At 50.8% G+C, this 55,013-nt stretch carries 35 protein-coding genes, 2 tRNA genes and 1 other RNA gene; 28 read left to right on the forward strand and 10 right to left on the reverse strand.

The features are described 5' to 3' along the window. Nucleotides 1-101 precede the first annotated feature (101 nt). The 3 genes from FD30_RS03655 to ssrA form a co-directional block, all read right to left on the reverse strand. A complete protein-coding gene (locus FD30_RS03655) occupies nt 102-482 on the reverse strand; it encodes a DUF805 domain-containing protein (RefSeq protein ID WP_056943914.1) in 381 nt (126 codons plus the stop codon). Nucleotides 483-2,317: 1,835 nt separating this feature from the next. Then, nucleotides 2,318-2,704, reverse strand: coding sequence for a DUF1093 domain-containing protein (locus tag FD30_RS03660; RefSeq protein WP_056943915.1), 387 nt, complete (start codon nt 2,702-2,704; stop codon nt 2,318-2,320). Between the two features lie 244 nt (nt 2,705-2,948). Further along, nucleotides 2,949-3,320, reverse strand: a transfer-messenger RNA (tmRNA) gene (gene ssrA, locus FD30_RS11410). Nucleotides 3,321-3,583: 263 nt separating this feature from the next. Here ssrA and FD30_RS03665 point away from each other — a divergent pair. From FD30_RS03665 to FD30_RS03690, 6 genes are all read left to right on the forward strand, one after another. Further along, a complete protein-coding gene (locus tag FD30_RS03665) occupies nt 3,584-4,318 on the forward strand; it encodes a response regulator transcription factor (protein ID WP_056943916.1) in 735 nt (244 codons plus the stop codon). Then, nucleotides 4,315-5,781: a sensor histidine kinase gene (locus FD30_RS03670; RefSeq protein WP_056943917.1), complete on the forward strand. Its 1,467-nt coding sequence runs from the start codon at nt 4,315-4,317 to the stop codon at nt 5,779-5,781. Before FD30_RS03665 ends, FD30_RS03670 begins: the two co-directional genes overlap by 4 nt. 43 nt (nt 5,782-5,824) lie before the next feature. Then, nucleotides 5,825-6,973: a class I SAM-dependent methyltransferase gene (locus FD30_RS03675; protein WP_056943918.1), complete on the forward strand. Its 1,149-nt coding sequence runs from the start codon at nt 5,825-5,827 to the stop codon at nt 6,971-6,973. 192 nt (nt 6,974-7,165) lie between these two features. Beyond that, nucleotides 7,166-8,035: a GRP family sugar transporter gene (locus FD30_RS03680; protein ID WP_056943919.1), complete on the forward strand. Its 870-nt coding sequence runs from the start codon at nt 7,166-7,168 to the stop codon at nt 8,033-8,035. Between the two features lie 133 nt (nt 8,036-8,168). Further along, nucleotides 8,169-9,515: a glucose-6-phosphate isomerase gene (locus tag FD30_RS03685; RefSeq protein ID WP_056943920.1), complete on the forward strand. Its 1,347-nt coding sequence runs from the start codon at nt 8,169-8,171 to the stop codon at nt 9,513-9,515. A 535-nt stretch (nt 9,516-10,050) separates the two neighbouring features. Further along, nucleotides 10,051-12,375, forward strand: a complete 2,325-nt coding sequence (locus FD30_RS03690; RefSeq protein ID WP_056943921.1) for a mucin-binding protein — start codon at nt 10,051-10,053, stop codon at nt 12,373-12,375. 146 nt (nt 12,376-12,521) lie between these two features. On the opposite strand, the gene FD30_RS03695 is transcribed toward FD30_RS03690, so the two are convergent. Further along, nucleotides 12,522-12,594 (reverse strand) — tRNA-Glu (locus FD30_RS03695). Nucleotides 12,595-12,764: 170 nt separating this feature from the next. Here FD30_RS03695 and FD30_RS03700 point away from each other — a divergent pair. From FD30_RS03700 to lepA, 6 genes are all read left to right on the forward strand, one after another. Next, nucleotides 12,765-12,836 (forward strand) — tRNA-Gln (locus FD30_RS03700). 624 nt (nt 12,837-13,460) lie between these two features. Next, nucleotides 13,461-13,901 (forward strand): hypothetical protein, encoded by a 441-nt coding sequence (locus FD30_RS03705; protein WP_056943922.1) that lies wholly within the window; start codon nt 13,461-13,463, stop codon nt 13,899-13,901. Nucleotides 13,902-13,923: 22 nt separating this feature from the next. Further along, nucleotides 13,924-19,359, forward strand: coding sequence for an MBG domain-containing protein (locus FD30_RS03710; protein ID WP_056943923.1), 5,436 nt, complete (start codon nt 13,924-13,926; stop codon nt 19,357-19,359). A 215-nt stretch (nt 19,360-19,574) separates the two neighbouring features. Further along, nucleotides 19,575-20,381 (forward strand): aldo/keto reductase, encoded by an 807-nt coding sequence (locus FD30_RS03715; RefSeq protein WP_056943924.1) that lies wholly within the window; start codon nt 19,575-19,577, stop codon nt 20,379-20,381. 251 nt (nt 20,382-20,632) lie between these two features. Next, nucleotides 20,633-21,295, forward strand: coding sequence for a TetR/AcrR family transcriptional regulator (locus FD30_RS03720; protein ID WP_056943925.1), 663 nt, complete (start codon nt 20,633-20,635; stop codon nt 21,293-21,295). Then, entirely contained in the window at nt 21,292-23,079 is a 1,788-nt protein-coding gene (gene lepA, locus FD30_RS03725; RefSeq protein WP_056943926.1) for a translation elongation factor 4, read from the forward strand. Before FD30_RS03720 ends, lepA begins: the two co-directional genes overlap by 4 nt. Nucleotides 23,080-23,228: 149 nt before the next feature. Here lepA and FD30_RS03730 read toward each other — a convergent pair whose 3' ends face one another. Further along, nucleotides 23,229-24,557, reverse strand: a complete 1,329-nt coding sequence (locus FD30_RS03730) for an enolase C-terminal domain-like protein (RefSeq protein ID WP_056943927.1) — start codon at nt 24,555-24,557, stop codon at nt 23,229-23,231. Nucleotides 24,558-25,085: 528 nt separating this feature from the next. On the opposite strand from FD30_RS03730, the gene FD30_RS03735 reads away from it, so the two are divergent. Continuing rightward, nucleotides 25,086-25,976 (forward strand): LysR family transcriptional regulator, encoded by an 891-nt coding sequence (locus FD30_RS03735; protein ID WP_056943928.1) that lies wholly within the window; start codon nt 25,086-25,088, stop codon nt 25,974-25,976. Nucleotides 25,977-26,101: 125 nt separating this feature from the next. On the opposite strand, the gene FD30_RS03740 is transcribed toward FD30_RS03735, so the two are convergent. Further along, nucleotides 26,102-27,229: a lactonase family protein gene (locus tag FD30_RS03740; protein WP_056943929.1), complete on the reverse strand. Its 1,128-nt coding sequence runs from the start codon at nt 27,227-27,229 to the stop codon at nt 26,102-26,104. 14 nt (nt 27,230-27,243) lie between these two features. Next, nucleotides 27,244-28,461: a mandelate racemase/muconate lactonizing enzyme family protein gene (locus tag FD30_RS03745; RefSeq protein WP_056943930.1), complete on the reverse strand. Its 1,218-nt coding sequence runs from the start codon at nt 28,459-28,461 to the stop codon at nt 27,244-27,246. Nucleotides 28,462-28,824: 363 nt separating this feature from the next. Here FD30_RS03745 and FD30_RS03750 point away from each other — a divergent pair, with 363 nt between their 5' ends. From FD30_RS03750 to FD30_RS03770, 5 genes are all read left to right on the forward strand, one after another. Beyond that, nucleotides 28,825-29,808 carry a hydroxyacid dehydrogenase gene (locus FD30_RS03750; protein ID WP_056943931.1) on the forward strand — a complete coding sequence of 328 codons (984 nt, stop codon included), beginning with the start codon at nt 28,825-28,827 and terminating at the stop codon, nt 29,806-29,808. Between the two features lie 21 nt (nt 29,809-29,829). Then, the gene (locus FD30_RS03755) at nt 29,830-31,227 is read left to right on the forward strand and encodes an SLC13 family permease (RefSeq protein WP_056943932.1); all 1,398 of its coding nucleotides are present in this window, start codon (nt 29,830-29,832) and stop codon (nt 31,225-31,227) included. Nucleotides 31,228-31,350: 123 nt separating this feature from the next. Then, entirely contained in the window at nt 31,351-32,685 is a 1,335-nt protein-coding gene (locus FD30_RS03760) for a gluconate:H+ symporter (RefSeq protein WP_056943933.1), read from the forward strand. Nucleotides 32,686-33,137: 452 nt separating this feature from the next. After that, nucleotides 33,138-33,866, forward strand: a complete 729-nt coding sequence (locus FD30_RS03765; protein WP_056943934.1) for a GntR family transcriptional regulator — start codon at nt 33,138-33,140, stop codon at nt 33,864-33,866. A gap of 234 nt (nt 33,867-34,100) precedes the next feature. Next, nucleotides 34,101-36,560: a phosphoketolase family protein gene (locus tag FD30_RS03770; RefSeq protein ID WP_056943935.1), complete on the forward strand. Its 2,460-nt coding sequence runs from the start codon at nt 34,101-34,103 to the stop codon at nt 36,558-36,560. A 73-nt stretch (nt 36,561-36,633) separates the two neighbouring features. Here the strand turns inward: FD30_RS03770 and FD30_RS03775 are convergent, their stop codons facing one another. Further along, nucleotides 36,634-37,548 (reverse strand): AraC family transcriptional regulator, encoded by a 915-nt coding sequence (locus FD30_RS03775; RefSeq protein ID WP_225426469.1) that lies wholly within the window; start codon nt 37,546-37,548, stop codon nt 36,634-36,636. Nucleotides 37,549-37,782: 234 nt separating this feature from the next. Here FD30_RS03775 and FD30_RS03780 point away from each other — a divergent pair, with 234 nt between their 5' ends. The 8 genes from FD30_RS03780 (at nt 37,783) to FD30_RS03815 (ending at nt 49,604) form a co-directional block, all read left to right on the forward strand. Then, nucleotides 37,783-39,843 carry a glycoside hydrolase family 31 protein gene (locus FD30_RS03780; RefSeq protein WP_056943937.1) on the forward strand — a complete coding sequence of 687 codons (2,061 nt, stop codon included), beginning with the start codon at nt 37,783-37,785 and terminating at the stop codon, nt 39,841-39,843. 48 nt (nt 39,844-39,891) lie between these two features. Further along, nucleotides 39,892-40,092, forward strand: a complete 201-nt coding sequence (locus FD30_RS03785; RefSeq protein WP_056943938.1) for a hypothetical protein — start codon at nt 39,892-39,894, stop codon at nt 40,090-40,092. Between the two features lie 44 nt (nt 40,093-40,136). Beyond that, nucleotides 40,137-41,546 carry an MFS transporter gene (locus FD30_RS03790; protein ID WP_056943939.1) on the forward strand — a complete coding sequence of 470 codons (1,410 nt, stop codon included), beginning with the start codon at nt 40,137-40,139 and terminating at the stop codon, nt 41,544-41,546. Between the two features lie 501 nt (nt 41,547-42,047). Beyond that, nucleotides 42,048-43,439: a DUF2252 domain-containing protein gene (locus tag FD30_RS03795; RefSeq protein WP_056943940.1), complete on the forward strand. Its 1,392-nt coding sequence runs from the start codon at nt 42,048-42,050 to the stop codon at nt 43,437-43,439. 347 nt (nt 43,440-43,786) lie between these two features. Continuing rightward, nucleotides 43,787-44,320 carry a hypothetical protein gene (locus tag FD30_RS03800; protein WP_056943941.1) on the forward strand — a complete coding sequence of 178 codons (534 nt, stop codon included), beginning with the start codon at nt 43,787-43,789 and terminating at the stop codon, nt 44,318-44,320. 90 nt (nt 44,321-44,410) lie between these two features. After that, on the forward strand, nt 44,411-45,037 hold the full coding sequence (locus FD30_RS03805) for a sugar O-acetyltransferase (RefSeq protein WP_056943942.1): 627 nt from the start codon (nt 44,411-44,413) through the stop codon (nt 45,035-45,037). Further along, entirely contained in the window at nt 45,021-47,234 is a 2,214-nt protein-coding gene (locus FD30_RS03810) for an alpha-galactosidase (RefSeq protein ID WP_056943943.1), read from the forward strand. Before FD30_RS03805 ends, FD30_RS03810 begins: the two co-directional genes overlap by 17 nt. Before the next feature lie 420 nt (nt 47,235-47,654). Continuing rightward, a complete protein-coding gene (locus FD30_RS03815) occupies nt 47,655-49,604 on the forward strand; it encodes a sugar MFS transporter (protein WP_056943944.1) in 1,950 nt (649 codons plus the stop codon). 527 nt (nt 49,605-50,131) lie between these two features. Here FD30_RS03815 and FD30_RS03820 read toward each other — a convergent pair. Then, nucleotides 50,132-50,446 (reverse strand): hypothetical protein, encoded by a 315-nt coding sequence (locus tag FD30_RS03820; protein ID WP_056943945.1) that lies wholly within the window; start codon nt 50,444-50,446, stop codon nt 50,132-50,134. Between the two features lie 295 nt (nt 50,447-50,741). Continuing rightward, entirely contained in the window at nt 50,742-51,689 is a 948-nt protein-coding gene (locus FD30_RS03825) for an NAD(P)-dependent oxidoreductase (protein ID WP_056943946.1), read from the reverse strand. Between the two features lie 738 nt (nt 51,690-52,427). On the opposite strand from FD30_RS03825, the gene FD30_RS03830 reads away from it, so the two are divergent. Both FD30_RS03830 and cydB read left to right on the forward strand, forming a co-directional pair. Beyond that, nucleotides 52,428-53,879 (forward strand): cytochrome ubiquinol oxidase subunit I, encoded by a 1,452-nt coding sequence (locus tag FD30_RS03830; RefSeq protein ID WP_056943947.1) that lies wholly within the window; start codon nt 52,428-52,430, stop codon nt 53,877-53,879. Beyond that, nucleotides 53,872-54,882: a cytochrome d ubiquinol oxidase subunit II gene (cydB, locus tag FD30_RS03835; RefSeq protein WP_056943948.1), complete on the forward strand. Its 1,011-nt coding sequence runs from the start codon at nt 53,872-53,874 to the stop codon at nt 54,880-54,882. The genes FD30_RS03830 and cydB overlap by 8 nt, the downstream gene beginning before the upstream one ends. The last annotated feature ends 131 nt before the right edge of the window (nt 54,883-55,013 follow it).

The raw sequence follows: 55,013 nt of genomic DNA on the forward strand, positions 1-55,013 counted from the left end.
GTACATAAAAATGGTGTTGATGGATTTCATCCATCAACACCAAATATCATAGAACCTAAAAAGAAGTAATGACCTTACCTGCGGATAATTATAAAAACTCTTTATCCCATCTTTTGGTACTTTTGCCAACGATTAGGTTTTGAAGGCAGTACAGTAAGAATGAAGAACCAAATAGTTCCAATAGGAGGTACTAAATCAAGTAACACCCACCAAGCTGAACGATCCGTATCGTGCAAACGACGGAACTTCAAAGACAGGGTTCCAATCCACACAACTAATGCGATGATCTTACTGATCATACTGATATTTAGATCCTTCCAGTCGTAAATATCATCTATTGGGTGACCGACTAAGTGTTGAATTATACCAATGATAATACCACCTAAAAGGTAGTTGATGATTATTGGCCACCAATAGGCTGGACGAGATGCCGTTCCATTAAAATTTAAAATATTATGCCAGAACTCTTTATAGTAACTCATGTTTATCACCTCCTTATAACTAGGATAGCACTGAACATAGTTAGTGTGTTGTCTTATTTAAAAATAAACGAATAAAGACCGTTAGACGTTATTATCGCATTAATGGTAGTACGCAACGAACGTTTACTGACCTAAGTAAAAGCCATCCCGTCTTACCCAATGGTTATTATACTATGAGAAAGTGGAGTGGTTTTTTGTGATAGACCGACCGCCCAGCAACAGCCCTATCAAATTATCTTTAATCAATGGCCAACAGAGTAGTTATAACATGGCTGGTTATTAGGCGGTAGGCAAAGTGAGGTGTTCGAAGAGGACCTGGCTAAACCTGACCTCAAAAACCTGTGCTGAATTTAGAGTGGAATTAATTGTTGTCTACCTGACAAAACTTGACATCATTACAAAACAAACACTATGGTGCGGTAGCATGATATGCAGCAAAATCCTAACATGTAATGGCCCCATACTCTGATATTTCTGACACCCTAAGAGGAAAAATGTGGAGATTGTGGAGGCCCTAAAAAAGGGCGGCAACTGATTAATTGGACAAATTGAGCACCATAAATAGGCAGTGGCATTACGAAACAACACTTTGGTGCAGGGGCTTGATATGCGACCAAAAGCCTAACAAAACCTAACATTAATGGGTGCACCCTTTTTGGCTTGGGGTGCACCCATATTCTGACATTTCTGACATCCTAAAGGGAAAATATTGTGACGGGGTGGTCCGTTCATTTCAAAACAAACACGGATAATTTCAAAATAACACGGATAATCTGGAAACAACCAACACAAGATTGGGAACAACTCAACACAAATTATAAGCAGGAACACTGTAATGACAGTATTTGTCGTGATTAGAGAGGCGAAAGGAACGTTACTATTTGAAACGGAGCGCTCCGTTTGGGAAAGGGAGCGTTACCCTTGAGCCATTAACAAAAGTTAACGTTTCTGACTAAGTGCCCCCTCAAAAAGGTTGCACTAAGAGGTTGCGACATAATGCGACACTGTCGCAACACAATGCAACACCGATACGTATGCACTCAATAGAGTGGTGCTATGCCGTTAATAGGCTGTTGATCTGCTAATTTACATTACAAAAATGCTAGCTTTTACTAGCCCGTTAATACTAGGTTTTGCTAGTGTTTTTGTAACACAAAGCCTAGGCCAAATAAAGTCCATATTGATCCAGTTAAGTGGGCTTGATGTTGGAATTTGTTGGCAGTTTGAATGAGTGACTGGTTGAAGATGGTTCGCTTGGCTAAGAGGGGGAGGGGCGCTTAAAATGTTTGAGGTCAATTAGATTGACTAGGAATCGACCAAGCGAAAAATTGCGCTCAGTATCGGTAAGCAAGTCTTTCCGAGCGACCTGCTTTGCTATCGTTTTGAACGATAACGGATGGGTTACAGCAATCTGTTTAGAAATAGTCGTGAACAAATCCTCTCAAACGATGTGTTTCATCCCCATTTAGAGTACTTGAGGCCGTTCAAGACAACGGGGTAGGTGAGGCATGTTCACTTGGCTAAGTGCATCCGATGCACTTAGAAAATTCGTGGTCGTTTAGAACGGCCAGGATTCACTTAGCGGAAAATTCCGCTCAGTACCAGTAAACAAGTCTTTCTAAACGACCTGTTAGGGTATAGAGACATAGTAGTGATGGCGTTTTATCTCTTTTTTTGAGATAAACGTTAGTCCGTAGATTGTATAAGTAAATACATAGATGTATTAAAAAATCCCCCAATTACTCATGGTAATCAGAGGGAAGGAAAATTAGTTTTCTTTAGCAAACATTATATTTTAGACTTTGATAATAGATTATGAGGTTCTATCTATGCAGTTATTGATGAGTACTATTTAGTTTTGTCTTAATCGAAGATGGAATGTTACTCTCGTGAACATAGTGAGGGCCGTTTATTATCCTTTTTTTAGATATATTAGCCTTGACAACTGACTTTGGCGTTAAAGGTTTGGGATTTTCCCCCTCTAGGTCATACGGTAGAACGATGGTTTTACCATTTGGGTAAATAAATTTTAATTTATAACTATAAGAGTGATAGCCAGCTACGACTTTCCCACTGTCATCAACCGTTTTCTTGCGGCTAGGAACTTTACTGGGCACTACGGCAAATGCTGTGTGCCCTACATAAGTATCGTTATAATAAGACCAGCCAAAATAAATACCCACAATCATTATACCAATAATTAGCCACAAACCCTTTTTCATGTTACACCATCCTTAATTTGAAGATTCTATTTTTTAGAGAAAATAAAACTGCTAGTCAAGACTAACAGTTCCATCCCTACCACCGCTATTTATTTTTGAACCCAAAGTGAATGCCATTTTAGAAATTGAATGCCAAATTGAATGCCATTGAATGACGTTCTATGGGCTTCTATGAAAAACTAAAAAAATAAAAACGTTGATTTATTAGGCTTATGGGCGCCTATGAAGCCCTATGAAAAACCATATATGGAGCTGGCGGGGATCGAACCCGCGTCCTAGCATATCGCCACCCCAGCCTCTACACTCATAGGCAGACTACTTAAATTTTCACCCAACAACCTGCCGCCTGTCAGGGCCAACATGCTGAGCTAACCTGATTCATCTCTTTTGAACAGCTTCAGGTGGGAGCCAGTCAACGTAACCCGTTAAATTTAGGACCCAGATCTAACCCGCGGGTAAGGCTAGGAGGATCTACGTTAAGCGCCTATTAAGCAGCTAAAGCGTAAGAATTGTTATTATTTTTTGCAGTTATAATTAAACTGGACCTTTTAACGTAGATGCCGCTACGGAGTGCAACCAAGGCTCGACCTATACCAGTCGAATCCAGAACAGCCCCAAAACGATACTAATCTAGTCTACCATATCTCAGCCACCCTGCAAAATATTTCGCATTTTCCGGCCTAAATAAAAGAAATTCCACCCCAAGCAGTATAGTATAATAGGTAACTACGGAGCCCATAGCAATAATGCAGCAAAAGTTACAGAAACTTCATGGTTCTATCACGGAGCTTTCTGATTCACCTGTTAACTTCAGGACAATATGACTCACGAACTTTTGGCTGGCTCCGAATACCGGTGAGGTCACTTTGGAGGTCACACATGAAGTTATTAATGATTGAGGATAACCACTCAGTATCGCAAATGATGTCGATGTTTTTTAAGAAGGAACAGTGGGACGTCTCGTTCGCCTACGATGGCAACGAGGCCGTTGAGATGTTCGCCGCGGCGCCGAACGACTGGGACATGGTCACCCTGGACCTGAACCTGCCTGGCTTAGACGGGATGCAGGTCAGTGCCGAGATTCGAAAGCTCTCACCGACCGTGCCCATCATCATGTTGACGGCGCGCGATTCGGAAAGCGACCAGGTCTTGGGACTAGAGATGGGGGCTGACGACTATGTTACCAAACCATTCAGTCCAATCACGCTGATTGCACGCATCAAGGCCTTACACCGGCGGGCGGAATTGGCTCCCGTGTCGAAGGTCCAAGATCCCCAACCCCTGGACGACACGGAATCCTTTGACGTGGTCACGGAGCACTTCAAGTTAAACACCAAGACGCGTGAAGCGTACTTAAACGATCATCAGATCGAGGACCTGACACCTAAGGAATTCGACCTGTTGAAGACGTTGGCCCAGAAGCCCCGCCAGGTGTTCTCCCGGGAACAGCTCCTCCAGTTAGTCTGGGATTACGAGTACTACGGCGATGAGCGGACGGTCGACGCCCACATCAAGAAGTTGCGGCAGAAGATCGAGAAAGTGGGGCCACAGATTATCCAAACCGTTTGGGGCGTGGGTTATAAATTCGATGATAGTGGAGCCGATTCCAAATGAAGTTAATGTATCAACAGATGTTGGGCTTTTTTGCCGCTATTACCATCATCCTGGTGTTGTTAGGCGTGTCCTACACCCAGATGACCCGGCACATGGTCTACAGCAACACCTGGAACACCCTGGAGAAGTACTCCAACAGTCTGATTGAACAGTCCTTGCGAATCAGCGCGGAGAATCCCAAACAAGTCAATTTTGATACCACGGCGCTAGAAAATAGCGAGCAGTTGCTACAAAATCAGGCCGTCAGCGTCACCATTTATAGTGCCAAGAACCAGATTGTCTTTCCGGACAACATCTATCAGCAGTCCATTAACCAGAAGGACTGGAACAAGATGAAGAATAACCGGATCATCCACAAGGTGGTCGACCGCCGAATGCGGAATAAGAACGGGCGGGTGACGCCGGCCGTGACCGAAGTTATGAAACCTTACTTCTATAACCATAAGCTGGTAGCGGTAGTGGTCATGGGGGCCTTTGTCTCGGATATCAATACCAACATCAACCAGATTAACCGGAACCTGATTCGGGCGTTGTTCGTCTCAATCCTGGTGGCCATCGTGGCTAGCTACATTCTGGCCCGGTATTACACCTCGCGGATCAACCGGCTGCGAAAAGCCACGAACCAGGTCGCCCAGGGAGATTACGACGTCCAGATGGCTAGTCGCAACCGGGATGAGATTGATGACCTGATCAACGATTTCAACGGGATGACCCATTCACTGAAGGATTCCCAAGAGGAGATTCAGCGTCAGGAACAGCGCCGACGGGAGTTCATGGCCAACGCGTCCCACGAGATGCGTACGCCGTTGACCACCATCAACGGGCTACTAGAGGGCCTGGCTTACGACGCGATTCCGGAAGAAAGTAAGGAAGAAAGTATCGATCTGATGCGCAGCGAGACCAGCCGGCTGATTCGTCTGGTCAATGAGAACCTGGACTACGAGAAGATTCGCTCGAACCAGATTACGTTGAACCTACACGAGTTTAACGCCGTCGACGCCCTGCACAACATTGTGGAGCAGCTGAAACAAAAGGCCGATGACAGTCAGGACACGCTGGAACTACAAGCACCGGAAGAAATTGCCGTGTACGCCGACTATGACCGCTTTGTCCAGATCATGTTCAACATCACCCAGAACGCCATTCAGTTCACCCAGCAAGGGCACATCACAATTACCGCCCAGCGCGGGTATGAGGAGGCCATCATCAAGGTCGCCGATACCGGGATGGGGATGAGTGACGAGCAGCTCCAGAACATCTGGGAACGCTACTACAAGGCCGATCCGTCACGAAAGAACACCAAGTACGGTGAGTCCGGTCTGGGCTTATCAATCGTCCACCAGCTGGTTCAGCTGCACCACGGAAAGATCAGCGTGGACAGCAAGCAGGGCGTGGGAACCACGTTTACCGTGATTTTCCCCGACCAACACCAGACAAATGTCGACCGTGCCAAGACGGACTAGCAGGAACATGGTACAATAGGGAGCACAATTAAGGAGGACTCACTTGAAACGTATACAAATTACCGGGAAATCTGTCCGGAAGTTCGAAGACGGGTATCCCGTCGTTAACATCACTGATTTAGAGAATCGCCAGGACTTTGAGGATGGCGCGTGGGTGCAATTAGAGAACCACGGCCATTTCGTGGCGACCGCTTATTTTGCCAAACAACACCGGGGGGCCGGCTACGTGCTGAGCCTACGGGAAAATGAACCTATCGACGAACGGTTCTTCGCCAGCAAGTTCCGTGCGGCCCAAGCCAAGCGTGCCGCCATTAACGTCGGGGAAGCCTACCGCTTCTTTAACGACGTGGGGGATGGCCTAGGTGGCCTGATCATCGACGTCTATCAAGGCGTCTACGTCTTCCGTTGGCAAAACGCGGCGTTGAAGCGTCAAGCACGGTTGATCTACGCAGGCTTCCAGCGGGTCATGGGGCAGGACCTGACCGTCTTAGCCGCAACGCCTGGTCAAGAGGCCTTGCAAGTGGTCACGGGGAAGCTGCCTCAGGACCCCGTCACCATTACCGAAGCGGGGGTGGCCTATCCGGTCGACCTGACCGTTAGTCGCCAACAGTTGGCCTTAGAGTTCCGGGACGAACGGGCTTGGGCTCGCGAGAATAGCGCTCAGCAGCGCATCTTGAACCTGTACAGTGCGGAGACGGGGGTCGTGACCGCAGCCATGGCTGGTGATGCCACGGAAGCCGTCACGGTCGACCCGACCAACCGGGCCACCACGGCCTTACAGGCGCAATTGGCGGCCAATAACCTGGACCAAGCGGCGGTCGAGATGCGGACTATGGACGTGACCAACTACTTGGATTACGCCATTAAGCACGGGTTGACCTTCGACACGGTCTTTGTGAATCCGCCAGCGTTCATCCGCGGGAAGAAGCACCGTTTCGACCTAGACCAAGATCTGGGGACCTTATTGACCCAAGTCCTTCAGGTGACGCATACGGGCTCACAGGTACTGGTCACCACGACGGCACCGGGCTACTCATTAAAGAAACTCCGGACGACTGTTAGTGAAGTTGCCCAAAATTATACCGGTCATGTAAATGTTTCCATGGACTTTCACTCCCCAGCCGACTTTATGACCAATTCGGCTGACCGGCAGAGTGAAGCACTCAAGGGATTACATTTAGTTATCGGGTAATTGCTTGTGAATGAAAGCGTGTGAAAATTAACTAATGAACAGTGAACAAGTGGCTAGACCATTGATAGTTCACTGTTTTTTTTATCAGAAATAGTTTACTTTTAGAACCAGAACCCTTAAACTAATTCTTGTAAACAAAAAGCGCTTACAAAAACAAACGGCATAATTGAAATGAGAGTAGAGGGATTTACAATGGGAATTTTACTAGCTTTGATTCCAGCACTTTGCTGGGGAAGCATCGGGTTGATCAGTGGCCGCTTGGGCGGAACGTCGTATCAACAAACGTTAGGAATGACGGCCGGAGCCGTTTTATTCGGGATTTTTTCGCTGGTATATTTCCACGTTCAACTATCGGGTATCGCGATGCTGGTTGGGATTGCGTCTGGTCTATGCTGGGCCGTGGGACAATTTGAACAGTTCCAATCCATGAAGTTCATCGGCATTTCCCGGACGGTCCCAATTTCGACCGGGTTACAGTTGGCCGGGACCGCGTTAGCCGGGGTCTTGCTCTTCCACGAATGGAAGACCAGTACCATGGTGATGACGGGGACCATCGCAGTTATCATCTTGATTGCTGGGGCCGCTCTGACGTCTTTGCGCGATAAGAGTGCGGGCGTCAATAGTGAGCACATTGAAGCAGGTCGCGGGGCTACGGCCATCGCCATCTCGACGGTGGGCTACATCCTGTACACGGTGATTGTGAACATGTCGGGGTTGGACTCCAAATTGATCCTGTTCCCCCAATCTATTGGGATGATTCTGGGAGCGTTGATCTTCATCCTGTTGTCGAAGGAAAACCGGAAGAAGGTCTGGCACGTGGCCACAGCCAAGAACGTGCTGACCGGTCTGGTCTGGGGCATTGGGAACTTCTTCATGTTCATGGCGATTCCGTCCGTGGGGTTGGCGATCAGCTACTCACTGGCTCAATGTGGGATCGTGATTTCCACCTTCGGGAGCATCTGGCTCTTGGGTGAAAAGAAGACAAATCGCGAAATGGTCTACACGGTAATTGGCTCACTTTTAGTCATTGCAGGTGGGGTCACTTTAGGATTGATGAAATAGGATAAACGGGCTGATGACGGGCGTTGTCGGCCTTTTTATTATCATAATTTTTATGGACTAGACCATTTACATTTAAGAGAATTGCGTTATAATGGACTAGTCGAATAATATTAAAAAGTGAGGTTTTCTAACTATGGCACATATCGCCTTTGATCGTTCAAAGTTAGGTCCATTTGTTCATGATAATGAACTGGGAGAAATGCAGGCTATGGTGACTGCTGCGGATACTGAATTGCGGCAAGGCACCGGGGCCGGTAGTGATTTCCGGGACTGGTTAACGTTGCCCCATGACTATGACAAGGCTGAATTTGCCCGGATCAAGGCTGCAGCCAAGAAGATTCGGGAAGATTCCGAGGTCTTAGTGGTCATCGGTATCGGTGGCTCTTACTTAGGCGCCAAGATGGCGGTGGACTTCTTACACAGCACCTTCTTCAACAGTCTGCCGGCTGACCAACGGAAGGGTCCCCAGATCCTGTTCGCTGGAAACTCCATTAGTGCCGACTACGTCCACGACCTCTTGAACTTCGTGGGTGACCGGGACTTCTCCATCAACATCATCTCGAAGTCCGGGACGACGACGGAACCTTCCATTGCCTTCCGGGTCTTCAAGGAGAAGCTGATCAAGAAGTATGGTGAAGCCGAAGCCAACAAGCGGATCTACGCGACTACGGATGCCAAGCGCGGTGCGTTGAAGACCGAAGCCGACGCTGCCGGCTACGAGACCTTCGTGATTCCCGATGGCGTAGGTGGCCGTTACTCCGTTCTGTGCCCAGTGGGTCTGTTGCCAATCGCCGCTTCTGGTGCTGACATTGACCAGTTGATGCAGGGGGCTGCTGATGCGGCTGATGAATACACCAACCCAGATTTAACGAAGAACGAAGCTTACCAATACGCCGCTTTACGGAACATCTTGTACCGTAAGGGCTACGGTGTCGAATTGTTAGAAAACTACGAGCCACGGTTAGCCGCCTTCGCTGAATGGTGGAAGCAATTGACCGGTGAGTCCGAAGGGAAAGACGGTAAGGGAATCTACCCATCATCCGCTAACTTCAGTACGGACTTGCACTCCTTTGGTCAATACATCCAAGAAGGGCAACGGAAGCTGATGGAAACGGTCGTAATGGTTGATAAGCCAGAACATGACGTGGACATCCCTAAGGAAGCCGATAACTTAGACGGGTTAGGCTACTTGGAAGGCCGGACCATGGGCTTTGCCAACACCAAGGCCTTTGAAGGGGTCATCTTAGCCCACACGGACGGCGGTGTGCCGAACATGAGCGTGCACATTCCTGATCAAAGCGAATACACGTTAGGCTACTTGATTTACTTCTTCGAAGTGGCCATCGCCATTTCTGGTTACCTGAACGGTATCAACCCGTTCAACCAACCTGGGGTTGAAGCTTACAAGACTAACATGTTTGCGCTGTTAGGTAAGCCTGGTTTTGAAGACCTGGGTAAGCAATTGAACGAACGGCTATAAGCTAAAAGCATGATCAGAGGGTTCGGAGCGTGAGTTCCGAACCCTTTTTTTCGCTTAAATTCGCTAATACTGATTTTGCACAGATTGTCCAAAGTGTTCTGGACCAATTCAGTTTTTGCCATCTTTAAAGATGGAAACCGGTGACGTTGGTTGGGACGGACAACGGACTAACGCCTTGATAAGTAAGGCGTTTGACGTAACTGGGAGCAGTTAATGGAAAAACTAATCGAAAGATGATTTTGCGATTAAAAAAGCTGGCTTTTTAGGTTATATAGTGTATAATTTCAGATGAACAAGGATTCAACTACTAAATGTTGAATCGAGCTTGTTTTTATAATCAAAGATGTAAGGGCTTACTTAGCGGCGGTGATTGCGGTACAGGTGAATGAGGAGGACGCGACCATGACGATGACTAAACGCACAACACATAAGTGGTGGCTTTATTCGGGGGCAGCTTTAGCACTTTTGAGCTGGTCGCTGGGGGGAGACTTCGGCCCAGGCTGACACACAGGAACCGACAGCTACGGCTGAATCGGTGACAACAACGGGTAATTCGTTACAGGAATCCACGGCAACGCTCAGCCAACCGACTACGACGACGGATGACACGGTAGCGGGGACGGATCAGACGCCGACTAACGGTGCTAACCAAGCTTCAGAGCCAACGGACGCTACCTCGCCGGTTACGGATTCAGACACGGATTTAGAAACGGAAACGCCACCGGTGACGGACCAGTCGACGACGCAAGAAACGGCTGAAACGGTTCCGCCAGTCGAGACGGATACCAACCAGGAAACGGATGACCTCGAGGCAGAGGAAACTGAATCAACGCTGGAAACGGAGTCGACCACGTCACCGGTCACCACCGATGACCAATTAACGGAGACTGAAACGGATGCAGGCCATCAGGCGGCGCCAGCGACGGTATCAGCGACCACGCCACAAAAGCGGAGCGCATCACCGGAAATTGATCCTGACGCAGATTTGAGTGACCAGTTTAAGGATGCCAATTTGCTGGCGGCGGTTCGCAAGAGTTTGAATTTGACGGCTGATCAGGTCCTGACGTTAAAGGATATTCAGAATTTTTGGGGAGTGGCCCAAGTCAAAGCAAACGGCTTTGGCAAAGTGACGGATTTGAGTGGGTTAGAACTACTGGGAAATTTAACGGAAAAAGCGAAGGTCTCAGTGGAGATGACGTTGGGGAACTCGCTGGCGGAGATTCCTAATTTAGATTTAACCCCGCTCTTGGCACTGAAAAATTTAACCCAATTATCGATTAAGACCAATTACTGGGGCGCCATGACGGATGACCAGCTCCACGTCCTGGCACAGGTGGATGCACACTATATACAAAACTTGGACTTCTCTTCGGAAGATAACGCACAAAAGAACCTAACTGGGATGACCAGTCATCAGTTAGGCATCTTGGCACCGATGATTGCTACGGTCGTAGATAATGATTACCCGTACCCGCATGCGATTACGCTAGATGGCAACTCAATCGATGACTGGAGTTCGTTAGGAATCATCAAGCACGTTTCACGTTACGGCGCCATGATTACGGGGTGGTTGCAGTACGTTCAAGTCGATAACCCCGTGGCGGTGGGGCCGGACGGAACGGTCCAGACTAACCATCCCACGATTGATATGTGGGGACGGCCCATCCTTGATAAGATTGCTTACCGTGATGCGGACGGGAAGGTTCAGTTTGCCCAGGACCAAAAGTTAGTGAATCCGGATTTGACGGGTGACCAAGTAGTTTACGGTCAGCTGGGGTGGCAGTCTAAGTACGTTTACCGGTTTGACGGGACGGTGGACCCGAACGGTGTTGATTTAGGCGGTGATTTGACCTTTATCGCTGGAACCACAATGTATCAAAAAATTGGGGCGACCCAGGGACAGACCATCACCGTTCATTATCAAGATGATACGACTGGCGACCTGCTGGCGAGCACCGAGCTGAATGGGGACCTCGGAACCACTAGCGACTACCAGACGGGGACCACGATTCAGTCGTATCTGGATCAGGGCTATGAACTGGTCAGCGACGAGTATCCGACCACGGGAGCGGTCTTTGGGGATGCGGCGCAAAGCTTTACCGTGCACCTCAAGCACGCCATTACGGCGCTGGATAACCGGAAAACGGTGACGCAGTGGATCCATTACCAATACGCGGATGGCACGGAAGCGGCCCCAACTTATACGGCTTGGGTCACCTTTATTCGGCAAGGCCAACGCGATGCGGTGACGGGGGAGACCCAGTGGCAAGACTGGCACCCGATTAGTACCACCACGACGTTGCCCGACCGGACCTCACCCGTAATTGATGGGTACACGGCCGACCAGCTGACGGTCACCGGCTTAACAGCAACGCCGAGTGGGGAAGACCAGACCACGTGGGTCACCTACGCGGCCACGCCGGTCGATCCGGAGCCAGAACCGGAACCAGAACCAGAACCGGAACCAGAACCGGAACCGGAGCCAGAACCAGAACCAGAACCAGAACCAGAACCAGCTCCTGAGCCGACACCAGAGCCAACACCAGGGCCGGATGTTTCGGGGAGTGGTGACCTGGAATCTGGCATGACGACTGTTGTAAAACCTGCTCAGCCAGGCGTAGCTGAGCCAATCGTTACGCAGGGCGGCGCTGCGGCACAGGGAGTTGCGACGGGGAAGACGCCACTGGGCCAATCAGTGGCACAACCCCAATCGCAGTCGGCGACCTTGAAGACTAACGCGGATGAGACGACGTTGCCGCAAACCAACGAACAGACCAATCACGGTTGGTTGCTTGGCGGCTTAGGCTTACTCCTGGCGAGTTTAGGTGGCTTCCAATGGCGTAAACGTGATCGGCAGTAATTTAGAGAGAATTTGTCACTTGAACCCAACCAGATAGAATAGCGTAAATAGCTCGTAACCGTTGGGGTTGCGGGCTTTTTACGCGTTAATTGGACAGAAAAAAACCACCACGTTTTTAAACGTGGTGGTTAGCCGTTAATCGCTGATAGCCCATACGGGGCTCGAACCCGTAGCTCCGCCTTGAGAGGGCGACGTCTTAAACCAGTTTGACCAATGGGCAATAATGGTAACTAGCAATATCTAATTTACCCTTTTACCCAATAATTGTCAACAGCTCTTTAGCAAATAATTTTGATAAGTTTTTACAGGAAATTTTTGCTAGAAAACCGGTTGACACCAAAACGCAAACAGGGTAATATGAAATAGTTGCTTACGAGCGATAGAGTTATTGGGCATTCGCCAAATGGTAAGGCACCGGACTCTGAATCCGTAATTTACTGGTTCGATCCCAGTATGCCCAATCATGGTAAAGCGGGAGTCGCCACTCAGATGCGTTAGTATCTGGGTGGCGGCTTTTTTTGTTGAGTTGGACCAGGCTGGTTAGGGGAAGGCCGGAAGCTAAAAATGAAAAAAGTTGCGGATTACCGCAACCCCTTGAGCCTCACGGGAACTCGCTGATTTTAAGAAGCGATTCTCGCCACTGATAGTTTATAAATTAGAGAATCCACTAATTTTTAGGATGACAGGAGTGACTGAAAAGCAAGTCTTTTCAGTCACTTTTTTAGTTTGCGCGTTTTTCTGAGAAAGTTAAGGGTTACTTGACAAGTTAACATGGTCGTCGACGTTCAAGGGTAACCTGAGGGAAAAGATTGGTAATCAGGACTTTAAAATCACGGTAAATTACGGGAAGAAGGGTGACAAACTAGGTGATTCGTTACATAAATCGTTGAAATGGTAGTCCTATTGATTGCATTTTTTATTAACACTATACTAAAAATAGCCAAGATGGATCAGGCGCCGGCGCTTAGACTAGGGTGCCAGAATACGATTAAGTTTCCAGTTTAGTGGGGCCTTGAATGAAACCGGATTCTTAAAGGCAACTGGGAGGTGGCGCCAGCCCATACAAGGTTGAGGAGGTGGTTAACGTGCATGATCCTTATCAAGTGGCGTATGCGCAGACGGTGGCGACGATTGCGACCCGTATTCAGGATCTGCAAAAGACCCTGTTGGAGCTGCAGAAAACCTGCGATTTACCGGAGAAGTGGTGGTCTAGAGTTCATAAGCGCCAGGTCATTTCAGGGGATAGAACGGCGAAAAATGAGCTGTACGTCGAGTCGCAGTGGCGGCTCAATTATTTGATTGATTTAACCCTGTACTTAGAACGGGACCAAGTGAACGCGCTCCCCGAAGAGCTTGACGCGTTTTTTCGTAAGCGGGACCTGTATTGGTGGCAAAGTGCCCTCAGCCTGATGGGGAGCTTGCCCTACCTTGAACGGGAATTAGTGGCGCCAGCTTACTACGAGCTAGCCGAACAAGCCGAGTCAACCCCTGCACGTCACCGGTACCCAGCGACACCAAATACATAACAAACCGAAGAAGGTTGTAAATATGAAACAACGAGTGAGAAACCAAACCACTAAGAAGGCGTTTATCCTGTACAAGGGACGTACGGGATGGCGACTCAAAACCCGAATTTTTGGCGGTCTGATGGTCGGGTTAGCCGCCTTTACCCTGGCGGATAGTGGACAATTGACTACCGGTCATGCGGCAACGACCGTTGAGGAGACTCCGGCGACCGGGACAACGGTTACCCCGGCAAAGACTTCGCAAAGCCCCAACACCAGGTTGGCGACGACCGAAGCCACGACAACGGGACAGACGGAGACTGCCAATCCAGCGCCAGTGACGGCAGCATCGCCGAATCCGGCAGCAACCCTCGAATCAGCTCCGGTTACCGAATCGACGCCGGTTACGGAAACGACCCCGACGACGTACCCGGTCTTGTCCCAGGACCAGAGCGTCAACATCGGGGTCGACCAATCACAGGTATCCTTGACGGCGCAACAGATTGCGGACCACTTTACGGCGAAGGTCGAGAATCGTGGGGGAAGCGACCAGGATGACAACCCGACCCAGAACACGGTGACGCAGAAGATTGGGGCGGACGGGACGATCGACCTGACCAGTAACGCGGCGCACGACTACTACGGCGCATACGGTAAGACCACGATTCAGGGGCATCAGGCGGCTCACGTGTCGTTTGAACACGAAATTGACTTTAGTCATAACTTCTCGATGTCGGGGGCGCTGGGAATCGGGAGTAAGACTTCTGGCGGGGCCGATAGTGTGGGCTTTATTTTCGCGCCGGGTGACCCGGCCAAGGCCACCCAGGGGGGCTCAGGGGGTCAGCTGGGCTTAGGCGGTCTAAGTAATGCCTTCGGGTTCGTCTTTGACGAGTACAACAATGTCTCCGAATACCACGACCCCAGTTCCCAGCCCTACATTGGCTGGCGGACCACGGATAGTAACGGGAACCTTCAGTCGGCGGCTTCGACGGATTGGAAAGCGGCCAGTCAGGTGGGGTTGAACGACCGACGGACGAACACCCTGAACGACTTTACCATGGACTATGATGCGAAGTCCCAGTTATTGACGGTGGTGTTGAGGAACGGCACCTTTTCGCGGAAGATTGAGGATGTTAGCACGGGATACTCGATTTCGGTAGCCGCTTCAACGGGGGGCAGCTGGAATGACTATTCCGCTAGGATTGATAAATTCAGTTACACCCCCAAAACGATTCCACTGACCGTGCACATGGTCGATTCGGCGGATCAAGGTGCGTTATTGGATAACGCGAACGTGGAAGCCATTGCCAACATCGGGGATACCGTTTCGGTCTTCTCCACGCAAGCCGCGGCTCAACGCGCGGTCGCCGCCGGGGAAGTCGACCCGACTCTGGTTTCGATCCTCCCTACGGATTCAGCGGGCAACGTCTACGTTATCGATGGGAGCCAAGTGGTGGCTAATCAAAATGGAACGGCGCATTCTGTTGGGGGAAGTGCCTATCAAGACGTCGCGGATGATACATACTACACCTATGTGGTGACCGACGATGACAGTCAACAGGTCACGGTTCCGGTCCGGTTAGCGTATACGGCTGAAGTCACGCCGGTCGATGCCCAGACCCAGCAACCGATTGCGGGCTTACAACCCGTGACGGTCACCACAGTGGCGGGGGAACCGGCTTTAGTCCAGATCCCGGGATATACGCCAACCAAAGTGGTTCTGGCGGCACCTAAGGATGGGCAAAGTGTGGCCCATGATCAACTGGCGGTCGATCAGACCACCACTGCAGCGACGGACGAAACCACGGATACGCAGGCCCAAGCTTTAGGGCATTACTATACCAGTCAGGGAACCACGGTGGACGGCCAAACGGTAGTCGGGACGGCGACCGTGGGGACGGGTCAGGCCATTGACCAGGCGTTGAACCAACAGCCGTTGGTCGATGCCAACCAGCAACCGGTCATTAGTGGGACGGCGACGACAGGGATTACCAACCAGGACTATTACTGGTCAGCGACGGGGAACGCACAGGCGGCGGATTCGACGGACGCCCAAGCGCCGCAAAAAGCAACTAACTTACTGGTGCCAACCACGCAGACCTTAAAGTCTTGGTCGGATAAGGCTAGTGCCAACCAGCAACAAGCCGATGATTATCAGAACCAGGCTCGAGAGATTTACAACCAGTTCAGCGCCCTCAACGGTTTATCTCAGGCCCAACAGGCTGATGCTGAGACCCTGTATAAAAATATTTCGGACATCTATCAAGACGTTTACGACAGTAACGCGGTGGCCATCACCGATTTTGGGACGGCGCAAACGGCTACGGTAGCCGCCGACATCGTGCAGGACGGACAAGCGGGTTATGCGGCCTTGAAAAAGGCCCAAGACCTGCTGGGCGATTTTGAGGTGAGTCTGGGTAAGCTGACCACCACTAACAATCACGCACAAGACAGTTTGGCGACGATTGTGACGCAGCCCGTGACGTATGGTCAGCCGGTTAAACGGCCCACGGTCCATCTGGGGGATGGTTTCGGGAAGGCTCAAGCAGACCAGCTTCAGGACGATGACTTTGTCTACTATAGCGATCAGGACCTGAAAACACCGGTCACCCCAGTTAACGCGGGAACGTACGTAGTGAAGTTGACGGATAAGGGACGGGCCTACATGAAGAGTTTGGCCCCGGATAACCCGTATGCGGGCCTGTTTGTATCGAGCATCCTGACGATCAATCCCAAAACGGTAACGGCTCAGGCTGACCCTAGCACCATTGTTTATGGGGATGCCCCGGTCTTAAGCGGAACGTATGGACAAGTCACGGACACCACGTCAGGAGACTTTGAAATCGTTGATCCGGCCACCCAGCAGGTGGTCACCGACCTAACCAAGCTACAAGTTGGCCCGACCTATCAGGTGCGATACACGGCTCAAGCCCAAGCTAAGCTGGCACAGGCGGGCAATTATGCCGTGACGGGCTTTACGCCAGGAGCCCTGACGGTCACGCCCCGGGCAATCACGGTCTCGGCGAATAATCATACCAAGACTTACGGTACCGCCGATGATCCGGAGTTGGACTGGGCCATCACCGACGGCCAACTGCAGAATGGCGATCAACTTGAGGTTTTAGGCGTGACACTCACGCGAACCCCGGGTGAAGCAGCGGGCGAGTACCAGATTAAGGCTCAGCAAGCAGCGACTAATCCGAATTACACGGTCAACGTGACGCCCGGGACGTTTACGATTGCCCAACGCAACGTGACCTTAACGATTCAAATGCAACACAAGTTTTATGGGGACGCGGATCCGACACCCGATCTTGAATTGGTTGCGGGAACGTCCTTAGCACCGGGCGACCAGCTGGAAGACTTAAACCTCCAGTTCCAGCGAGACCAAGGTGAAGCTGCGCAGCAAACGTATGTCATTATCGGGAAAGCGGACAATAAAAATTACAACATCACCATTCAGCGGGGAGGCTTGATCATTGATCCGCGACCAGTGATTGTCGCCGTTGCGCCCCAAGAAAAAGTATACGGTGATACGGACCCGACACCCGTAATTCAGCTGGATGGCGATTCGACCTTGGTTGCGGGGGACACCCTAGCGGACTTAGGCGTACAGGTTACCCGCGCTTCCGGTGAGGATGTCGGGACTTATCAGCTGAGTGATCAGAGCACTAATCATAATCCAAATTATAAGTTGACGGTGACGCCGGGGACACTAAAGATTCTGCCCCGACTGGTGACCGTCATTGCGGCGGATGCGGAAAAAAGCTACGGTGACGCTGACCCAGTGTTGACCCTAACACCGGCAGCCGCAAAAGAGCTGGTCAACCAAGATACCCTAGATGCGTTGCACGTGACGCTGAAACGTGACCAGGGAGAGACGGTACAGCCGAATGGGTACACGATTCGTGGGACCAGTACTAGCCAGAATTATCAGGTCACAATTCAGGATGGGAAATTTAGTATTTTGCCGCGTAAGGTTACGGTTTACGTAGCAGATCATCAAAGCAAGGTTTACGGCACAGCTGACCCCGTCTTGAAGCTGCGGGATGACGCGCATCAAGTCCTAGTGGGCCAAGATACCCTGAAGGACCTAGGCGTTACTTTGACTCGGCAGGCTGGCGAGGATGTCACCGCGGCAGGTTACCAGATTACCAATTCGCAAACGGGAAAGTCGAAGAATTACCAGGTGACCGTGGTCCCAAGGTATTTCAAGATTATGCCCAAAGCAGCTACAGCGATAATTACGACATCAAGGGCAGTGTACGGTGCCCCCGTGACGTTACAGGGAACCAGTAGTTTACCCGGTAAGTTTGCGCATTTCCAACCCACTGACCTGGAGCTAGTTGATCAAGCAGGACAGGTGGTGCTGCCCACCAAGATTGGCGCGGGCACCTACACCATCCGGTTAACCGCCGCAGCCCAACAACGGTTACAAGACCAGAGCAACTATCACCTGGATAAGCTGCCGGTGGGACAGTTGGTGGTGACCCCGCGGCCGGTAACCTTGCAGATTGAGGATCAACAAAAATTCGTCGGTGAAGCTGATCCGCAAGAACACGTGCGGGTAACGGCTGGTAGTTTAGCGGAGACGGATACGGTTGACGATTTAGGGTTAGTGTTTGCTTTACCGGAACATGCGGCGGTGGGAACCTACCCCATCACTGCGACCGCTAAAACTTCGAATTATTTGGTGCGGGTAGTGCCAGGACAATTAAAGGTCTTGGGACGAACGGTTGACGCGTTGGGTGACGTGACCACCACGGAGAAGGCGGCTAGTGGTGAAGTCGTCAACGTCACGGAGCAGTGGCCCGACCATAGCGTGACGGTTTATACGTATGATCCGGCGACTCGGCAAGCTACAGTTAGTGAACTTGTTCAGGGGAAAGTCGTAAAGACCCAGCCAGTCAACTTGCAGGGAGAAACGATTGTGAACGATGGCACGGGAGCTTTGACGGTGTTGGACATTCATGATTTGGCCCAGCCAGTGATTGCCCATTACCCGGCACAGGTCTGGCAACCCGCGACGCCGGACCAGTTGGTGGGAACGACGGGTCAGCCTACGGGAACTGGGGCTAGTGTCACGACACCGCCGATGACGCCCGAAGTTGGGACGCCAACCGTTGGTGAGACACCAGCGCCGTCTGCTGAGCCGCTGGTCACGCCGAAAGCCACGGCACCAACGAAAACGCAGAAATCAACGGACCATTCGCGAGTAACGGTAACGCCAATGGCAGTGACCGGTACACCTGTGACGTCGACGGGGAAACAGTCGTCGGCAGAAACGGTGGCAGCGGACCAGTCAGCGCGAGTACCTGCCGGAACGCGTTCGACGGCGACTGCCACGACCGCGACGAACCGTATGACCACGGCACAGTTACCGCAGACCGATGAACAGCCGACTAACTGGTTAACGATTCTAGGTGGGGTGCTCCTCGCCGCTATCGTTTGGCCGATTGGGTGGTTGCGACGGCATTAATAGAGACGTTTAGAATTTAATGGTAAGTGAAAAGGAGTGTTCTTGAGCTGGATTGGCTCGGGAGCACTCCTTTTGAGGTGAACGAGGGGGGAGGATTGGTTAAGAGTCAACTACGACCAGAATTGAGAGAATGTATGCTAAACTAAATAGATATAACGGTTATGGGTTATGTTAGTGCCGTAACCGCACAACGCTTAAAATTTGGAGGCTATCACATGCAAACGAAAACGTTAAGCAACGGTGTAACGATTCCAATGTTAGGTTTTGGCACCTATCAGATTAGGAACAGTGACGTGAGCGAGGCTATCAAGGGGGCCATGGCTGCCGGCTACCGGCACTACGACTGTGCCCACATCTACGGCAACGAAGCCGCCATTGGTGAGGCGTTTCAAGCATCCGGCGTTAAGCGCGAAGACCTGTTCATCACCTCGAAGGTCTGGAATGCTGACCAAGGCTACGACAAGACGTTAGCGGCTTTTGAACAGACGGCCAAGGACCTGCAGACGGACTACTTGGACCTGTACCTGATTCACTGGCCAAACGAAAAGAACTTCGATCTGACGCTGGATACTTGGCGGGCCCTGGAAACCCTCTACAAGCAAAAGAAGGTCCGGGCCATCGGGGTCTCCAATTTCTCCGAAGACCAATTGAACCAGGTCTTTGATATGGCCGAAGTTCGGCCAATGGTCAACCAGATTGAGCGGCACCCGTACAAGGTCCAAGCAGAACTGGGCCAGTTCGATATCGACCACGATATCGTCAACGAAGGCTACTCCCCAATCGGCCACGGCCACATGATTCTGGAAGATCCTAAGATCAACCAGATTGCTCAAGCTCACGGTAAGACACCGGCGCAAGTCGTCTTACGGTGGCAAATCGACACGGGCTTTGTGATCTTCCCGAAGTCTTCCAAGGTCGCCCGGGTTCAAGAAAACTTTGACATCTTTGATTTCGAATTGAGTGCCGATGAGATCAAGACCATCAACGCTTTGGACCAGGATAAACACCTGAACTACGATTAAGCTTGACCACTAGGCTACCCAGAAGGTAGGCCTAGGGACTAAAGCGTAAATAAATCTTGGGAATTCGGCAAAGCTATGCTATACTACTTGGCATGGTGTTACCTACATTCCAAAGATCCAAGGTAATTCCTGTCGCCGCGAGTGCTTGCCAGCCTCGCGGTTTTTGTTTGGTCTAAAATTGACCGCTGGTTATTTTTGCGGTATGCTATTTAAAAATAACCAATGGTCAGTTTTGACAGAAAGGAATCCTCATGGCGAATATCTATACACCAGATCAAAAGCATGCCAAGCGCCAAGCCATCATGCAGGCGGCGGTCGAATTGTTTGCTCACCAGAGCTATCCCGAAATCACCATGCAACAAATTGCGGAAGTGGTCGGGTGCTCCAAAGGGACGACCTTCCGGTACTTCGCGACCAAGGAAGACCTGTTCATGAGCATTCTTTTAGAGGATTATCGCGACTATTTTGAACGGCTTTTGACGGGGCTGACCCCCACGACGCGTCTCACAGCAGCAGACTATGTCGACTGGATGACTGCCCAGACCAAAGAGTTGATCGTACATCACAGCGTCTTGGTCCGCTTGAACGCGATTCGTGGACCAATTCTGGAGGGAAAAGCCAACATGGCGGAGACCGTTGCACGGCGGAACGCCCTGTACGCGGTCAGTCGGCAACTAGGGGAGCGACTGGTGACCTGTACCCAGCAGTTGTTGACCCGGTCACAGTTTAGCCACCTCTTTATTGTCCAAAGTGCAATGATCAGTGGCTTGATGAACATGGCGTCGTTGGCCAGCTTTAACCATGCGACGCTAGCGGTCAGTTATCCAGATTTTGAAATTGATCTGGTTCCGGAAGCCCAGCAACAGACCCAGTTTTACCTTACCCAGTATTTAAAGGAGTTTTCTCAAAAATGAAGCAAGCGAACATTCGAAACTTTGCCATTATTGCCCACATTGATCATGGGAAGTCGACCCTGGCGGACCAGATCATGGCGCTCACGCAGACCGTGAGTGAACGGGAGCAACACGCCCAGCTGTTAGATGATATGGCCGTCGAGCAGGCCCACGGAGTCACCGTTAAAGCGCGGACCGTCCGGAACTTTTACCACGCTGAGGACGGACAGGAGTACGAGTATAACCTGATTGATACGCCCGGACACGTCGACTTCAGTTATGAGGTCGCCAAGAGTCTGGCGGCGACGGAGGGGGCGCTGCTCTTAGTCGACGCCACCCAGGGTGTGCAGGCCCAGACGATTGCGAATTACCGAATTGCTAAGGAACGGCACTTGCCCTTGATTCCGGTGCTCAATAAGGTCGATATGGCCGCAGCGGATATCGACGCCGCCCTAGCACAGCTACACGACTTGGACGCGGCCTTTACTCCGGAGGCCACGTTATTGATCTCGGCCAAGACCGGGCAGGGGGTCCCCGCGGTGTTAGAAGCCATCAAAGATCGGTTACCGGCGCCTAGTGGGGCGACCCAGGCACCGTTGAAGGCCTTAGTGTTCGACTCGTTGTACGATCCTTACCAGGGTGTGATTGCGTACGTGCGCCTGATGGATGGCCAGCTTAAGGACCAGGAAAACTTGCGGTTGATGCAAGCAGGCCAGTCCTTTAAGGCTAAGGCAATCGGGACCTTCACGCCGAACATGCATCCCCAATCACGGCTGACGACGGGGGATGTGGGGTACGTGGTCACGGGCATCAAGGATCCCAAGCAGGTGCGGGTCGGGGAGACGTTGACCGCTCAAGCCCAGCCGACCCCAACGCCCTTGGCAGGCTACCAACCGGCAAGGCCCATGGTGTTTGCGGGCCTGTATCCCCAAAGTAATGACTACCCGGCTTTGAAAGAGGCCATTCAAAAGTTGGGGTTGAACGATCCGTCGTTTTCCTACACCGAAGAGCGGTCGGAGGCGTTAGGGGTCGGGTTCCGGTGCGGCTTCTTAGGCGCCTTTCACCTGCAGATTATTCGCGAACGCTTGCACGACGAATATGGGGTGGACGTGTTGACCACGGCGCCGAACGTGACCTATCACGTGCAGCTTAAGAATGGCCAGCGGATGGTGGTCAACAATCCCGTCCAGTTTCCGGCGTTTAGCCTGATTGAATCGGTTGCGGAGCCCTTCGTACAGGCGGCCATCACCATGCCTAGTGAGAGCCTGAATGCCGTGCTCAAGTTAACGGAACAGCACAAGGGAACGCTGACGGATCTAGGAAATCAGGGTGACTTGGTGGTGGCGACCGTCAAGATGCCGTTATCGGAGGTTGCTTACCACTTCTTCTCGGAACTGAAGTCGGTCTCGCACGGGTTCGCCAGCTTGAGTACTACGTTCTTGGACGATGAGATCAGTGATTTGGTGAAGATTGAAGTGGACATGAACTATGCACCGGTCGATGCGTTAGCGTTTGTGGTCCACCGTGAAGACGCGCCGATGATGACCCAGAAATTAGTGGGGCAGTTAAAGGTTACGGTTCCGCGGCAACTTTACCCGACACCGGTCCAGGCGCGCGTCGAGGGTAAGGTCTTAGCCCGCGTCGACGTGCCACCCTTGCGAAAGAACGCGGCGGTCAACGGGGAAGCCCACAGTGTATCCAAAAAAGCGGCGTTATTACGACGCCAGAGTGCCAATAAGCGCCGGGCCACGCAGAACGCGGTGAAGTTACCCCAGAGTGTGTTTAATGCGATTTTGGAGTTGTAGCTTGTTGTATCAGATGAGTTGAAGTTTTAGAAAATAAAGAAGGCACCTATGATAAGCGTTACTAGCTTAATCATAAGTGCCTTTTTTTGAACTTTTGTACAAAGTTTTAAGGAGTTTTTATCTGTGATGATATAAAGCGTTATGGAAGATTACCGAACTAAAGCAGGCCGCTTTGGATCGAACTTCCAGTTAGGAATCAGTTGTTGCATGGCCACGGAATCGTCCCGAGCACCTAAACCTTTTTCAAGGTATAACTGATTGGCCTTCTTGATGGCGTCCATATCAATCTCGACGCCTAAGCCTTCGTTCGAAGCAGGGACTTCAACGGCCCCGTTCTTGATTTGGTAAGGGTTCTTGGTCAGGTTTTGACCGTCTTGCCAGATCCAGTGGGTATCAATGTCGTAGACGTCGCCAGGAGCGGCTGCGGCACAGTTAACGGCCATGGCTAAGGAGATGTCGAAGTGGTTGTTGGAGTGAATTCCCCAGTTTAAGCCGAATTCTGAGCATAATTGCGCCACCCGTACGGAACCTTCCATAGTCCAGAAGTGAGGGTCGGCTAACGGAATGGAGACGGCATTTAACGCAATGGCGTGAGACATTTGACGCCAGTCCGTGTCCACCATGTTCGTCGCAGTTGGCATATGCGTCTTCTTTTGGAACTCGGAGAGGATTTCCCGACCAGAGAAGCCTTCTTCGGCACCACAAGGGTCTTCGATGTAGTGTAAGACATCTTTCAATTCGTCAGCGTACTTTAAGGCGTCCTTCAGAGACCAGCCGCCGTTGGGATCAAGGTCTAACTTGGCTTCGGGGAAGGCCTTATGAAGAGCCTTCATGACCTTAACTTCGTCTTCACCGGCTAAGACACCGCCTTTAAGCTTGAAGGTCTTGAAGCCGTACCGCTTGTAAGCCGCTTTGGCCAACTTGACGATGGAATCAGCGTCCATAGCAGGTTGCCGCCGGAGCTTGCCCCAATCGTCAGAATCGTCATCGTTCTTCAGGTAAGGGAGGTTCGTCTTGCTGGCGTCACCAACGAAGAACAGGTAGCCCAAGACACCGACTGATTCACGGACTTGGCCATCGCCTAACAGAGCTGCAACGGGAACGTGGAAATGCTTCCCTAATAAGTCCAGGAAGGCCGTTTCAACAGCCGTAACGGCATGGATGGTCTTCCGTAAGTCGAAGGTTTGATTCCCCCGGCCGCCAGCATCTAAGTAGCCGAACTTGTCGCGCATTTCATTGAGCACTTGCTTGTACTGTCCCAATGTCTTGCCGATGATCAGGTCTTTAGACTTTTCAAGAATATCCGTAATGCCTTGGCCACCAGGAACTTCACCAACACCAATTTGATCTTCGTTAGTGGTTAAGATGACGATGTTCCGCGTGAAGTATGGCCCGTGAGCACCACTTAAGTTTAAAAGCATGCTGTCGTAGCCAGCAACGGGGTAGACGTCCATTTTAGCAATCGTAGGTACAGTCATAATGAGTAATCTCCTTTGAATAGAACTGATTGTGGATTGTTGAACAAATAAGCTTAAAAAATAAGGTTAGGCCTTACTTTTATAAATCAAGCTCATAACTGTGATTTTAGAAAATTCATCGCTTCAATCTGTCTAGCAAACTATCAACGGTTTTTCCGACCGAAGAAAAGTCGTTAACGTGATGTGTTTACTACCCAGTTATGAATGTTCTAGAATAACGAATTATTGAGCATAGCGTCGTGAACCGGTTCGGTGATTCGTAACGTTTACAGTGATTATTGTAGGGGGGAATCGGAGGTTTGAACAGTGACTAAGAAGTCGCCACGTGAACTGATTGTTCCGGATAGATGACCAGTTATATTCGCTGAGAAGGCTTACACTAAACGGGAAGTATAACTGGCAAAGTGATTCTAGCCGATGATGTCATCTTGAGAAAGCGCAGACAACGGAAAGGACGTGTGGCATAATATTGACAGGGTGAGGGGTGACGTAGACTGAGAACATTAGTAAATGGAGGGCCAATCTAGTATGGATATTAATAAGTTAAGGACGTTTTTAACGATTGCACAGTATGGTAGCTTCCGAGCAGCGGCCGAAAAGCTCTTTTTATCGCCCCGAGCGGTATCGAAACAAATGGATCAGATTGAAAATGAGCTAGGCGTCAAGTTATTTACGCGGCAAAAGAATAATACGAGCCTAACTGACATGGGTCAGGAATTCATTGTGACGGCTACGGACTTGGTCAATAGTTACACGAACGCTTATAATCGCATTCAAATTGAAAACGCTAGCAATTCGCGGAAGGTGGTGATTGGGTTCTCTTCTCAGAATCAATCCACCATCATCCAGCAGACGTTTCGCGAGCCCTTATTACAAAATCCAGAGATTGAACTAGAATTGCGCGAAGAAAGCGGTCGGGCGTTGGTTAAGATGGTCCGGGAGAAGCAATTGCACATGGCCGTGACGCCGGCGTATGACGAAGTATTGGACTATGGTCCGAAGGTCGGTGTTCGGAAGTTGATTACGGGAGAGATGGTTGTGGGCGTCAGCCGTCAGAATCCAGTCAGCAAGTTAGAGTCCGTCAACCTGGAACAGCTTTCTGAACTGCCGGTGTTCTACTACAACAGTTATCAATCCACCTATTTACAAGATGTGTTCTATAAGAAGTTTAACAAGATCTTTCCTAAGAAGAACATTCAGCGGTGTTCATCGATTGAGCAACGCGACATGTTGATTGCGCTTGATCGGGGAGTCGGGTTCTTCCCGCAACCGTTAGTCCCGGCAGAGAGCATGCTTAATCCCATGATTAAGTTCCTGAAAATCGAGAATGATTTGAATACTTACTACGCTTCGGTGCTCCTCTACAACAAAGAAGTTGAGAGTCCAACCGTCCGCAAACTCATTGATCAGTTTGAATGAGTTTGCGCGTAGGGGTGAGAATTAAAAGTTAAAAAAGTGGTTCTGAAAATCAGCCGATTTTCAGAACCACTTTTAACTGTGATGGAAGTTTTAAGATGAAAGTTTAAATCTAGCACGGATAGAGATTAGCTTAAGAAGTCAGTGGCTTCAACGACCCGGACACAGGCATCGTGCTTGATGTGCCGTTGGGCAACGCTGAGGTAGCCATCGGTAGTATCGCGGTTGAACAGAATCAATTCGTTACTGTTTTGGTTAGCGCACAGTAAGAAGTCACCATTCTTGCTCAGGCCGAAGTCCCGCGGGAAGACCCCTTCGGTCTTGATCTGTTGGATCTTTTCCAAGCGACGACCGTCATCAAGAACCTTGTAAACCGTCAGGGAGTTGTGGCCCCGGTTAGAAATGTAGAGGTTCTTCTCGTCAGGAGATAAGCGGATGGCGGCAGAACCGTTGTGCCCGGCATAACCTTCGGGGATGTTAGAGTAGTCATCAACCCAAGCTAACTTTCCAGTTTGAGGGTCATATTCAACCACGGCGACTCGGCTGGATAATTCACCGAGGACGTAGATGTAGTTGGAGTGCTGTGACATAGCAATCTGACGAGGACCAAAGCCAGGGTGAACGTTCAATTCATAAACGGGCGTTAATTCGGCCGTATCGTTGTTGACGTCGTAAACGAAAAGCTTGTCGCAACCCAGACCACAAACGATTAAACGACCGTCGGATAAGAGCCGGGCAAAGTGAATGTGGGCGTGATCTTGTTCCACTAACGGACCGTTTCCTTCGATAGGGTAGGTGTGGCTGTCAGTAATGTTGAAGTTGTCATCCATCTTATATGTATGGATAGCGTTCGTGTTGTAGTTGGCAGCAAATAGAACTTTGTGTTCACTGTCGATCGAAATGTAGGAAGGAACCGTGTAAGGGAGTTCGTTCCAGAAGTATAAGTTCTTAGCAGCATCGTAGGCTTCGTAGGAACCGTGCTTCTTTGGCAGGTAGTTTTCGGAGACTACTTTACCGGAAACGGCGTCGACAATGGCCACGCCACCTTCTTCTTCGTTACGGGTCAAGACGGTTGCAATCTTCTTGCCTGAGTCGGAGAAGTTAAAGAAAGCTGGGTTTTCCACTTTAGCGAGCAGGGAGATGTCCGTAATTTGTTTTTTATCGGTATCGAGTGTAGCCGTGTAGATCCCTTGGGATTGGTTGTTTTCAGTATAACTATCGCTGGTATAACCGCCTAATAAGAATTTATCAATCATGTGAATTTTCCTCCTTAGTCAATCGTCACAATTTTACTTTTGGCAATGGTTTCATCCGTTAATTCTTGACCAATACCTGGCCGGTCGGGGATGTCGATGTGACCGTTGACCGCTTGGAAATCATCGTACTTGCAAGTAGCACGGTCCTTGGCGTTCCGGGCACGTTGATAAACCTCGTGGATTAAGAAGTTAGGGATGACCGCTTCGACCTGAATAGCCGCTGCTACGGCAATTGGACTCCCACAAACGTGAACTTGGGCGTTGATGTCGTAAGTGTAAGCCATATCACAAATCTTCTTGGCTTCAGTGATTCCACCGCACAGGCATAGGTCAGGTTGGGCCACTTTGATAGAACGGTCCTCGAAGAACTTCCGGAAGCCGAAGCGCGTGAAGACCCGTTCACCAGCAGCGATTGGAATGTTGACCTTGTCGGCAACTTCCTTGGTGTTGTCTGAGTTCAACGTGTGGACTGGTTCTTCATAGTAGAGAATGTCGAGAGGTTCTAGCGCTTGGCCAATCTTAATGGCGGAAGTCGTATCTGAATTGGCGTGCATATCGATAATGATGCCCAATCCTGGTCCACCAGCGTCACGAACAGCTTTAACCCGGTCGTAGGCCACGTCCATGACGTGCTTAGAGACCGTTCCGCGAGTCTGCCATTCGTCACTACCGTCTGGTTCACCACTCAATAGGATAGGATCAAACTTCATGGCGTCATAGCCTTCGTCCATGATCTTCTTGGTCACTTCGGCGTATTCCGCAGGGGTATACAGCTTGAGCTTCTTGATATCTTCGCCCCAGTTATATTGCAACTGACTAGCGTAAGACCGTAAGTGATCGTTGGTTTTACCCCCTAATAATTGGTAAACGGGGGTGTTGTAATACTTACCTTTGATGTCCCAAAGCGCAATATCGATGGCACTAATGGCGGCGTTGACGACCACCCCACCGGCGATTCCCCAGTAAGTGGTTGTGAACAGCTGGTTCCAAATCTTTTCAATGTTTAAAGGATCTTCACCGATAATCACTCGGCTAAAGTCTTGCAGCATGCCGAAGCCACCGCGCCAACCTTTACCGTAAGCCAGTCCGGCTTCACCAAACCCGGAAATGCCTTCATCAGTATTGATTCTAACGACTAAGGGACTCCAAGCTTCCTGGCTACCGGAACCGTTACCGCTAAAACTAGGATCCTCACTAGGAACTTTCATAATATCGATACTCGTGATTTTCATCAAAACAAGCCTCCTGTTCAAAGTTTGTAACTGATTACATACTGAGCATAGTCAGAATTGGGCTTGAGTGACAGATAAGCTTGGTTCAGCAGGGCAACGTTTAGTTGCTACGTAAATTGGAGAGTGAAATTATACATTGTGAATTTAGTTCGTTGGCTTGCCTGTCTGTAAACGGTTTCAACAAGAAAACCTTTGTGAAATAGATTAGCGTCAGTTGGGGAATAAAATAGCTTACGACAACTATTCGTTCACGTGGGGACCATTTGGTTACTTTAATCTAGTGAATAACGTCACTTATAATAGCAATTGAATTCCGGGAACGATAGATTCGCGGTCAATTGAAATTTAAGGAGGCAATGGTTCATGAAAAAAGTGTTAATGAGTGAAAAGATTGACGATGCTGGGATCAAGTTGTTAGAAGATAACGGGTTTACCGTAACGACTTCACCAGCAACGGACAAAGCAACGATGGCTTCAGAAATTAAAGATGCCTATGCGGTGATTATGCGCTCTTCCGAACTTCCTGACGATGTCATTAGTGCTGGTAAGAATCTAAAAATCATTTCGAGAAACGGAACGGGAATTAACAACGTCGATGTTGAGAGTGCAACCAAGCACCATGTGTTGGTCGCAAAGGTCAATGGGGCGAATGCCTTCTCCGTCGCTGAATATGCGTTGACCAGTATGTTGATGTTGAGCCGTAAGATTATCTTGGATGACAAGCTGGTTCGCGGAAAGAAAAATGAATTGTCTACATATGGATCATTACCAAACTTCTCCAGCCAAATGGGAATCAACGGTAATGAACTACGGGGAAAGACGTTAGCAATTTTAGGCTTGGGAAAGATTGGCCGTCAGTTGGTTAAGTTTGCGCAGGCTTTTGAAATGAACGTAATCGGCTATGATCCATACGTTAAGGATGATCCGGTTAAGATGTATGACCACTTAGAGGATATTTATCCAGTTGCCGATTTCATTTCGATTCATATGCCGTTAACGCCAGAAACGGCAGGAATGATTGGTGAAAAAGAATTAAAGATGATGAAGTCCAATGCCATCCTGATCAACTCTGCTCGGGGCGGTATTATCGATGAAGTTGCTTTAGCGAAGGCCTTGAAGAGCCATGAAATTGCAGGGGCAGCCTTAGATTCCTTTAAGCCAGAACCGCCAGCACCGGACAATCCATTATTTGATGTTGATAACGTGATTATGACCTCACATATTGCGGGGACGACTGCTGAAGCTAACCAAGCGTTAGGTGTGGGTGCCGCGCAAGCCATCATTGATTTTTCAAATGGTAAGATGCCAGAATTCCCAGTTAATCCGGACGTGTTTGTGGCGGAATAGTGTAGAGGAGAGGTTATTGTTATGAAACGTGGCAAATTAATTGCTGGTGTGATTGGTCTGGTTTTGGGAATTGCAATTGCGTTCTTTATTCCAACGCCACAGGGATTGTCGCATGCTGCGATGGTCGTCTTGGCAACTTTAGTCACAGCTAACATTTTCTGGATTTTTAATGTTATTCCGAACTTTGCAACTGGACTATTAATGCTAGCGACTTGGGTCGTTTGCAACGCGGTTCCGTTTGAGACGTCGTTTGCAATTTTCTCGACCACAACGATGTGGATCATTATCGGTGGCCTGGCGTTAGGGGCCGCAGCCACTAAAACGGGGCTGATCACTAGAATTGCGTACAAGATTATGTCCTTCTTCCCGGCTAACTTTAAGGGCCAATCTTTAGCTCTATTTATTTCCGGGACGATTATTGCGCCCATGATTCCTAGTGCGCACCCTAAGGCGGCGATGAGTACCCCAATCGCCCAAGGAATCAGTAACGCACTTAGTTATAAGCCTAAGAGTAAGGCGAGTTCTGGGCTGTTCTTAGCGGCAATGTGGGGCTTCTTCGTGACTGAAGGAAGTTTCTTAAGTGCCACGGCACAGAACTATGCCTTTAAGGGGCTGTTACCCACCAAGTATCAGGGTGTCTTATCCTGGGGGAACTGGTTCTTGATGATGCTTCCATGGACGCTGATCATCTTAGTTGCTGGATACATGGTCTTGAATTTCCTGTTCAAGCCTAAGGACGATACACCTGTGTCTAAGGAATTCATCAATACGCAGTTAGCTGATTTAGGACCTATGTCCCGAGATGAAAAGATTACGGCAACGGCCATTCTTTTAGCTATTATTATGTGGATTCTAGAATCCAAGATTAATATTCCATCGGCCGTAACGGCGTTGATCTGGGTAAGTATCTTAGTCGCAACCAACGTCTTAACGGCGGATGATTTCAAAAACCGGCTAAGTTGGTCAACGATTATCTTTATCGGGACTGTGATGGCGTTAGGGAATGTCATGCAGACCGTTGGGTTGACCACTTGGTTACGGGGCATCTTGAAGCCGGTCATCGGACCAGTCATTGGGAACATCTGGATTGCGGTGATTGTGTTACCAATTATTATCTACCTGGTTAAGTTCGTCGTGGTTTCCTTGATTGCTACTGGGACCTTGGTCACCTTAGCCTTGTTGCCGTTAGTTTCTGAAATGGGCTTTAATCCCGCATTGATTGTTATTATCGTCACGACCAGTGTTAACGTTTGGCTCTTGTCTTACATGAACGCACCGTTCTTAACGGGATCTGCGGCCGTACAGGATAGCATGGCTTCGCGAGCGGCTTTGGCGAAGTCGTCGATTGGATACATGGCGATTAACATTGTGGGTCTATTGATCTGTGTGCCATTATGGCAACTCATGGGAATTGCTTAGGATAACGATTTAGAGATGATTTGAGATCATTGATTTAGAAAATGGTCGTAAGAACCAATGCGATAAGCGTTGGTTTTTATTTAGATGAATTAGTGAAAAAAGTAACATTAGGAGGCGTAGGCTGTGCCAATTCTGATTATCGCTTTGGGTGTCGCATTATTGGTTTTTATGATTATTAAGCTAAAAATGAATACGTTTATTTCGTTAGTGGTGGTATCAATCACGGTCGGACTATCCTTAGGAATTCCCTGGAACAAGATTGCTGAAGTGGTTGAAAAGGGAATTGGTGACCAGGTTGGACACTTGGCCATTATCTTTGGATTAGGTTCAATGTTAGGGAAGCTAATCTCTGATTCCGGTGCCGGACACCGAATTGCCACGACGTTGACGGATAAATTTGGTCGACGCTATATTGAATGGGCGGTCGTGATTGCGTCCTTCATCATTGGCTTAGCTTTGTTCTTTGAAGTCGGGCTGGTGGTTCTTTTACCAATCATCTATGTGATTGCGCAAGAAATGAATATGGCGTTACTGTACTTAGCAATTCCGATGGCGGCGGCGTTAAACGTGGCCCACGCCTTCTTACCGCCGCATCCGGCGCCAACTGCCATTGCAGGGATTATGGGGGCACCACTAGGCCAAGTCCTATTGTTGGGGATGATTGCGGCTGTACCAACGATTATCATTATGGGACCGGGCTACAATCATGTGTTACACCGCTTAGCTCTCCAGATTTACCACAAGGATGTTAAGATTCCCGTTTTGGGGGAGCTTAAGACCTTTAAAGAAGATGAGATGCCTAAGTTTGGGATTAGCTTGGTCACGGCCATTATGCCGGTTATCTTGATTGTGATTGCGACGGTCGTTAAGTACGTTTTGCCGAAGCCGTGGTTGTTGTCTAAGGTTCTCCGGTTTATCGGAATCCCGGATATTGCGATGATTGTGTCCTTGCTCTTGGCGATTTATACCGTTGGCTTGTCACGCGGAATGAAAATGAAGCGCATCGGACAGTCACTCGAGACAGCCGTCAAGCAGATTGCAATGATGCTCCTGATCATTGGTGGTGGGGGTGCCTTCAAAGAAGTGCTGGTTGAAGGGGGCGTCGCAACCTACGTCTCTCACTTGTTTACGAATTTAGACTTATCACCCATCATTGCCGCGTGGTTGATTACGGCGGTCTTACGGGTCTGCTTAGGATCAACGACGGTCGCCGCGTTAACGGGGGCTGGTTTAGCAGCGCCGATGATTGCGACGACAGGCGTTGATCCAGCGTTGATGGTCTTGGCCGTAGGTGCGGGGTCTGTGTTCTGTGACCACGTCAACGGGGCTGGCTTTTGGATGGTTAAACAGTATCTTGGCCTGAGCCTTAAGGAAGCTTTGGTATCCTGGACGACGTTGACCATGCTAATGTCGGTGGTTGGCTTAGTGATGGTGTTAGGAATTTCCCTGTTTGTTTGAGAATTGAAATGAGTAACGAGGACTTGAAAGTCATAGCGGCTTTCGAGTCCTTTTTGCGCTGAATTTTAGCCTAAAGCGGTCCACCAGCCCATTTCCAAGCCCCTTTCCTTGAATCCCGCCGCAGTTTGTGATAAGTTTACACCGTAAATTGTGTTTAGTAATAAACAAATTTATAACGGAATGGCCCCGGCACCAACTAGAGGGTGCGGGTCCGTTTTAGGGCGGTCTGGTCGGTAGGCAACCTCAGGGAGCTGGGTGATGACCTTCAAAGATAAGCAGCAGGTTGTGGCGCAAATTGAAGTCAGTTTGAACGGTCGCGTGGATAAAAAGTGGTTATAGTGAGGAATTTTCGCAAATTGGTGCGGTCCACATTATAAAAAAGTCCCGCTTAGCGTGTTTTTCTGGTATACTGTCACAATTGTTAGTATTGCTAAGCCTTTAGGAGTGTGCCGATGGCAGATTTAGTCTATCAACATGTGATGCGTGACTTAAAGACGCGCATTCGGCATGGAGAGTTTAAAACCAAAAAATTACCAGATGAACGCAGCCTCAGCGAGAGCTACCAGGTGAGCCGTAGCACGATCAAGCGGGCCATGGGCGTCCTCGTGGACCAAGGCATCATTTTCAAGAAGCGGGGGTCCGGGACCTTCATCAACCCGCTATACCTGAAAGACCAGTCGGCCTTTCGGTATGAGGGGAAGAACTTGGGGATCACGGATAGCTTTCAGATCGATGGGGAGCGGCCTAAGATAAAATTGTTAGACTACCAAGTCATCCGAGCGACCCCCGAACTGCAGCAGGACCTCTTCTTAAAGGAAGACGAGTTCGTGTACCAGATCAAGCGGCTGCGTTCAGTTGACGACCAACCGGTGATTATCGAGACGGGGTATATCCCCATCAAAATCGTCCCCACGTTGACGGCCGAAGTCGTGCAGAGTTCCATTTTTAATTACATTCAGGAAGCCCAGGGGCGGGCCGTCAACAAGTCCTTCTTGTCGATCCGGGCCCAACCCTCGAACGCCGAAGACCAGGATCTCCTGGCACTGGCGCCTAACGAACCGGTCGGGGTCATGGAAGGGATTTTCTTCCTCGATGACGGCACGCCGTTTGAAGTTTCCAACATGCACCTGCATTACAAGTACCTCAAATATGGCACGTTTGTGAATTTAAATGAGGATTAGGGCAATTTTTTCTGGAACCCGTTTCAGAAAAAGCCGTATCCTATCAGACCGCGGATGGTGTCAGGTCAATTTTAAAATTTTGGGATAAGTTTTTTTAAAATTGGACCGTATCAATTTACAAAGTAGTTGACTTTTCTCAAAAAGTCCGTATTATTAGAGAAAGTAAATTGATCTTATGTGATTTACGAACGCATTGTAACGATGTTAGTTACCCAACGAAGGAGTGTAAAATTCATGGCAGTAGATTTCGATTCCAAATCCTACTTGGAAAAAGTTGACGCCTGGTGGCGCGCAACGACCTACCTTTCTGGTGGGATGATTTTCCTGAAGGACAACCCACTGTTCTCAGTTACCAACACACCAATTAAAAAAGACGACGTTAAGGTTAAGCCTATCGGGCACTGGGGGACTATCTCCGGTCAAACCTTCTTATACGCTCACGCAAACCGTCTGATCAACAAGTACGGTTTGAACATGTTCTACATCGGTGGCCCTGGTCACGGTGGCCAAGTTATGGTAACCAACTCCTACTTGGACGGAACTTACACGGATGCATTCCCAGAAATCACCCAAGACCTTGAAGGTATGGCTCGCTTGTACAAGCGCTTCTCCTTCCCAGGCGGGATCGGTTCTCACATGACCGCTCAAACGCCAGGTTCTCTGCATGAAGGTGGAGAATTAGGTTACTCTCTGTCTCACGCGGTTGGTGCCGTGTTAGACAACCCAGACCAAGTGGCCTTCACGGTCGTTGGTGATGGGGAAGAAGAAACTGGTCCAGCCATGACGGCTTGGAACTCCATCAAGTTCTTGAACCCTAAGAACGACGGTGCCGTATTACCAATCCTTGACTTGAACGGGTTCAAGATTTCTAACCCAACGATCTTCTCACGGATGAGTGACGACAAGATCGCTAAGTTCTTCGAAGGTTTAGGTTGGTCACCACGGTTCATCGAAAACGATGATATCCATGACTACATGACTTACCATGAAAAGGCCGCTGCTGTCTTTGACCAAGCAGTTGCTGATATTCAACAAATCCAAAAAGATGCTCGCGAAAACGGCAAGTACGAAGATGGCGAAATTGCACCATGGCCAGTCGTTATTGCACGTTTACCAAAGGGTTGGGGTGGTCCTAAGCAAAACCCAGCCGGCGAACCAATTGAAAACTCATTCCGTGCGCACCAAGTTCCACTTGGTCTGTCACAAAACAACTTCGACGAACTTCCAGAATTCGAAGCTTGGATGAAGTCATACAAGCCAGAAGAATTATTCAACACGGATGGAACGTTGAAGGCAGAAGTTGCCGACTTTGCACCTAAGGGTGACAAACGGATGGCAGCGAACCCAATTGCCAACGGTGGCCGTCGTCGTGGCGAAAAGCCAGCAATGTTAGACTTACCAGACTGGAAGTCCTTTGCTAACGACATCAACGCTGACAACCGTGGGACGAACTTACCAGATGGTAAGCAAAACATGGACATGAACGTGTTATCACAATTCTTCGCCGGTGTTGCGACGAAGAACCCAACGTCATTCCGGATCTTCGGACCTGACGAAACCATGTCCAACCGTCTCTGGGACATGTTCAAGATCACGAACCGTCAATGGATGAGTAAGGTCAAGGAACCAAATGACCAATACGAAGCACCAGAAGGCCGGATCTTGGATGCTCAATTATCCGAACACCAAGCTGAAGGTTGGTTGGAAGCTTACACGTTAACTGGTCGTCAAGGGGTCTTCACTTCTTACGAATCATTCTTACGCGTTGTGGATTCCATGATTACCCAACACTTCAAGTGGATCCGTCAAGCTGCCGCTGAAGACTGGCGCAATGATTACCCATCATTGAACTTGATCTCCACGTCAACTGTGTTCCAACAAGACCACAACGGGTACACCCACCAAGATCCAGGTATCTTAACTCACTTGGCTGAAAAGAAGTCTGACTTCATTCGCCAATACCTGCCAGCTGATGGGAACACCTTGTTAGCTGTCTTCAACCGTGCTTTCCAAGACCGTCAAAAGGTTAACCACATCGTGGCTTCTAAGCAACCACGTCAACAATGGTTCTCCGTTGATGAAGCTGAAGAATTGGCAACTAAGGGAATCAAGGCTATCGACTGGGCTTCCACTGTTGCTGAAGGTGAAGATGCTGATATCGTCTTCGCTTCTGCCGGTGTTGAACCAACCATCGAAACTTTGGCTGCTGTTGACTTGATCAACGACGCCTTCCCAGCTGTTAAGATGCGTTACGTCAACGTTGTCGAATTAGGTCGTCTTCAAAAGAAGAATGGCCCTCTGAACGCAGAACGTGCTTTGTCTGATGACGAATTCAGTTCTCTGTTCGGTGAATCCGGCACGCCAGTTGTCTTTGGCTTCCACGGCTACGAAGACTTAGTAGAATCAATCTTCTACGAACGTCAACACTTAGGCTTACACGTCCACGGTTACCGTGAAGATGGTGACATCACCACGGCCTACGACATGCGGGTCTACTCCGAACTTGACCGCTTCCACCAAGCTAAGGATGCTGTTAGCGTCTTAGTAAACAAGGGTGTGGTTGACGAAGCTGCTGCTAAGGCCTTCGACAAGAAGATGGATGACATCTTAGCTAAGCACTTCAAGGTTACCCGTGACGAAGGTCATGATATTGAAGAATTCACGAAGTGGCAATGGACGCCATTGAAGAAGTAATCTTCGATTAACCTTTAATGAATTAAACGAAAAACGCTCGAGACTGCGGTCTCGGGCGTTTTTTTGTGCACTTTTAGTCTTCATCCTTGAGGTGATCCAGCAATTGTGGGTTGTCGGGGTCAACGTTGATGTTGTTCAGGTAGGTACGACTGTAGGAGTTACGGAACTTGGAGGGGGTAGTCTGGGTCACCTTTTTAAAGACTCGGAAGAAGTACTTTTCGTTCTGAAAGCTTAACTGGTCGGCAATTTGCTTGATGGAGAGGTCGGTGGTCAAGAGGAGTTGTTCGGCCTGCTCGATCTTGATTTGGTTAATGTAAGCGATGGTGGTCTGGTTCTCGTGAGTGCGGAACAGTAGGGTCAGGTAAGTGGGACTGATGTCAAAGTGGTCGGCAATCGTGTTCACGGTGAGGGACTCGTGACTGTGAATCTTGATCCAATTTTTAATGAATTCGAACTTAGTGGACCCCACGATGGATTGGTTGGTCTTCTCAGCGGAGAACTGGTTAGCGAGTTCGATGGTCAGGCTGGTCACGAAATAGTTTGCCGTTACGGGGAGGGTGGTTTGGTTGTTGGCGGAATCCAGGACTTGTCGGGCAAGAATGGTCACTCGGTCAAAGTGGCGAATGTGCATCTTCTGTGGGATCAGGACGCTGTTGGTGCCGTGTTTTTCTTTGGTAAAACTCGATGTCACGGAGCCATTGGGGAAGAAGTGGAGCCAGTAGTAGTTCGTGTGGTCGGGGGAGCCCTGGTAGCCGATGTGCCGGATAAATGGTGGAATCAGTAAGCAGTCGTGCGGGCCCAATTCGAACTGCTGCGCCCCAATTTTGATGTAGACTTTTCCGGTGATCATGATGAAGAGTTCGTAATCACCGTGGTTGGTGATGTCCTTGTGACGCCAGCCAGCAGAGGCGAAGTATTCGCCCGACTTAAATAATGTGAAAGGCTGGTCAACTTCGAATTTGTATACTTTTTGTGGCAAATTAGGCACCTCCGTTTTTCTTTTGTATACTTTTTTGTTAATTCTATGAGTTTCTTAGCGGGCCGTCAAGCTTTAGAATTGTAATTGTAATCGGTTACATAAAAGGTTAGAAATTACAGACTCGCTGCCTAGTCAGGGCGTCCCAGACAGCGGGAACGTCCTGACTAAGAAGACAAGTTGCTACTCGGAAGACCGTAAGTGGACTGCCGATACTGAGGCTTGATGATTGAGGAGGTCGTGAATTTGATTTACGAAGACAATAACTGCTTATACCTACGGAATAGTAACGAATTAGTGGAAATCCGTCCTTGGGGCACCAATAGTTTTCGGGTACGGAGTTCTAAGTATCCGGAGTACACGGGGAAGAATCACGCGTTAAGCATGCCCGTTCCCCAGAAGCAGGCGACGGTAAAAATTAGCGGTGATAACGGCCGGGGCCAGATTACTAATGGCAAATTAACGGCTAAGATCGACGCTTATAAGAATCTTAGCTTCTATAACCAAGACGGTCAACTGTTACTGAAAGGGTACCAGCGAAACCGGGTCGATGTGATGAGTACGGAAGTGGACGCCGAAAAGGTTAGCCACTTCAACAGTGCCTTGAATATTGATTCGCGGGAGTTCAAAGCCAATCCTGGAGCTGACTTTGAATTGAAAGTCCGATTCGAAGCCGATCCGGACGAAAAGCTCTTCGGGATGGGCCAGTACCAACAAGACTTCCTAGACCTGAAGAACGCCAACCTGGAACTAGCGCACCGTAATTCGCAAGCCAGCGTGCCGTTTGTCTTGTCGAGTAAGGGGTACGGGTTCTTGTGGAACAACCCAGCCATTGGTAATGTCAGCTTCGCCAAGAACATGACGGAATGGCACGCCTTATCGACGAAGGAAATGGATTATTGGGTAACCTGCGGGGATCAACCTAGCGAAATTGAAGAACAGTACGCAGCAGTTTCGGGGACGGTCCCGATGATGCCCGACTACGCGATGGGTTACTGGCAATGCAAATTACGGTACCGGACCCAAGACGAACTGCTGGCGGCGGCCCGCGAATTTAAGAAGCGGCAGTTACCCATCAGCGTGATCGTGATCGACTACTTCCACTGGCCGAAGTCTGGGGAGTATACATTTGATAAGAAATATTGGCCGGAACCTGAGAAGATGATCAAAGAATTGCACGAGATGGGGATTAAGTTGATGGTCTCCGTCTGGCCGACCATCGATGCCACCAGTAGCCATTATCAAGAAATGCACGAAGAAGGCTACTTGGTTCAGACGGAACGCGGTGTCCCAATTACCATGGACTTCTTGGGTAATAATGGATTTGCTGACTTTACCAATCCGGAAGCGCGGAAGTACATGTGGCAGCTTCTGAAGAAGAACTACTTTGACAAAGGCGTAGACCTCTTCTGGTTAGATGAAGCAGAGCCAGAGTACACCGTCTATGATTTTGATAATTACCGTTACTACGAAGGCAGTAACTTGCAGGTTGGTAACGCCTACCCGGTCGCTTATTCCCAGACGTTCTATGACGGGATGCGAGCAGAGGGACAACAAGACATCATCAACTTGGTACGTTGTGCTTGGGCCGGTAGTCAGAAGTATGGAGCGTTGGTCTGGTCTGGCGACATTGATTCGAGTTTCCAATCTTTACGTAACCAGCTAGCCATTGGGTTAAACATGGCGATTGCCGGGATCCCTTGGTGGACGACTGATATTGGCGGCTTCCACGGTGGGGTGGATGATGATCCGCAGTTCCGACAGTTGGTAACGCGGTGGTTCGAATTCGCCACGTTCTGTCCCGTCATGCGGATGCACGGGGACCGCGATCCCCATACCGAACCGCTGAGTCCCGTTGGTGGTGGGAAGATGCCATCCGGGGCGGCAACGGAGCCTTGGGCGTACGGGGATGACGCGTACGCGACCATGCGGAAATATATGAACCTGCGGGAAAACTTGAAGGATTATATCCGGACAGCCATGCAAGCGGCTCACGAGAAGGGAACGCCGGTCATCAAGCCATTGTTCTACGACTTCCCTAAAGATAGTCAGGCCTGGAACGTTGAGGACCAGTTCATGTTCGGCGCCAGCCTCTTAATTGCGCCGGTTCTCTATCAAGACAGCGCGCAACGGGACGTTTATCTGCCAGAAGGAACGGACTGGATTGAAGTGGCATCGGGGAACCGTCTGACAGGTGGAACCACAGTGAAAGTTGCGACGCCATTGGACCGGATTCCGGTCTTCGTAAAAGCTGCGGATTACCAGACACTCAAGCCCGCCTTCGTTGCTGCGGGGCTAGCAGATTAACCTCGCGACGTGAAGGCTGTGCCAGACGCGAAAAAGGAGAAATAGAAAATGAAATTATTTGGAAAGTTATTTGCGAGTCAATCAATTCTGTCTTGGATACTCCAAATCATTTTTATGGGACTGGCGTGGAAGGTCGCTGATCACACCATTCCGAATAACCTGGTTACGATTATCGGTGGGTCGGTCCTCATGCTCCTGATTTACGTCAGTCTGGCGCACGATAGTCGTCAAAAAATTTCGGATAAATAACGATGATCTTTTGATCCCGTGTCAATGAAGTGGAGGATTAAAGAATGAGTTCGAATAATACGGATCAGAACGTGGCGGCCGCTCAAGCTATGCTTGCCAGTGATAAGCTGCCATTTCATAGAAAATTAACGTACGGTTTTACCGATATGGCGGGGGACTTACTTTTTACGTTGGTGGGTTCCTATATGTTGTACTTCTTCACCAACGTCTTTGGCCTAGCCGTTGGGACCGCCGGGAGCTTACTCCTGTTAGGGCGGTTCATCGATGCGCTGGGCGCGCCGGTCATGGGGGTCTTAGTCGACCATACCCATAGTAAGTATGGGAAGAATCGGCCGTGGTTCCTGTGGATGGCGTTGCCGTTTACCATCTCGATTTGGTTACTGTTTACCACGCCGTCCCTAGGGAGTACCGCGAAAATCATTTACGCCGGTGCGATGTACATCATTGCGGAATTAGCCTATACGGCGTTATCGACCCCAATTACGTCCGTGTTGCCCAACCTATCGGCCAATTCGGATGAACGGACCTCAGCCAACTCGATTCGGATGGTCTTGGGGAACGTGGGGAACTTCTTCGCAGTGACGTTTGTCATGCCGCTGGCTTCGTTCCTGGGTAACGGAAATGAACGCCGGGGTTGGTCGTTGGCTGTTGGGTTGTATGCGGTGATTGCCTTTATCATCTTAATGATTGCCTTCTTCGATATGCGCGAAAAGAACATTGCGGAAGAAAAGATTATTACGATTCGAGAAAGTGTCAAGGCCACTAAGAAAAACTGGCCATGGGTCTTGATCGTCTTGGCCAACTTGCTCTTGTGGACGGCTTATTCCGCGCGGAACGCGGCTTTACCGTATTACTTCCAATACAATCTAGACAATAAGAGCCTAATCTCGATTTTTAACGGATTTTCTATTATTCAAATTATCGGGATGGCTTCCGTTCCCTTCATCGTAAAGTACCTACATAAATGGGGGACGACGGTCTTGATGCTGGGAATGACCATGGTAGGTCAAATCTGGATTGGTTTTGCGGGAACCAACGTCACCTCGGCTTTAATCGGTTGGTTCTTGGCCTGCATCGGGTCCGGGTCGGCCATGACCATGTTCTTCTCCATGGTTGGGGATACCGTTGATTTCGGTGAATGGAAGACTGGTATTCGGGCCAACGGCTTCTTAACGGCGATGGGGGCGTCATTCTGTATCCAAATGGGTTCTGGGATCGGGTCCTTCGTCGCGGCTAGAATCTTAGCGGCGTTTGGCTTTACGGCGGCGAAAGCAGTTCAGACGGCTGGTAGTTTGTCAGCCATTAGTTTCACGTTCGTCTGGGTTCCCGTGATCATTTACGCCTTAAGTGCCGTTTGCATGGTCTTCTATCGTAAGTGGGAAAAGCATGAACCAATTGTTACCGAGGAATTAGCTGAACGGCGGGCCCGAGAAGAAGCGACGACTGAAGAGTAGCGTCGATGTTTCCTGATTAGTAATCATGTGGCTAATTGGCATGGGTGTCGTGCGAGTTGATGACTGAATCTAGGCATGGCTCTTAAGTATTGTGCTGGCCCGTGAGTCTAAGGGTAAGTCATTTTATTTCGGTTAAATAAATTATAATTGGAAACTTAAAGGGTTTGAACGGCTGGCTATGGTTATGTTTACGCTACTGTAAGCCGTGAGGATGGTCAGACAAGGCTCAGCCGTGACATTTTCCTTGGTGAGCGTTTCTTAGCTCGCCTAGGAAAAGGCCAAGCTTGAAGACCTGCACCTTGGGCTTCAAGTTGTGCCCACGGCGTTCCAGCTTTGTCTGGTCGTCCGGTAAGGCGAATGATCAGACACCCCTCTAGTATGCAACGGATTAAGCCACTCGGTTCTTAGCCGAACCGAGTGGCTTTTTCTGTGCTGTAAGAGTATCCGTCCAACACGAACATGGAGTAGAATAGGGGGTAACGAACACGAGGAGGTGGCGTCATGACGCCAGCAAAATTCAGTACGGGACGGGTCCAGGTCGATAAGACGGTCTCGGAATTGCGGGCAATGGGGAAGGCCGCCCGCGCGAAGGTCTCCTTCGAGGACCTGGGGCGGTTCCAGCCGACCGGGCGCGATAGTCGGCCCATGATGGACCAGGTCCGGCGGATGTTGATTCCCGAACTATTACCCGAACGGACCCGCCGGATGGGGGCCTCACCCTTTGCCTTTTTCCGGGGGACGGCCGAACTGATGGAGGCGGACTTGGATACCCAGCTGAACACGGGGATCCTCACGTTTACCTGCGGGGATGCACACATCGGGAACTTCGGGTTCTACGCGTCCCCTGAACGGCGCTTGTTATTCGACCTGAACGACTTTGACGAAGCCGGCATTGCGCCTTGGGAGTGGGACCTTAAACGGCTGTTGGTCAGCGTGGTCTTAGCCGGCCGGGCGAACGGGTTCAAGGAAAAGAAGCTCAAGGAGTGCTTGCCCGAGGTCGCCAATAGTTACCGTAAGAGCATCAAGAAGATGTTCGACCAGACCACGCTGGACCGTTTCTACCCGTTGAACGACGTGGAGAAGCTGGTTCAGGCCAGCGCCTTGGATCAAGATAATTACCAATTGTTGATGAACATCATTAACCACGCCAACAAACGTGATTCGGAACAGGTGGTCCGTAAGTTTACCACCCTGGATCAGCGTGGGGGCTTGTGTTTCCGGGAAAACGCACCGCGCACCACCCACGTGAGCGACGACTTCACCCAAAACGTGAGTGCCTACTTCGGGGCTTACCGGGCCACCCTGCGGCCGGACGTGAACCTTTTGTTGTCGCAGTACCACATCACCGACGTGGTTCGACACAGTGTCGGTGTGGGGAGCTTTGGGTCGCGCTGTTATTTGATTCTGCTGACTGCTATCGACGGGTCGCATTTAGTACTGCAGGTCAAAGAAGCCCTGCCGACCCGGCGGCGGGGGAGCCAACGCAGTACCCGCTTGACTGCGGCTTTCGAACAAACGGAAGGGCAACGAATCGTGGATTCCCAGAAGATTCTGCAGTCGGCCTCCGATTCCTTTCTGGGGTACTTCAGTGGGAAGCAACGTAGCTTCTACGTGCGTCAGTTCCGCGACATGAAAGAGTCCGTGGATCTGACCCAACTGGATTGGGACCAGTTCCAGACCTACGCGCGGACCTGCGCGTGGACGCTGGCCATTGCCCACGCTCAGAGCCCGACCGCGGCTATGATTCGCGGTTACATCGGGGGCGGGGGAAAGACCTTAGACGCCCAACTGGCCAACTTTGCCTTCGCCTATGCGGACCAAGTCGCCGCAGACTACACCGCGTTTTGCGATTACCGCTTAAGCGACCAGGACCAACCCGTGACCACCAATTAAACATAACCGTCAGGAGATGCTGTGATGCGCCTGGCGGTTTTTTGCTGCGCTGGGAAGCTGAAACCTAGGCGTGAAAGTTTTCGTAAAATGAAAATTTACTAAAATTAGGAGAAATTCGGCAGAACGGCCAACTAAGTTTACGAAAATCCAATGAATTTATGAAAACGGATGATGACAACGCTAATCACTGTCGGTGGTGCGGATAAAGGGTGGTTTTCTGAAATAGTTTTCATTTTCTTTCAATTTTTAGCCGCCAATTCAGTTTAAAATTAAGCCTTTTCATTTCAAAACTAATTGGTATACTTATCACGTAACGAATTGTATCAGGATGTTTGGGGGTCAACGAGATGACAGCGTACACCAGTGAAGACTTTCAGATTGATCAGTTTTGGTTGGCGGCTTTCAGCGCCCAAGCGGAGCCACGCCCGACTACGGTAGTCGACACTTCCGGCCAACGGTATTTCCGGGACCGGTTTGGGAGTTCAGCCGAATATAACTATTTTTATAACGAGTCGCTAATCGCCTATTATCATCACCAATTGCGGTTAGCCAAACGGGCAGAATGTCTGGTAAAGCGTCAATTGGTCTACCTGAAAAATTTACATTCGGGAACCTTGATTGTTGAACCGGCTTCGGTGATGCCTCGTTCCCAGGGGCGGGGCGTGATGGTCACTCGCCGGCCGGTCTCAGCCACCCAGCGGCAGCAGTTATGCGTGACGCTGGCGGAACAATTACAGGAGATCCAGACGACTCAAGCGCAGGAACAGGCGGCCTTGGCGCACCAAATTGATGAGATGCGCCGCCTCTTAGCCCAACTGTACGCGCAGGGAATTGACCCGGGTGACTTCGTCCCATTGGCGGCCCGGGAGCCCAGTACTTAGACCCATACAAGATATCATCAATCGAGGAGATGTTGACCTATTACGTTACGACACTTAACCGACATCACCCCGGCGGAGAACCGCCAGCGGATGTTAGCCGGTCAACTCTACGATCCCAGTGAGGCCAGTCTGATGGCCGAACAGACCCGCTACCAGGCGGCTCTGGCCGAGTATAACCAGTTACCCTTTACCGATACTGCCGGCCGGAGTCGGTGGCTCCAAGCACACCTGGCAACGGTAGGGCCGGACTGTTACTTAGAACAACCATTTTATGCCAACTGGGGTGGCCACCACGTCCATCTGGGGGCGGGGATCTACGCCAACTTTCATTTAACGCTGGTCGACGACGGCGATATCTTCATCGGCGACCACACCATGTTGGGGCCCAACGTGACGTTAGCCACGGCGGGCCACCCGGTCGAGCCCCATCTGCGCAGGCGTGCCTACCAGTATAACCGCCCGATTCATTTAGGCGAAAATGTCTGGTTGGGCGCCAACGTCACGGTCTTGCCCGGCGTCACCATTGGCGAGAATACCGTGGTGGGCGCGGACAGCCTGGTCACTAAGGACCTGCCGGCCAACGTGGTGGCTTATGGGACCCCCGCCACCGTGCAGCGGCCCATCGATGACCGCGACCGGCGCACCTATTATCAACAGGAAACCATTGATCTAGAGATTCCAAGTCAGGAGGAACGTCACCATGTCGATCACCATTAATCCAGCGGCCACGGTCTTTCATCTACAGACCGACCACACCAGCTACATCGTTGAAATACTGCCTAACCAGACCTTAGGACAGGTCTACTACGGCGACCGGATTCCCGTCAAAGACGCCTATCCCAACCTCACCGCGCGCGAGGAGCGGGGCGGGACCCCGACCTGGCACGATGACCTGCCGGACTTTCAACCGGAACTGGTCAAGACCGAGTACGCGAGCTTGGGGAAGGGGGATTACCGCTACCCGGCCTTTCAGCTGACGCAGCCCAACGGTAGTCGGATCTCCGAATTCGTTTACCAAGACTATCAGCTGACGGCGGGTAAGCAGCGGTTACCCAAGTTACCATCAACCTTCGATGACACCCAAGACGGTGCGCAGACGTTGACCATCACCTTGAAGGACCGGTTGACGGGGGTCTTACAGCACCTAAACTACGCGGTCTTCCCGCACCAGGATGTCATCGTCCGCAGCGCGACCTTCGAGAACCCAACGGCCACGGCGGTTACCCTGAACACGGCCTACAGCGCTCAGCTGGATCTGCCGGACGATCGGTACGATTTTCTCCAGTTCGCCGGCGACTGGGCCCGGGAACGGCACCTGTACCGCAACCGATTGCGGCCGGGCAGTCAAAGTATCGCCAGTCTCCGTGGCGCCTCGAGTGCCCAGGAGAACCCGTTCATGATGCTGGCTCGACCGGAGACCACCGAGACCCAGGGAAGCGCCTATGGCCTGAACCTGGTGTACTCGGGGAACTTCAACGATAGCGTTGAGGTCAACCAGTTCGCCACCAGCCGAGTTTTAATCGGAATCAATCCGACCGAGTTCGCCTGGAACCTGGTACCAGAGAGTACCTTCCAGACGCCGGAAGCCATCTTGAGCTACACGTCGGCGGGGCTCAACCAGTTGTCCCAGCAGATGGGGGACTTCTACCAGCACCACTTGGTAAATTCGAAGTTTGCTAACCAGGAGCGCCCGGTCTTGATCAACAACTGGGAAGCCACTTACTTTGATTTCGATGAAGCCAAACTCATGACCATCGTCCGCCAGGCGCACGACCTGGGAATCGACATGTTCGTCTTGGACGACGGCTGGTTCGGCCACCGCAACGACGACACCACGTCGCTAGGCGATTGGTTCACCAATCAGCCTAAGTTCCCGCAGGGCTTATCGCACTTCTGTGACCAGGTCCACGCACTAGATATGCAACTGGGACTGTGGTTTGAACCGGAGATGGTCTCCAAGGACAGCGACCTCTACCGGGCCCATCCGGATTGGCTGATTGGCGACCCGAATGCGGAGTTGACGCCTAGCCGGCACCAGTTCGTCTTGGACATGTCGCGCAAAGACGTGATCGACTACCTGGCACAACGGATCAGTGAAATTATCGATGAGACCCACCTGGATTACATCAAGTGGGATATGAACCGGAACATCACCGAAGCCTTCAGCCATCAGCTGGCGGCGACCAACCAACTGGAGTTAGCCCACCGCTATATTCTGGGAGTCTACGACCTGTATGACCGGTTGACGCAGGCTTATCCGGACGTCTTGTTCGAGTCCTGCGCGTCCGGGGGCGGACGGTTCGACCTGGGGATGATGTACTACGCTCCCCAAGCTTGGACCAGTGATGATACGGATGCCGTGGAGCGTTTGAAGATCCAGTACGGCACATCGTACGGGTACCCGCAAGCTATGATGGGCGCCCACGTCTCTGCGGTGCCGAACGAGCAGGACGGGCGGATCACGTCACTGACTACCCGGGGCGCAGTGGCCTTCTTCGGGGACCTGGGTTACGAGTTAGACATCACCCAGATGACGCCGGATGAGCTACAGCAGATCAAGGAACAGGTAGCCTTTTACCACCAGTACCGACAGCTCTTCCAGTTCGGTAAATTCTACCGAATCGACAGTCCGTTTGCCGATGATGGCAATCTGACCAGCTGGGGCGTGGTGGCGTCCGACCAGTCTCAAGGCATCTTCGGGCGGTACCAACTGTTGAATCACCCCAACGCGCCGTACCAGCGCCAGTTCTTCCAGGGGTTGGATCCTAAACGACAGTACACGGTCAACGGCGGGGCGGAGCACTTCTCCGGGACCGAGCTGATGGCGGCGGGGTACTTCGTGCCGTCTGTGAAGCCGGCCAAGGGATACTCCAGCGACTTCAGCGCCCAGTTGTTCATCGTCGAAGCGGTTTAATTTTAGTTGGAATCAGTGCCTTACCGACTAGAGTAGTTGGCCGGCCAGCGGATGGTCAGTGAGCCTGAGTCTAGTGATTGCCAGGGCGGGAGGCCTGTATTGAAAATGGTGATTTTATCAGGTTTAATACTCGGGTTTGCCTCCCCAGGTGGTTAGAAATCAGCTTAGTGTTTTCGTGAGCCGTGAGGGCGACCAGACAGGGCTCAGCCGTGAAATTATTCTTAGTTGGCGTTCCTCAGCCAGCTTAGAATAAGGCCCAGCTTCGAGACCGCTCTGTGGCTCGAAGTGGTGCCCACGGCGTTCCAGCTCTGTCTGGTCGCTCGGTAAGGCGGATGTACCATGCAGTATCAGTTACAAAATAAAATCAATAAGATGATTTGGCCGCGCAATGCGGTCGAATAGAATGGTGAGGCGAGTAACATGGTCAATCAAAAGCAACCGGAAGCCGCAGAAAGCAAGTCCCGGCAGTTAGTTTCCCGGTTATCCTATTCATTTGGGGCGTTTGGACACGATGCCTTTTATTCAACGTTGTCCACGTACTTTATTATGTTTGTCACGGCGCACTTGTTCGATAAGACGGACGGGGCGCAAAGTAAGATGATTGCGGCCATCACAGCAATCATTTTCGTCCTGCGGTTCGTGGAATTAGCCATTGATCCGCTGATTGGGAACGCTATCGACAACACCCGGTCGAAGTGGGGCCACTTCAAGCCCTGGATCATTGCCGGGGGGACGATTGGGTCCATCGTTTTGGCCATCCTGTTCACCAACATGGGGGGCTTGAACACCAAGAACCCGATTCTGTACTTAATTTTGTTTGCGATTCTGTATATCACCATGGACATCTTCTACTCCTTCAAGGACGTGGGGTTCTGGTCCATGATTCCGGCGATTTCGTTTGACTCGGTCGAACGGGAAAAGACCGCGACTTACGCCCGGGTCGGCTCGACCATCGGGGCCAACATCGTGGGGGTCGTGGTTACGCCCATCGTGGTCTTCTTCTCCGTAAACGCCAACCACGGCCAAGGGGATACGCGCGGGTGGTTCGCCTTTGGGCTGATTATCGCACTGCTCTCCTGGATTTCCGCTATTGTGGTGGGGCTGGGAACTAAGGAAAATGATTCTGAGTTGCGGAAGAACACCGAAAAGACCACGGTGCGCGGGGTCTTCAAGGTCTTGGGCCGTAACGACCAGCTGATGTGGCTGTCGCTGACTTACGGGCTCTACACGTCCGGAATCGCCATCACTAACGCCATGGAATTCTACTACTTTACTTATATTCTGGGGAAACCCGGGCAATTCAGTCTGTTGGCGACGTTAAACGCCGTCATCGGGGTCTTCTCCGTCTTGGCCTTCCCACCCCTAGCGCGGAAGTTCAGTCGGCGGAAAGTCTTCTTCATCTCAATCGCCATCATGCTGGTCTCACTGGCTTGCTTCACGGTCGCCGGGGATTCTCTGCCGATGGTCCTGTTCTCCGCGGTCCTGTTCTTCATTCCGCAACCATTGATTTTCTTGGTAGTTTTGATGATCTTGAGTGACTCCGTGGAATACGGGCAATTGAAGTTCGGACACCGGGACGAATCCCTGACCCTGTCTGTCCGGCCCTTGCTGGATAAATTAGGGGGTGCGATCTCCAACGGGATCGTGGGGATTGCTGCGGTTCTGGCTGGAATGACTACGGGGGCAACGGCCGGCGACATCACTGGTCACGGTCAATTGGTCTTCAAGCTCTTCATGTTCGGCTTACCGACGCTGCTGGTTCTGGCGGGGACCTTTATCTTCTTCAAGAAGGTCACGCTGGATGAAAAGCAACACGCCCAAATCGTGGACGAGTTGGAAAAGACTTGGCACGAACACCTGGACACTAACCAGAATCCCGAGGATATCCAACAAGAACTCGCTGGTACCACGACGGTTCAGGTTCCCGTGAGCGGGGAACTGGTCTCCTTACAACAGGTGGCCGAACAGAGCTTCGCTTCGGGAAAGATGGGCGAAGGGTTTGCCATCAAGCCTAGTGACGGTGAGGTCTGCGCGCCGTTCGACGGAGTGGTCGAGGCGACTTTCCCGACCCGCCACGCGATTGGGTTGCGGTCGGATAACGGGGTCTTGTTACTGATCCATATTGGGGTCGACACGGTCACCATGCAGGGGACTGGGTTCGTCCAATACGTGACAGAGGGCGAGCACGTTGCGGCCGGACAGAAGCTGATTGAGTTCTGGGCCCCAGCCATCCACAAGGCGGGTCTGGATGATACCGTAATGGTGGTGGTTACCAACCATGGCGATTTAGCACCATTCAAACCGGCGAAGACAACCGGTACGGTCCACCAAGGCGACCCAATCTTAGATTTAACGTTAAAAACTGAATAGTTAACGATTAAGCACTGGAGAAACGATTCGTTTCTTCAGTGTTTTTGGTTATGATAAAGGGCCCGTAAGTACGTGAACTTGCGGGCCTAGTTTTATTGGATGAAAGAAATTGACGCTTTTAAACAACTATTGTGGTTTTATTCGCCTTACCGGGCGCCCAGACAGGGCTGGAACGCCGTGGGCACCACTTCGAGCCAAAAAGCGGTCTTGAAGCTGGACTTTATTCTAAGCCGGCTGAGAAACGCTAACTAAGAATAATTTCACGGCTGAGCTCTGTCTGGCCGCCCTCACGGCTTACACAGAAATTGGGCATCAACCTGGATTGGTTGAGCACTAACGTAAGGTCCCGGTGATCGCTAGAGCTCAGCCAGTGAAATTGGCGTTGGCTGAGTGGTTTTCTCAGCCTAGGCCAAGGCCGAGTTTCAAGATTCGCGGGTTGGGCGAAGCTTGAAATCGTGCCCACAGGCGTCACGGCTCTAGCGGTTGCCGGGACCGAATTCATTTGCAATTTAGCGTCAACATAAATTTTAGAATTGATGCAGGAAAATGGAATCCGCGTCTACGTCGGTGTGGAAGACCTCGTTGGCGTCGGAGAGTTGGAGGATGTTCTGCGGCTGGTGAGCTTCCTCGCCGGAGCAATCCTTCAAAGCCAGGAATTGGTGAGATTTTGAGTAGAGCACGACGGAACAATCGGCCGGATCGCGGCGTTGTGGATCGTAGTTCACACAGACCAGTTGTTGAACGAACGGCTCATTGATAAACGGCGAAATAATCGTCATTGCCCGCTTCTTAAACGTTGGTTGACTAAACGTGGTCCCCATCACGATAGTTTTGTGTCTCATTGTTATCTCCCCCTTGTAGTTTTAGCCTAGCACGAGTAAGGGGGTAAGGCGAGGCGGCCAATTTAGAATTCATGGCTAGCTTACAATCCTTAAGCATTCGGAGACGACTAACTTTACCAGGTGACCTAAAAGAGGTCCGGGACAAAATTCCCAGACCTCTTTTGTTCTTGTCACTAATGTTGCGGTGCTGAAACGTGCGACCAAAGGTAACTAGCTCCGCTTAACCCCGTAAGCCAGTATCCGACTTATGACGTTAATGCTCACTGGCTAATCGCCTTTGGTTCCACTCGTAGACTTAATACCCGCGTTGAGGGTCGACTTGGTTCACGGCCAAGTGCCCGTCGGCGAGGTAGCTGGTGAGGTTCTGGTAGAACAGTTCGAAGATGGGCCGGTTGTTGGCCACGGAGAATCCGGTCTGGTGTGGCGTGATTAAGACGTTAGCGTAGTCCCAGAGTTTGGATTCACGAGGAAGCGGTTCGGTCTCGAAGACGTCTAAAGCGGCGTTTAGAACTTCTCCTTTATCTAAGGCCTGCATCAATGCGGTGGTGTTCACGGAACTGCCCCGGCCGACGTTGACGAAGACCCGTAAGCCGGTCAACTGTTGGAAGAAGGCGGCGTTGAAGTAGTGGATGGTCGCGTCAGTAGCCGGCATGTTGTTGATCACGATGTCGGCGTCCTTTAAAAGTTCGGCATCGTGGTCCAGGCTGACGGTCTGCTGGAAGCCGTCGACGGGGTGGCCCGTGCGGTTGACCCCGTAAGGTGCGTTACCGAAACCGCGGAGAAGCTTCGCGATGGCTTGGCCGATGCTCCCGGTTCCGTAGATGACCACCCGCTGTTCGGACAGGCTGTGCAGGTCGTTACGGTTCGGTTGTTGCCAGAAGTGGCCGGCTTGGTTCTGCACAGCCCCGTCGAAGCCCCGCAGGAAGTAGAGCAGGTACCCGATGGTGGATTCGGCGATGGCCGGTGAGTAGACGCCACTGGCGTTGGTCAGGGCCACTTGGTGTTCGGCCAACCAGTCGAGCGGCAGGTAGTCGATGCCGGCACTAAAGGTCTGAATCCAGTGGACCTGGTTGCGGGGGTCCTTTAAGGCCTGATCACCCAGCGCACTCCAGCCGAAGATGCTGGTGATGGGCCCGGTGGCGTCCTGGTAGGTGTCGGGCGTGTAGAATTCTGCGTCCAGCGCGTCCAAGCGATGCCGCTGGTCCGGGGTCAGGGGATAAAGTAATAAGATACGTTCCGTCATGAAAAAGACCTCCTTGAGGGTAAAATTGACTGTCCCTAGTGTAGCACGTCTCCCGCCATTTACCGTATCATTTAGCGGGGAAAATCAGGTTTAACCGCTCAGCAAACGGGGGATGGTGCATCCGCTTACCCATGCGCCTTACCGGTCGGCCAGACAAGGCTGGAACGCCGTGGGCACCACTTCGAGCCACAGAGCGGTCTCGAAGCTGGGCCTTTTCCTAGGCGAGCTGAAAGACGCTCACCAAGGAAAATTTCACGGCTGAGCCCTGTCTGGCCGACCTCTCGGCTCACACTAGCCGTTAAATTGGACCTCGCGTGCCAAAAACACGATCACTACCGTTAGGCCCCAGCAGCCGATAGGGCCCAGCCGGTGAGATTAGCGTTAGGCCAGCGGGTTCCTGGCCTTAGGCTAAGGCCGAGCTTTGAGATTCGCGGGTTGGGCGAAGCTCAAAGTCGTGCCCACTGGCGTCACGGCCCTGCCAATCGGCTGTTGGGGCCGTCTGAATCCGCTAGTTGTGCCCCGGTAAGGCGCATGACCCCCACCATAGAAGCCCAGTAGCACACTTCTTCAAATATGTTACTTAGTTGAGCTGCCATAATGTCAGAAAAATGGACAGAAAAAGAAGCTTTTGCGCAAAACATCAAGGTGAATCATTGAATATTGGCTTATCACTCGATATAATGAGGATAAGCTAGCAATTATTTATTCATACACATAACGTTTGGGGAGGTTAGAACAATGCTTAATGTTGGTCTAGATATTCTAGGCTTAGCACGATTCCAATTCGGGATGACGACCGTTTTCCATTTCTTCTTTGTTCCGTTTTCCATCGGGTTGGCCTTTGTCGTTGCCGTTATGGAAACGATGTACGCCGTTAAAGACGACGAAGACTACAAGAAGATGGCCCAGTTTTGGGGCAAGATTTTCCTGTATAGCTTCGCCGTGGGGGTCGTGACCGGGATCATTCAAGAATTCCAATTCGGGATGAATTGGTCGGAATACTCACGGTTCATGGGGGACATCTTCGGGGCGCCGTTAGCCATCGAAGCGTTAGCCGCGTTCTTCATGGAATCCACGTTCATCGGCATGTGGATGTTCACTTGGGACCGCTTCAATAAGTGGGTCCACACGTTATTTATTTGGCTGGTTATGTTTGGGTCTTCTCTATCAGCACTATGGATTTTGGCTGCGAACAGTTTCATGCAGAACCCATTGGGCTACATCATTAACAAGCAGACCGGCCACGTTCAAATGGTCGACTTCGGTGCCATCGTGGGGAACCCCCAACTTTGGAACGAGTTCCCCCACGTTATTTTCGGGGCATTTGTAACCGCTGCCTTTGTCATTGCGGGTTGCTCCGCTTGGCGGTTGCTGAAGAAGGACCACGTCACGTTCTACCGGAAGTCCCTGCAGGTGGCCTTGGTCATCGGCTTGATTTTCTCATTAGGCTCCATCGCCAGTGGGGACACGCAGATGCGTTACCTGCTGAACAACCAGCCAATGAAGGTCGGGGCCATGGAAGGGCTCTACAAGAACTCGACGGAAAAGGGTGAATGGACGGCCATTGCGGGCTTTGATACCAAGGCGCACAAGACCACCTGGTCCGTGGACGTTCCGTATGTTTTGAACCTATTGAGTTACCATAAATTGACCGGGACCGTGACTGGGATGAACCAGGCCAATAAAGAGTTACACGCCAAGTACGATAAGAAATTCGGTAAAGACATCAACTACTACGTGCCAACCAATACCTTGTTCTGGAGCTTCCGGATTATGTCCGGTGCCGCCGCGTTATTTGCCTTGATTGCCGTGGTTGGGCTGATTATGAACCGTAAGAAGTCGCAAGCCATTATGAAGCAACGCTGGTTCCTGTATATCATGGGTATCTGCCTGTGGCTACCATTTATCGTGAACACTTGCGGTTGGTTCATCACGGAATTCGGTCGGTACCCGTGGGTGGTCTACGGCTTGTTGACTATCGCGGATGCGGTATCGCCAAACGTTTCCGTGGCCTCGCTGCTGACCTCAAACATTATCTACTTCCTGATGTTTGCCGGCATGGGGGTCGTCATGATCGTCCTGAGTCACCGGACCCTAAAGGCTGGACCGGGCGCGGACAATACCGACGGCTATGCGGCCAGTGACACTGATATTGATCCTTACTCGAAGGGGGCGTTCAACCATGACTAACTTACAATTACTCTGGTTTATCCTTATTGGCGTCCTGTTCAGTGGCTTCTTCTTCCTCGAAGGGTTCGACTTCGGGGTCGGCATGCTGATCAAGAGCTTCGCCCGCGATGATGCGGAACGGGACGTCGTGATTCGGACGATTGGCCCGCACTGGGACGGCAATGAAGTCTGGCTGATTACGGCCGGCGGGGCGATGTTCGCCTCGTTCCCGATGTGGTACGCCACGTTGTTCTCTGGCTTCTACCTGGTCTTGTTCCTGATTCTGGCCGCCCTGATTTTCCGGGGCGTGTCCTTCGAGTTCCGGGCGAACATGCGGACGCAGACCTGGAAGACCTTCTGGGAATGGGCCGGTACCATTGGGAGTGGTTGCGCGGCGTTCCTCTTCGGGATGCTGTTCACGGCCATGATCAAGGGGATGCCGATTGACCAAAATGGTGATATGACCGCGCACTTCACGGATTACGTCAACCTGTTCTCCATCGTGGGTGGGGTCGCCGTGACCGTCTTATGCCTAGTCCACGGCTTGAACTTTATCCGGTTGAAGACCGAGGGCGGCCTGCGTGACCGGGCCCGGGCTTGGAACAAGATTCTCTACCCGGTTCTATTCGCCGGGGAAGTGGTTTTCGCCATCCTGCTGTTCGTCTACACCGACTTCTTCCAGAAGAAGCCATTGAGCACCACGGTTATCGTGGCCTTCCTGGTCGTGGTCACCGCGTTGGCTTACTGGGGTGTCCTGGGCAACCACGAATGGTTATCCTTCGTGGGCAGTGGCCTGTCGTTGATTAGCGTGGTAGTCTTGATCTTCAACGGGTTGTTCCCGCGGGTCATGGTCGCCAACAATCCGGCGTACAGCCTGTTGATTAAGAACTCGTCGAACTCGCCGTACACGCTGCATCTGATGACTATTCTGACCTTCTCCATCTTGCCGATTGTCCTGGTCTACTTCATCTGGAGTTACTGGGTCTTCTACAAGCGGTTGGCGTCACCCAAGCAGAGTGCTTAACCTATAAATTGAAAACTTCTGAGAACCGTTCTGACCGGGTTGGTTGGGGCGGTTCTTTTTGGGTTGGGGTAGGTATAAAAAAATACTAAGCTTAGAGGCATAGAAGTTACCCGACGGGGTGCTCCTATGCC

The organism is Levilactobacillus namurensis DSM 19117 (assembly GCF_001434785.1).
GTDB classification, from domain to species: domain Bacteria; phylum Bacillota; class Bacilli; order Lactobacillales; family Lactobacillaceae; genus Levilactobacillus; species Levilactobacillus namurensis.

Coding starts and splice junctions, on each gene's coding strand:
- FD30_RS03655 (WP_056943914.1), bottom strand. CDS start 482: ATGAGTTACTATAAAGAGTTCTGGCATAATATTTTAAATTTTAATGGA.
- FD30_RS03660 (WP_056943915.1), bottom strand. CDS start 2,704: ATGAAAAAGGGTTTGTGGCTAATTATTGGTATAATGATTGTGGGTATT.
- FD30_RS03665 (WP_056943916.1), top strand. CDS start 3,584: ATGAAGTTATTAATGATTGAGGATAACCACTCAGTATCGCAAATGATG.
- FD30_RS03670 (WP_056943917.1), top strand. CDS start 4,315: ATGAAGTTAATGTATCAACAGATGTTGGGCTTTTTTGCCGCTATTACC.
- FD30_RS03680 (WP_056943919.1), top strand. CDS start 7,166: ATGGGAATTTTACTAGCTTTGATTCCAGCACTTTGCTGGGGAAGCATC.
- FD30_RS03685 (WP_056943920.1), top strand. CDS start 8,169: ATGGCACATATCGCCTTTGATCGTTCAAAGTTAGGTCCATTTGTTCAT.
- FD30_RS03710 (WP_056943923.1), top strand. CDS start 13,924: ATGAAACAACGAGTGAGAAACCAAACCACTAAGAAGGCGTTTATCCTG.
- FD30_RS03715 (WP_056943924.1), top strand. CDS start 19,575: ATGCAAACGAAAACGTTAAGCAACGGTGTAACGATTCCAATGTTAGGT.
- FD30_RS03720 (WP_056943925.1), top strand. CDS start 20,633: ATGGCGAATATCTATACACCAGATCAAAAGCATGCCAAGCGCCAAGCC.
- lepA (WP_056943926.1), top strand. CDS start 21,292: ATGAAGCAAGCGAACATTCGAAACTTTGCCATTATTGCCCACATTGAT.
- FD30_RS03730 (WP_056943927.1), bottom strand. CDS start 24,557: ATGACTGTACCTACGATTGCTAAAATGGACGTCTACCCCGTTGCTGGC.
- FD30_RS03735 (WP_056943928.1), top strand. CDS start 25,086: ATGGATATTAATAAGTTAAGGACGTTTTTAACGATTGCACAGTATGGT.
- FD30_RS03740 (WP_056943929.1), bottom strand. CDS start 27,229: ATGATTGATAAATTCTTATTAGGCGGTTATACCAGCGATAGTTATACT.
- FD30_RS03745 (WP_056943930.1), bottom strand. CDS start 28,461: ATGAAAATCACGAGTATCGATATTATGAAAGTTCCTAGTGAGGATCCT.
- FD30_RS03750 (WP_056943931.1), top strand. CDS start 28,825: ATGAAAAAAGTGTTAATGAGTGAAAAGATTGACGATGCTGGGATCAAG.
- FD30_RS03755 (WP_056943932.1), top strand. CDS start 29,830: ATGAAACGTGGCAAATTAATTGCTGGTGTGATTGGTCTGGTTTTGGGA.
- FD30_RS03765 (WP_056943934.1), top strand. CDS start 33,138: ATGGCAGATTTAGTCTATCAACATGTGATGCGTGACTTAAAGACGCGC.
- FD30_RS03770 (WP_056943935.1), top strand. CDS start 34,101: ATGGCAGTAGATTTCGATTCCAAATCCTACTTGGAAAAAGTTGACGCC.
- FD30_RS03785 (WP_056943938.1), top strand. CDS start 39,892: ATGAAATTATTTGGAAAGTTATTTGCGAGTCAATCAATTCTGTCTTGG.
- FD30_RS03790 (WP_056943939.1), top strand. CDS start 40,137: ATGAGTTCGAATAATACGGATCAGAACGTGGCGGCCGCTCAAGCTATG.
- FD30_RS03795 (WP_056943940.1), top strand. CDS start 42,048: ATGACGCCAGCAAAATTCAGTACGGGACGGGTCCAGGTCGATAAGACG.
- FD30_RS03800 (WP_056943941.1), top strand. CDS start 43,787: ATGACAGCGTACACCAGTGAAGACTTTCAGATTGATCAGTTTTGGTTG.
- FD30_RS03805 (WP_056943942.1), top strand. CDS start 44,411: ATGTTAGCCGGTCAACTCTACGATCCCAGTGAGGCCAGTCTGATGGCC.
- FD30_RS03810 (WP_056943943.1), top strand. CDS start 45,021: ATGTCGATCACCATTAATCCAGCGGCCACGGTCTTTCATCTACAGACC.
- FD30_RS03815 (WP_056943944.1), top strand. CDS start 47,655: ATGGTCAATCAAAAGCAACCGGAAGCCGCAGAAAGCAAGTCCCGGCAG.
- FD30_RS03820 (WP_056943945.1), bottom strand. CDS start 50,446: ATGAGACACAAAACTATCGTGATGGGGACCACGTTTAGTCAACCAACG.
- FD30_RS03825 (WP_056943946.1), bottom strand. CDS start 51,689: ATGACGGAACGTATCTTATTACTTTATCCCCTGACCCCGGACCAGCGG.
- FD30_RS03830 (WP_056943947.1), top strand. CDS start 52,428: ATGCTTAATGTTGGTCTAGATATTCTAGGCTTAGCACGATTCCAATTC.
- cydB (WP_056943948.1), top strand. CDS start 53,872: ATGACTAACTTACAATTACTCTGGTTTATCCTTATTGGCGTCCTGTTC.